Below are 47,636 nucleotides of genomic sequence, written 5' to 3' on the forward strand. Positions count from 1 at the left end.
CACATTTCAAAAACACTTTACTACTACTGCAGTTATTTCCTCTGGTTTATCCCAATGGTGGGCGTAAGGTTCTCTTCAGAAACCTGGTCAGGACTTCTCTTTACCGTGGCATTGGCATTAGCCCTCGGCAATAAGACTACAAGGGGACAATACCTGGTTATAGGGACTCTACTTGGCGCTTGTTTCCTGTTTCGTTTTCAATGTGGCATAGTGGCAGCATCACTTATTATGTGGATGCTCATCATAAAAAAGGACCCTCCCAGGTATATGCTTATAGTGATGGGTGCGATAATCGCTATGATACTTGCGGGATTCCTGCTGGATTACCTGTTCTATCATAAGCCGACCCTGACGTTTGTTAACTACTTCAGAACAAACATTATTGAAGATACTGCATCTAAATATGGTGTGTCTTCCTGGAGTACATTGTTAAGTTACATCCTGTTACATACTATTGTGCCTTTCGGCTTGCTGATATTCGCCAGTATCATATGGCTTATTATTATGAAGCCGGCAAATCCTTTAATATGGTGTGTAGGACCTTTTATCCTGATCCATGCGATCATTCCTCATAAAGAGATCCGCTTTTTATTTCCCCTGGTCTGGACGGTACCCTGCATAGTTCTGTTAATGATTGAGGACCTCTATTCCCTTTATCTCAAGCCTTATACTAGACAATACCGGCTTACAATAGCTGGTACACTCGCCTTTCTGGCATTGATCAACGCATCAGCGCTGGCTTTCACCATACTGAAACCTGCAGGAACCGGACAAAAATATCTGACAAACTATATCGATTCGAAAGCTAAAACAGCGCCTGTTGTAATGTATTTTTCTCCTGGAGCAAATCCATACCAGCCATGGTCTTTTCTACAGGAACATTTCTACAGGAACGAAAATGTTGTTTTTAAGTCCATTGAAGACCTCACCAAATACGGAGTGTCCGATTCCCGCCATGATGGCCACTATCTGCTGGCCATACAGGAGTATGAGAAAGAGATCGTTGAGGCTTTAATGCATTACAAGAAGATAGAGATGACGCTGATTAAGCAATCTATACCAGGCTTTGAGTTGCCGGTTTTAAACGAATATGTGGGGTTTAACAAACGGGCGGTCATTCTATTATATTCCCTGTGACCATCTTTCCCCCTGTCTGGTTCCCCATACTGTGCCAGACACCCCTTTAAGACAGTACCTTTTTGATAACCATAAATAGCGCCAGTATATGTTTTCCCTGACTGCACCAGTTTCTCTTCTTTACAACAGGAAGTTCGCTGTATTTGTTATTCTGTGCATTTGTACGATCGTCTATATTCCAATATATAACCTGGATTTTCAGGATGCCTGGGATGATCAATGGGTAGTGGTTAATCAATATACAGAGAATGGGTTGTCTCCCGCCAATATCAAACATATCCTGTTTGACTTCTATCACGGGCAATATTCGCCTGTAAATCAGTTCTTCTATTCGGCGATGTATGCACTAAATGGATATGATCCTGTACTCTTTCATTTCTGCAGCTTGCTGGTACATCTGTGCAATACGGTGCTCGTGTACCTGTTTATTGAAAAGCTGATGAAAGCCTGTGGACATGATAGCGTCTTTTGCGCGAAAACAAGTTTCCTGACTACCTTGCTTTTCAGTATTCATCCCATTGTAGTAGAGCCAGTCTCCTGGCTTTCGGCCTCTAAAATATTGATCTATTCGCTCTTCTACCTGCTGGCCTTACTTTCTTATATCGACTATATGTCGACCAGAAGAACACGACAGTATCTGCTGGCAATAGTTTATTTTATCTTATCCTTTGGCGCTAAGGAACAGGCAGTGGTGTTACCAGTTGCATTTTTCTTTATTGACTACTTTGTTAAAGGGCGGCAATATGCGCTGTCAGGGAAGGTTCTACTCGAGAAGGTTCCCTTTCTGGTGCTTGCCTTTTTATTTGGCATACTTACCATCTATTCCCAGGCTTATTTTGGGCAGGGATTATTGATAGATCAGAAAGGATACACCTTATTTCAGCGCCTGATATTTGCCTGCTACGCATTAACCGAATACTTTACAAAGATCCTCTTTCCACTAAGAATACACCACCTCTACCCTTTTCCGAATGATCCAAACCAGCCCGTCCCCATCCGGTTCTATGTGTACCCTGTGGCATTGATCATTATTGTTATTTACCTGATCAGGAACTTCACTGTCAATTACATCTACTTCGGCATCTGTTTCTTTGTGCTTCACCTGATAACCTGTATCCACCTGATACCAATGGCGCGTGTCGCAATAGTTGCGGACAGGTATGCCTATATGTCTGCTATTGGTGTTCTCTTTCCCATTTCATATTACCTGGCTAAGTTCAAACAAAGAGCGATCGCTATAAGGATCATTGTACTTTATTGCTTATTCCTGTCTGTTTATTCCTATACCCGTACTTCAGACTGGCGGAACAGCACTGTTTTAAAGAACAGCATTCATTCCTAACACCATAAACTCCCATTTATGCCAACAGGCTCAAGATCTCCATAGGACGGAGATAAGCACTCAGTATTCTCACAAATAATAACCTTTAAATGTATTTACAACTATGAAAAAACATATCAATTTCAAATTGATCGCAGCCATTGTTCTATTGGTAGTACTGACCTTGAATGTACAATATGCATTGACAGGCTATAAAGCTGCAGATGTATATGCCAGGGATTACTCATCGAGTGAGTCAGGTTCCTCCAGCGAATCAGACATGTCACAGAGCGGACTTTTAGGCGAGGAAACCTATACTTCATGCGCTGACAAGTATGACATGACATACTCGATGGGACAAACATTAACCTTTAGCTACCAGCTTTCAGCCAACATTTCCGGCATATCTTATATTGGTTCCGCTTCAGTCGGTGGAGGAACCTCTTATAACTATATTTCTACGACTTCCGGCGTAAGACAGGCTAAGGAAAGGAACTGTCCGGGTTATTTTGGATTCTGTTCACACAGAGACTGCGGTCAGTTTTAATTAAGTACTGTGAAAGGCTATTCTCCTCCGGAGAATGCCTTTCACGTTATCGTATTCAAACAGCATTTCCACGAAAAATGCTGTTAACAGATTAAGAGCAGGTTCAGTTTCTCAATAAAATATACCAACGATACCATTCACTATGTTAAGAACAAATACTTTGACTACCTCCAGCCTCTTCTTTTGCATGACCCTTATGTTAATTTTAACAGGCTGTAATATTAAGGAACCCAGAAAAAAGAACAACATTGACTTTAAAAAGGCAAAGACTATTCCGATAGAAGACAAGCAACTGGCCGATCATCTTTTCCTTGATCAAATAATAGACACACAATCGTTAGAAATATATACGTTCAAGGAAGATAAGGACAATATGCTTGGTATGATCGGCAAGTGTGTTTCTACCCCCGAAGGCATCCTCATATTCGATAGCTCGACAAAGGCGATTTACCTGTTTGACTTTAACGGTAACCTGATCCGAAAGATCGGAAGCTATGGTAAAGGCCCTCATGAATACCTCAAACCACTGGATGTTTTTTACAATCCATTTAACAATACCGTTGAGGTTCTTGATATGGCTGTTAAGACCCGCAAATTTGACATTCACTCGGGCGAGCTCAAATTTGAAGGATACAGTTTTCAGCGAAAATATCACATCGCTTTTTCTCTTCCTCTCGACAGCAACCTATATGCCGGTTACAATGGCTTTTCACCTGTAGAGGAAGTCTATCAGAATAACTTCAGATTTGGTGTTTTTAAGGGAAAGAATATTGCGTACCGGAATTTGTATTTCGATAAGGAAACAGCTGTTCCTGTTACGTCTATTAACCCCTTTTATGTATTTAACAACAAAGTACATTTCTTTGAATCCATATTTCCTGTCATCTACAACATAGATGCTGACTCATTGGTTCCCGAATACCACCTTGTATTCAAAACAGCTAATCCATCTTTTACGGATCCTGATGACCCCTCATTAATAAAAGAAGTATTTGACAAAAAACTCCCGATGCTCAATAGGGTTAATGAGACCAACAATTTTATTTTCATCACTTACCTGGTGGATGAAATGAAACGTTTCACCATTTACAATAAAGCTGACTCAAAATCTTTAGGTACGGCTGTCTTCAATTACAAGATCAAAGAGCTTGATCTCGAACTATATTCATTATTTCAGGATGGAACTTTCCTGGGTTCAATTGTTTATCCCGATGATCTGATGCGTGTAAAAGAGCATCTGAGCAAAGTTCAAAATTTATCTCCGTTACAGGACCGGTTTAATAAGCTGACCGTTTCTGCGCTTAGTAATCCCGTATTTATAAGATTTAAGACGATATGAAAAAAGTATTCAAGAGCAAAGGCTTCTGGGGCATTATTGTCTTACTGTTAATAACCAGTATCACACTTCTTTCAGTAACGGGAAAGAAAAGTCATCCCGAAAATTTACAGATGGCAGCTATGAAAAAGGAGCTGATCAATACTGAAAAGATATTTGATAAAGAAATGGAAGGGGACGAGGGTAAGCATCTGTCGCTGGACAGCCTGCCGCTCGTCAACATAAATGATCAGGCCCATTTTTCATTTCCGGCAGATCGCTACCTGGTCGTCAGGTTTTCGGAAATAAACTGTGAAACCTGTGTAGAGAGCATTTTTTCGGTATTGGACGCGAGCAAAGCTATTGACTCAAACCGCGTGATCGTGCTGGCAGATTTCAGATCAGAAGCTTATCTGCGCACCTTCGTACGACTGAATACTATCAGGTTTCCCATTTTCAAATACCCAGCCACCAATTCATTTCTGCATGCTGATGCGTTGGGATATCCCTATTTATTCGTAGCAGATAAAGATGGATTGGCCCATGACTTCTTCCTGCCGGTAAAAGAAGACAGAGAAAGAACTATCGCCTACCTGGATAGAATAAAACCACTTTTCAATGCTCAAAAATAAAACGGTTACCATGCTCATTAGAAATAGCATCAGGAGCAATAACGTCCATCGTTTATATGTGTTGCTGGCGCTCTACTTTATAATTATTTTGGCAATCCCCGGCTGCAACAGCAGTCATCAGAGTGGCGACACAGACGGTTCTTTACTACAAATCAGAGATGGTAAAATTGACCGCCTGCTGGATATAGATTCACTGGTCGAGCCCGGGTCTTTAAAATTCACGTCGCTGGAGAACAGCAGAGACAGTGCATTTATCAGCGAGCTGGAATGCAGGTTTACAAGTGATGATGGGGTAATATTTTTAAATAAGCGCTTAAACACACTTGTAATATTCAGCTATGACGGAAAATTGAAAAAGGAATTAGATCTGAACCAGCTCATAGGATTTGACCTAAAGATAGCCGACATAAGAAATAATCCTTACAATAGCCATATCGAGATACTGGACCTGAAGAATAATCTTTACTCGTTTTCATCAGACGGAAATTTTCTCCGTGTGCATGAGCAGTTAAAATCCTATCCTCATTCCTTGTTCTATCCTTTGAGCGATTCTGCCTATGTACTTTACAACAACTTTGTCACAAATGCTGGTAAAGCGGATGCCAGCAGGTTCTATGTATTAAAGCATTTCAACAAAACCAGGTCATGGTGGCCGCTGGATACCTCACTGGTTATTGTACTTCCGGTAAATGACCGGCAGTTTTACCAATCGGCCGGAGAATTGCGCTTTTTTGATCCCCTGTTCCCGGTTATTTATACTGTTTCCGACACAGGTTTAACACCTAAGTACCGACTAAAATATCAGCAATTCAATCTCACCACGAAGAATGCGCTGGATGTGAGTTCCATAATAAAAGAGGCGAAATTCCATCCTGTGCCTGCGATGAATTACTTTATTGAATCTGACAGATACTGCATCATGGAGTATATCCTTGGTCAACATCGCTATTCATCGGTTTGTGATAAAGCGTCCGGCAAGTCTTTAGGTGTTTCATATTTCGGACTGGGCCTTAGTAATCTGGGGATGACATTATACAACCCTCTTTTTGCAAAGGACTCAAAGAACTTTCTGACGGTAGTATACGGTGAAGAGATCATCAGGAATAAGGAGAAGCTCAGTGACTTCAAAGCGCTTGAGGGATTGAAGAACTACGATAAGGTATTGGTGTCTTTCAGGTTTAAATAAATGACCATGTTATTCTCTTTTAGTGCACGATATTCCAGGCCGGACAACATTATCGCTGACAGACCCGGAAGAACGTCAAAGGGTAAGGTGCATCTGAACACGCTGCCTGCCTGTCTGATCATCCTGTACCTGTTCGGTTCTTCCTGCAATCAAACCAGCGGCAATGGCACGGGCGAACCGGGGCTTGATTCTGTTCTCATGGGCATTTCAACCGTAGACGAAAACATCAGGTATATGGTGTTGCAGGAAACAAAGTTCAGCAAAGAGTTGCTGGCCAACGGCAAGTTAAGTTCGACCCGCAAGGCGGATCTGAAGTTCAGGACTTCCGGGATCATAAAGGAAGTACTGGTGCATGAGGGCCAACATGTGCAGGTTGGTCAGCTGTTGGCAAGGCTTGATGAAGAAAGTGCGATGGCATCCTTCAATGCGGCCCGGCTCAGTTATGAACAGGCGGTATTGGACTATGAGGACCAGCTGCTGCGGTCCGGTTATAAAATAAGTGACACGGCCCGTTTATCAGCTGATACCAAATCAGTAGCAAGGCTCAGGAGTGGACTTGGCAGGGCTATACTTACTCTTCGTCAAGCGGAGAATGAGCTGAAAGAAACGAAACTGGTGGCGCCCTTTTCGGGCATCATTGCCAACCTCAAGGCGATGCCGTTTAACAATAGCAACAGTTATGAGTTCATCTGTTCATTAATCGATGATCGCCGCATGGAGGTCAGCTTTAAAGTGCTGGAGCAGGAGTTGTCATTCATCCGGAGGTCGGGTCTTGTGACGATCAGGCCCTTCAGTCAGCGTGGGGAGAGTGGCGTTAATGCCCGGGTGCAAAGTATCAATCCACTGGTTGATGGCGCAGGCATGATAGAAGTAAAGGCCTTGTTATCTGAAGGTGGCAACAGCGCGTTGCTTGATGGTATGAACGTACGGGTACATGTTCAGGAGCAGCTGAGCGGGCAACTGGTTGTTCCTAAGGAGGCCGTGCTGGACCGTCAGCACCGGAAAGTGGTTTTCACGCTTGTGGATAGTCTGGCACAATGGAACTATGTTGAGATCAGTGGGGAGAACAGTAGTCAGTATGCTATCAGTAAAGGATTGAAATCGGGCGACAAAGTGATTTATGAAGGCAACTTTAACCTGGCACATGACAAAATAATTCACGGCGCCAAAGGGCAATAAAGACGTAAGAGACCTATGCAGGAAAAGCGCTTTACAACATCTTTCCCGTCCTTCAGTACCATACTGGTATTTGTGCTCTGCATGCTGATCGGAGCCGCTACCATTCCTTTACAGCGTATCCAGTTATCGCCCAGCCGTAATTATGGGTCCGTGAGTGTGGAGTGTTATCTGCCCGGCGCCTCTGCTGAAGTGGTTGACCTGGAAATAAGCACTCCCATAGAAAGCACGCTGGCTGGTCTTAAGGGGCTTGCCAGTCTGCGGTCTACTTCCGGGACCGGGATCTGCCACATACAGGTGGAGCTGGATAAATGGACTGACCCGGAGATCTTCCGCTTTGAGGCCTCTGTGCTGATGCGCAGGCTGTATGAGCGCTTACCTGAAGGCGCCTCCTATCCCATTGTAACGCTCAACAAGCCGGACAACAGGCGGCAACGCAGCAGCATAATCAGTTTCGCCATTCGCGGACCCGGCACCATCAATGCAGTGGCAGATATGGCAGAGCAACATATCCGTCCCTTACTCGCCGATCTGCAAGGCGTAGACCGGGTAGAAGTATATGGACGTCAACCATCACAATACGCTATTCAGACCAATTCGGCCATACTGCGGGATTATGGACTGAGCTTCAATTCGGTGGAATATGCGCTCAAGGCTGGTTTAAGCACTGCCTTTCTGGGTGTATTCCGGAATGGGGAAGACGAAAAAACAGTATTTGCAGACCGTAGCCTGACAGATACCAGTCAGCTGTTACGCTTCCCTGTTGCAGAGAAAGAAGGCCGGATAGTGCGACTGGGAGATATTGCCCACATCGAGCGCCGGCCGGCTCCCCAACGCTCCTATTACCGGGTGAATGGCAAAGAGCAGGTAAGCATTGCCGTTTTTCCTGCTGAACACATTAACACGCTGGATCTGTCGGCCAGGGTGCGCCAATGTATGGAGAGGATCAGTAAGAAATTGCCGCGTGGATTTGAGGTTTCGCTGGGTTATGACAATACCGAATACATCCGGCAAGAGCTAAACAAGGTATATATCCGTACGGCATTGTCTGTGGCTATCCTGCTGACATTTGTGCTGCTTATCACCCGGCAGCTGAGATATCTGTTGATCGTGATCAGCGCTTTAATTGCCAACGTACTCCTGTCTTTCATTCTGTATTATTTCTTAGGTATAGAGATACATCTGTATTCCCTTGCGGGTATTACTTTATCATTAGGACTGGTTATTGACAATGCCATCGTCATTGTTGAGGATCTGCGTCATACAGGACGTAACCGTATTTTTGCCGCCATTCTGGCCTCTACGGCGACTGCTATAGGTGCTTTATCAGTCATCTTCTTTCTTCAGGAGCAACAGCGCATCCTGCTGCTGGATTTTGCGCTGTCTATTATTGTTAATCTGCTGGTGTCACTACCAATCGCCTGGTTCTTTATTCCGGCTATGCTGGACCGGTTTCCCGTGACCAGAGCAACACAAGGGAAGCTAGGCAGGAAACGCCTGTTGGGGCGTCTTTCTGGTCTGTATAAACTGCAGCTGCAGTTCATGTTGCGTTTTCGTTTTGCGTTTGTTATCCTCTTTATACTGGGGTTCGGACTACCATTATTCCTCCTGCCCAAAGAAATCAAAAAAGAAGGATGGTGGGCCAGTATTTACAATCGGACTATAGGAAGTGAATTTTATAACCAGGCATTGCGCGCCCCATTGAACCGTTACCTGGGCGGTAGTCTTTATCTTTTTAAAACAAGCTCCGGGAAAAAGGACTACATCGAAGAAGAGCCGGTGCATCCGCGTCTGAGCCTTACTATCAGTATGCCTAAAGGCGCAACACTCCGGCAAATGGACCTGGTGGTACGACATTTTGAAGAACTGCTTGGCCTGTACGGAGCCAAGCTGAAGCAAGTGGAGGCACATGTAAACAGTGCCACGGATGCCAGTATACAGGTGTCTTTTCAGCCCAGGTATGAGAAGGGGTTCCCTTACCGGCTCAAAGACATCCTCGAAAACAAAGCGATTGAAGAAGGCGCAGCCGATTTCCAGATATATGGTGTTGGCAGAGGTTTTAGCAATGCGGTAGATCTCGATCAGTTTGATGCGGATATCAGTATAGCAGGATATAACTACCAGCAGTTAAAAATGCTCGCTGGAAAGATACAGGATACGCTGCTTAAAAATCCGCGCATCAGCAATGTGGTGATCAGCACGCGGGACCGTTATGCTTTTGAGCCGGTGCCGGAATATTATGTGCAACTGAATGACCCGCGGTATCTCAGCTTATACAAAATTGGCCGTGGTGATATTGGCAGGAGCCTGCAGGGACTTGCAGAAGCATCTGAGCATGCCGGCCACATGCCTGCGGGCCCACACCAGACATTGGATGTTACATTTGAGAACAATCCTGATATGCCCCCTCCTGTCTGGAGCATCCTGCACAATCCATCGCAGGTGAACGACTCAGTTATGTTACGCATGAATGATATCGGAGAGATAAAGCGCGTCAAAACATCCGAAGATATTGTCAGGGTAAATCAGGCATATATACTGCACATTCATTACAGGTTTACCGGCAGTTATGAGCTCAACAAACTGATACGGGAGCGGCTGATAGATCATTATGAAAAGATATTGCCCTTTGGGTATAACATTCTCGGACGGGCGAGAGGTGGATTGTGGTTCACTAATGATACCGACCATCATTTCTGGCTTATTCCCCTAGTATTACTGGTCATATACATCATCTGTGCAGTGCTGCTGGAATCTCTCGTACAGCCACTGGCAGTGATCCTGATCATTCCATTTTCATTTACCGGTGTGTTCCTGGTTCTCTATCTGCTGGACCTGGGGATGGACCAGGGGGCTTATGCATCGCTGCTGATGGTAAGTGCATTGGTAACAAATACTGCATTGTACATCATTAATGATCTCAACTTCATCAGGGGAGGAACCCGGTATAAGGGGAACAAGGCTGTATATCTGTATAACAGGGCGATACACGCCAAAGCGATGCCTATCCTGATCACGACAGCGTCAGCCGTGCTTAGCCTACTACCCTTCATGCTGAACGGACAGGAACAGGGATTCTGGTTTACACTTTCGGCGGGCACGATAGGCGGACTCCTGTTTTCGGTGCTTGGCGCTTTTGTTTTCCTGCCATTGTGCCTGATCCCGAAAGATAAACAACACATGAAAAGACATTATAAAGAAAGGAGGGTACAGTCATGATAGCATTTCTGACGAAAAGACCTATTGCAGTACTGATCAGTTTTTTTGCCCTGGTATTGTTGGGTATTGTTGCCGGTAGTATGGTACCTACTTCCCTCCTGCCTGATACTGATATTCCGCAGATCAATATACGTATACAAGTCCCTGATCAGTCAGCGAGGGAAATTGAACAAAACATTACGTCACCTGTGCGGGATGCTATGCGGCAACTCAACTCCCTGGACGGCATTGAAAGTGCTTCCGGTGAAGGCAGCGGAGACGTTCAACTTATTTTCACTCATGGAACGGACATGTCCATGGCTTTCATTGCGGTAAATGAAAAGGTTGATATGCTGATGAACCGTTTGCCTCCGGGCACTGCGCGTCCGCTTGTTACCCGCGTTAGTGTATCTGACATTCCGGTGTTTCATTTGCAGGTTTACGACAAATCGGGGAATGAAAGTCCGCAGCGGCTTGCAGACATCAGCAGTTTCGTCCGCGAGATCGTGCGGAGGAGATTGGAGCAGTCGCCCGAGATCTCTATGGTGGACATCACAGGTTATACCGCGCCGCAAGTCCAGTTGCAGCCGCGGGAAGAGTATTTGCGGACCCTGGGACTGACTCCAGGTAATCTGCTCAATGTATTCCGGGAGAACCGGATCAGTTTAGGGAATGTAATGGTGAGGGATGGTCATTATCGTTACTACCTGAAATTCGTTGCTGATCTGCAGGATCTGGATGATATCAGGCAGATACCCCTGCAGGTCAATGGACGTATTTTCTCCCTCGGTGAACTGTCGGACGTCAGCCTGAACAACGCACCGGCTACCGGCGCTTTTTATACAGACGGCCACAGGGCCATTGATATGGCTGTTATCAAACAATCGGCCGCCAGAATGGAGGACCTTCAACAATCCTTCCGGCGATTGGTGGCTCAGTTCAGGCAAGACTATCCGGAGTTGCAGTTCAGGGTAAGCCAGGACCAGACGGCATTGCTGAACTATTCCATTGGCAATCTTCGCCAGGACCTGGTGCTGGGTGGTACCCTGGCATTTATCTGCATGATGGTCTTCATCCGTAAACCGGGGGCAGCCATACTCGTGGCAATTACGATCCCTGTATCGCTGGTGCTTAGTCAGCTGGGGTTCTATCTCTTTGGCATATCATTCAATGTGATCTCTCTTGGGGGATTGATACTTGGGTTGGGGATGATCATTGACAATTCCATTGTGGTGATTGACACTATTACGTTGCACCGTCAACAGGGCAAATCACTGGAGGAGGCGAGTGTGACTGGTCCGAACGAAATTATCATTCCCCTGATATCTTCTGTGCTAACCAACTGCGCTGTATTTGTGCCTTTGCTGTTCCTGAGCGGACTGGCGGGAGCTATCTTTTTCGACCAGGCTTTGTCAATCACAATTGGCATCATTGCTTCGATGCTGGTGTCTGTGTTGTTGCTTCCGCCCCTGTTTCTGCTGATACACAGGCTGAGGCCATTCCACCAGGAAGAAAAGTACCAGATACCTGCACTGGTGAATGTAACGGGGTGGTATGAAAAAGGCATACACTGGGTGTTCAGGCATACCACTTCAACTCTAGTGCTGGTGCTTACAGTGATGCTGGCCGGTACATTTTGTTTCGTACAGATAAAAAAGGAACGACTTCCGCCCATCAGCCGACAGGAACTGGATGTGGAAATAGACTGGAATGGTTATACTGACCCCGTCACTTCCAATGCGCGTATAGATAGCTTATTACGGCCATTTAAACCCTATATTCAGCGTTATAGTGTCTGGACGGGGGTACAACAGTATCTGCTGTCAGGAATGCGTGAAATGGGTGCTAATCAGGCCAGAATATACATAGACCTCAAAAAGAGTGAATACCTGCCGCTATTGACCGAAAAACTACCTCAGCAGGCAGCCAGGCGTTATCCTGAGGCCCTGGTGGAGCAACACCCGTCAGAAAATGCATTTGATGCAGTATTTGCCGACAGACGGCCACCGCTGATACTGGAAATAAGTGAAAAGGATTCCCGTACCATGCCACCGGTCAGACGCAGCGAAGCGTTCCGCCGCCAGCTGGGCTATTTATTACCGGGCATACCTATTGCTCCCATTGCCCACCAGCAAAGACTCGTATTGCGAACCAATACGGAGCTGGCAAGCCTGTATGGAGTGAGTCTTCCGGATCTTAACAATACGCTCAGTAATGCCCTGAAACCGCTTTATGTAGACAATTTTCAAGGCGCGAAAGAACTCGTGCCTATTGTCATTACCGCCAGGGAATATCCCAGTCTGCAGGAGTTACTCATACAGACCATGGTCAAGGGAAAAAAGGACCAGTTATATCCCTTGTCCACTTTTGTCACCTCTTCACTTGATGAGGACTACCGGTTGATCACTGCGGGAAAACAGGGAGAATACTATCCTATCCGGCTTGAAGTGGCCAACGCCGAAAATGTGTTAAAAAAACTGGAAGATAAGGTGGTGAAGCACAACCGGGAGTTTTCGATCACGCTTGCCGGAAGTTATTTCGATAATCAGGCGCTGATCCGGCAGATGTCTTTCATACTGCTGATCTCCGTTGTGCTGTTGTATTTTATACTGTCCGTGCAGTTTGAGTCGCTGTTACAGCCGTTGTTCATTCTGGCAGAACTGCCTGTCGCAATATTGGGTGCATTCATTTTTCTGTATGCAGCGGGTAGTTCTCTCAACCTGATGTCCATGATCGGTATTGTGATCATGAGCGGACTTGTTATTAATGACAGCATCCTTAAGATAGATGCCATTAACAGTTACCGGCGGCAGGGCGTGCCGCTCATAGAAGCGATTCACCTGGGAGGCCTTCGCCGTCTTAAACCGATGGTCATGATCAGCCTGTCTACTGTCGGGGCGCTGCTACCCACACTCTTTATGCGGGACCTCGGATCGGAACTACAAAAGCCGTTATCGTTAACACTACTGGGGGGTATGACCTTGGGGTTGCTGGTGAGTTTGTTCTTCGTTCCACTTCTTTACTGGCTGATCTACCGTCGGCAGGAAACTGATAAAACCTTATGAAGACTATGACCTGTACTTGCAGAAAAATGCTGCTCCTGCTTTTGATGGCGTCTGCGTACGTTCCCTTGACTGTTGCGCAACGATCGATAAATCTTCAGGAGGCTGTTCTTATGGCGCAAAGGCAGTCTTTGTCTTACAAGATTGCCCTCAATAGTCATCAGAGCAGTCAATGGACTTACCGCAGTTATCAGATCTCCCGGAAGCCGGCGCTTTACCTGGAAGGTACGGTGCCTAATTATTCGCGTAGCATTAATAAGATCACTTTGTCAAATGGCGAGGATAGCTTTGTTGGTCAGAACCAGGCTTATAGTTCAGTGTATCTGAGCCTCCAGCAGAACATTACTGCTACGGGCGGGATGTTATCACTGGGATATAGGTTAAACCGTATTGACGTATTTGGCACAAACAGTTCGGTCAGTTATTCCTCCGTACCGGTTTCTCTGGCCTACACGCAGAATACACTGGGGTATAATCAATACAAGTGGCTAAAAAAGACGGAGCCGCTCCGGTTTGAACTAGCAGACCGGAAGTTTGTTTCTGATATGGAAGATATCGGTCTGTCGACCATAGATAAGTTTTTCAATTTACTGCTGGCGCAAACGCAAAAGGAATTAACGGCGAAGAACCTTGCCAGTTCAGATACTTTATTGCAAATAGCCAAAGAGCGTTTCAAGCTGGGAACAGTTGGCCAGAGTGAGTTGCTGCAATTAAGGCTGAACGTGCTGGAAGCACAGAAAGCACTGACACAGGACAGTGTAAACCTCTTTCTCGCCAGGCAGGAGCTGGTACGTTATCTGAACCTCGATCCGGAAGTGAACTGGATGATCAGCTTACCGGAGGAAGCCTCCTTTTTTATGGTGGGATTTCCGGAAGCCCTTGAGCGGGCGAAGAACAATAGTCAGGAGGTGTTGAAATTCAGACTTAACCGGCTGGAGGCGGAACAGCATGTAGCGGAAGTGACGGCGGCCAACAAGGTACAGTTCAGGATCGCCGCCAATTTCGGATTGTCTAATACGGCTCCAAATCTTCCGAAGCTATTTGACAGAATGGAAAACCAGCAGAACTTGTCTATCGGATTCAGTATGCCCATTCTCGACTGGGGCAATGCCAGCACCAGGAGACGCCGCGCTGAAGCTGACCTCAGCCTCGTGGAGCATCAGATAGAGCAGGAACAGGTAGAACTGGAACAGGAAATTGCACTCCAGGTATCCCGTTGGAGTCTGCTACCGCAGCAACTGGATGTGGCGAGGGAAAGCCGCGAAATATCCGAAGAGAATTATGCTCTGGAGCAACAAAGATTTCTCCGGGGATCTATTACGCTCAATGATCTTAACATTGCCCGTGCTAACAGGGAGCGTGCGGTTACTGCATATTATGAAGTCCTGAAGGTATACTGGCAGCTGTATTTCACCATACGTAAGCTGACCTTGTATGACTTTGAAAAGAAGGGGGAACTGAAGTATGTGATCAATAAGAGCAGGTAACGGCGTTCTATGGATGAAAAGCCGGCAGCTGCAGCTACTTTTGCCGGTACTTCAATTATATATTCCCCTTTTTCATTTCATCAACGGCATGGCTGGCCGCTCTGGCAGTAAGCGCCATGTACAACAGGGACGGGCTTTGATTGCCGGTGCTTGTCATGGCCGCACCATCGGTCACAAATACGTTTTTGCATTGATGCAGCTGATTCCATTCATTCAACAGGGAGCTACGGGCATCTTTACCCATTCTGCAGCCTCCCATTTCGTGAATGTCCAGCCCGGGGGCCTGATGATTGTCGTGTTGTTCGATCTTTTTGCAGCCAGCCTTTTCCAGCATTTCTGCGCTCTGGGTCAGAAAATCTTTGATCATTCTTTCATCGTTATCATCATAATCTACCGACATGATCAACAAGGGTATACCCCATTGATCTTTCTTATCCGGGCTTAGTCTTACATGGTTGGCTTCTTTAGGGATGGTCTCGCCCTGCATATACATATAAGTGCGCCAGCCACCAGGTTCGGTCAATGCTTCTTTATAGTTGGCGCCGATACTATTCTCTAAGAGATCTCCGTTGGTACGCGGACGATAAGCGCCCATAAATGTGGTGAAGCCACCAACATAGTCGGTGTCTTGCTGATGCAGGTTACGGTAGTTGGCGATAATTGGTTCTGTAGGGTTGCGGCCATAATAATATTTGTCTTCCAGGCCATCCATTTCAGCGCTTACGGATGCACGGTAATTATGAAATGCTACATATTTGCCCAGCAAGCCATTGTCGTTTCCAAGTCCGTTGGGAAAGCGGTTGCTGGTAGAATTCAGTAAAACCAGGTTCGTATTCAGGGCTGAGGCGTTTACGAATATGATGCGGGCGAAGAAGTCGGTTACTTCTTTTGTATTCGCGTCGATGACCCGGACGCCGGTAGCCTTCCCTTTTTGTTCGTCGTAGATAATAGAATGAACGACGGAAAAGGGTCGTATAGTAAGGTGACCTGTTTTCTTCGCCCAGGGAAGCGTGGAGGAAACGGAGCTGAAATAACCGCCGAAGGGGCAACCCCGCATGCATAAGCTCCTGGCCTGGCATGCGGTCCTACCCTGCTGCAGATGGATATCCTGCGGGGCTGTAAGTTGTGCCCATCGTGCATGTACAAGGTGGCGATCCTTGTAGTTTGCCTGGATCTTTCGCTGGATCTCTGCTTCAACGCAGTTCAGCTCAAATGGCGGCATGAATTCTCCGTCGGGCATCGCTTCTATACCGTCGCGGGTACCGCATACTCCTATGAACTTTTCGACGTGCGAATACCAGGGGGATATTGTCTCATAGTTAACAGGCCATCCGATACCATAGCCATAACGTTCTGGGGCGGTAAATTCGAAGTTACTCCAGCGCTGGCAGGCTCGGCCCCAGGTCAGGGATTTTCCGCCTACCTGGTAGCCCCGTATCCAGTCGAAGGGCTTTTCCTGGATGTAGGGATGGTCTTTGTCTTTGATAAAGAAATGAGCGGTGTCTTCCGCAAAACCGGCAGCCTTGCTGATCAGCGGATTTTCCTGGAGAAATTCCCTGGACAGCTGTCCGCGGTGCTTAAATTCCCAGGGAGCCATAGTGGCTGTGGGATAGTCTTTATTATGCTCTACATTTCTTCCTCTTTCCAGCACCAGTGTTTTGAGGCCATGGTCGCAGAGCTCTTTGGCGGCCCATCCTCCGCTGATACCGGAGCCGATGACGATAGCGTCGAAGGTGTTTTGTTGTGTACCTTTTGTATTAATGAACAATGACTTAGCGGACATAACGTGGATCTGCTTGTTTTAAGTTGATACAAACTCTTCCCTTATGGATTTAGTTGGATGCGAATAAATTTAAGGATTTTAGACAGATGAGAGGTTATTATTTACACAGGCGTTTACATGCGTAGGCACGGATTACCAACCTAAACCAAACTTAGGGTATGAGCTTTACCCGGGCATTACTTTTGAGGCTGATAACCGAACGTTGCAGCTCTCATCGACATCTTTCCGGTAAGCGGGCAACATTTCAAGCGGCGGTCTAAACTGGTTGTTACATGTCAGCTGAAAATAACAATGCGAAATCTCTTCCGGGCAGGGGAAAAATGCGCACTGCGTATTGGTGGTGGTCGTTTGCTATTTTCATGTTGCTGCTCATTCTGATTGTTTATTACTTCCCGGAAATCCGGAAAGAATTAAAACTCCTTGAGACAGTACATAGTTACTGGTTATCGCTGGCTATCTTCCTGCAGATCATGACCTATTTCTTCAATGCAATGGTTTACTTTTTCCTGTTAAAGGCTTTTAAGCAGGAAAATCTGCCTGGTGTGGGTGCACTTATTAAAGCTTCTGTTATCTCCCTGTTCTTCGACCAGGTTGTACCAAGTGCCGGTATCAGCGGGAAAGCGTACATATTCGGTTTTTTGGCACGATTCAATATAGCGGCAACAAAAGTGATTACGCTGATAGTAGTGGAACTACTAACGTTTTATGTTACACTCGAACTACTGATAGTATCGCTTCTTGTGACCAGTCTCTTTCACAGCAAGATAACTTATGTATTCGAGGGCGTTCTGCTGGCGGGCATCCTGGTTTACCTGGTAATTGGCAGTGCCACGGTATTTGCCGGCAGAAAGAAATTTCTTGCCGTTATTTACAGGAGACTTGCCAAGGTAAAGCTTGTAAGAAAACGTCTTGAAAGATTCAGTAGAAGCATGCAGCAACGGCAGCTGGGAGAAGATGAAGTACGGCTATCCGCATTTTTGAAAGGTAATAAAATGAATCTGTTCTATGCTTTTCTCGCCCAGTTGCTTGTCATTGCTGTCGATGCATTAACTTTATTGGCCTTGTTTCAGGGAGTGGGTGTTCCTGTCTCTATGTTTAGTGTGTTGTTGTGTTTTATATGTACCAAGATCGTCTCTACGCTACCTGTATCGCCCGGGGCGCTTGTATTGTATGAAAGCGGTATGACGTTCTTCTTTACCAGCCTGGGACTACCGCTGGCCTCCAGCGTTGTGGTCACATTGCTTTACAGGCTATTATCGTTCTGGTTACCAATGCCTGTTGGGTTTTTGCTATACAGAAGCTGGCTTAAGGCAGCCTGAGTGCCTTGTCTTAATGATTGTTCTCCCGTTTCAGTTTTCCGGCTTCGATCAATGCCGGATTTTTTATAGATTTATTAACTAGATACCACCATTGAAGATGGCTGTTTTTAGCGCGAAAAGATTAAATTTGGCAGGTATATGCCACTTATACATCTCTCCCCCATTAACTCGATAACTTCATATTGATGACACATAAAAAAGACCTTTCCAGAAGAACGTTTCTGCAGCAGGCGGGCTTGACCGGTCTAGCCCTGACCGTTGGCTATTACTGGCCGGCAATCGGAAAAAGTACGGGGGAAATTGTCCTTGCTGATGATTTGACTGAGCTGATGTCATGGATATCAATAGACGCTGCCGGTAAGGTAACTATCTTCAATCACCGTTCAGAAATGGGACAAGGTACCTGGCAGTCCATCCCGCAGATCGTCGCGGAAGAACTGGAGGTCAATATGGACAAGGTGAAGGTTCAGTATGTACCCGCCAATCCGGGGAAATACGGGCCACAGCCAGTGGATGGGAGTTTCTCCGTACGTGGCTGGTATGAACAATTACTGCGCATCGGCGCCTCTGCCCGGGAAATGCTTATTGAAGCCGCTGCGAAGCAATGGAACGTTAGTCCTTCGGAATGTTATGCAGAAAATGGAGAGGTGATTCATCGCGGAACGGGAAAAAGGCTTGGCTATGGTGCGCTGGTAAAAGATGCTGCTCAATTAAAGCCGCCTGTTAACGTCAAACTGAAAGAGCGTAAAGACTATAAAATTATCGGCAAGCCTTTACATCGCAATGACAGCGCCGCTAAAACCAATGGCACGGCAGTATTTGGGCTGGATAAAAAGCTGCCGGGAATGTTGTATGCGGTGGTGGAACGAAATCCGAGGTTTAGAGGAAAAGTAAAAAGTTTTGATGACACGGCAACAAGATCCGTTAAAGGCATAAAACGCGTTTTTAAGGTACGGCGGCCTGTATTTGGCATGTGGTGTGAAGGCGTGGCTGTTGTAGCAGATTCTATATGGGCGGCCATACAGGGGCGCAAACTATTGAAAGTGGAATGGGATGATACCGGGTTTGAGCATCTTAATTCAGAACAGATCTTTGAGCGGATGCATGAGGATCTGAATAAATTCTCGTCGCCCGAGAGTTTTGAAACGGCGCTGAAGCAGTCTTCTGCGGTTATTGATGCTGTTTATGAAATGCCATATCAATCACATAGTTGTATGGAGCCGCTTAATTGTATTGCGGATGTCAAAGACGATAGTATCGAAATATGGGGCCCTATACAGGAGGCGAACTGGATACAGGCAGATCTGAGTGAAAGACTTCATGTGCCTATTGAGAACGTGACCGTGAATATGACCTTCCTCGGTGGAGGCTTTGGAAGAAAAGCATCTCCGGATTATCCGCATGAGGCGGCACTTATTTCGAAAGAGATAAAGGCTCCTGTCCAGGTAATGTGGACCAGAGAAGACGACATGAGCGCAGGTCCTTTCCGCTCGGGGGCTGTGTACAGGTGCAGAGGTGGTGTCAATACGAAGAACAGGATATTTGCATTGCAGATCCTTTCAGCTGGACAACACTTTGGTCTGGGAGAAGACAAAGCGCCCGCGCCACAGACTTTAAAGGAGAATAGTGGCGAAATAAGCGGCATTATTTACGACTATTATAAGACGATACCACATTTTAGTTTTGGGAACGTGCCAATTAAATCGCCTATCCCCACTATGTGGTGGCGCGCACCTGGTGCTAACACCGATGCATTTGCTTGTGAGTGTTTTATAGATGAACTGGCGCATCTTGCCGGGCAGGACCCGCTGGCATTCCGGAGAGCTCATTTTGGCTTTCACCGCTATCTGGCACTTGCAGACCAATTAGCAGCAGTCAGTAACTGGGGGTCACGGCTGAAGAATGATGGCTGGGGCGTGGCGATCACGGAGTGTTTTGGTGGTATGGTGGGTCAGGTGGTGAAAGTATCCCGGCAAGATGGGAAAATTAAAATTGACAAGGTGGTTGCGCTGATAGATTGTGGCTGGTATGTAAATCCGGATACAGTCCGTGCCCAACTGGAAGGAAGCATCATTATGGCTCTCGGAGCGGCTGTGCATCATGCGACGCATTTTGAGCAAGGAAAGGCGGTAGAACGGAACTTTAGCACCTACCCTATGCCAAGGATTAATGATATTCCGGAAATTGAGGTGCATATTATGGAGAACAATGAGAAGCCTGGTGGTGTCGGGGAACCAGGACTGCCAGCGTTTGCGCCGGCTTTATGTAATGCGATTTTTGATCTTACGGGGAAAAGGGTCAGGAAGCTGCCCTTCAGGCTGGATAATTTGTCTTAGAAGAAAAAATTTGGGATTTTGAATAAATTATATACATTTGCAACCCGCAACTGAAGGACAGTTGCTTTGCCCAGATGGCGGAACTGGTAGACGCGCTAGACTCAAAATCTTGTTTCGGCAACGGAGTGCAGGTTCGATTCCTGTTCTGGGCACACAAAAAGGTTGTAAGTATTTGACTTACAACCTTTTTTATTTTTAGTTAACGTCGATTTTAGGCGCTTTTTTTCGGTTACGACCACCATCGTTGACTAAAAATTGACTAACGTAATGACTAAAAAATCAACCTGCACTCCACAGGAATTTAACCTGCACAGAAGCCGTAACATTTTAGTCACCAGATTGGCAAAGGTGCTTGATTCGACTAAAAAAGCTGACAAACTTGTTCTCCATTGTCGGCCTGTGCCAATCTGGCCAGTATCTCAAAATTTTTATTCTTTCCGCTTGTTTTCGCGTTTATTCGTTTGGGTGTCTGGTGCCCTGCCAGCAAAACTATGGGCATATTCATTGTACACATCATTGCTGACCGTAAAAATTGTTGGAGTATGAAAATTGTGAGACAGAAAAGCCCAAACGGAAAAAAGATTTACCTGTATTATGAATATGGCCGTGCCAAAGGTGACCGGGTCAAAACGGGTATGTTTTTATATGCAAAGCCGGCAAACGCCATTGAAAAACAACATAACAAGCAAACAGCAGATCTTCTCTTAGTAAAACAGGGGCAGCAGGTATTGGAGCAGCAAGCGATTGGAACTGGCTATATTCCTGAACACCGATTTAAGACAAACTTCCTTGATTATTATTCAGACTTTGTCGAAAACAATAAGAGGGACAATAACAGACATCTCAGCTGCTGCTTTAGCAAATTTAAAACATGGATCAAACGGCCCAGAGTAGCTACCATTGAAATCACTTATGATCTTTGCTTCCGGTTCCGACGGCATTTGCTGGATACATTGAAAGGTGAAACGCCACAGAATTATTTTGCAACCTTCAAAAGGATGTTAGAAAGCGCGACCCGGGAGGGTTACTTTAAGATTTGCCCTACAGACAACATTCCGGCTACCAAAAATCCGAGCGAAACAATTCCGGATTTTTTAGAAGTGGACGAATTTTTACAATTCATCGCCGCCCCTCCCCCTCCCCAGATTCAGGAAACCATAGAAGCATTCATTTTTGCTTTGTATACCGGCGTGCGCTGGTGTGATGTTGAGAATCTACAATGGGGAGAAATCAATGGTTTTAAGTACACCACCCGGATTCTACAGGCAAAAACAAAACAACCCGTCATCTTACATTTACATCATGTGGCAATGGCGCTGCTTCGCAAACGCAGACAATACCTGGGGGAAACAATAATTCCGACAAAAAGGGTGTTTAATTTACCATCCCACAAAGCAGCAATAGATGTAATTAAGGACTGGGCTAAGAAGAGGGGTATAACCAAAAATGTCACGCCCAAGACAGCACGTCTTACTTATTCCATTCTCCTGCAGGACAAGTCTGTTGATACGGCCACCGTCGCCTATTTATTAGGGCACACTACTACCAAACAAGTATCTGAGATATACAAACGTCACAGGCCAAAGAACCAAATGGAAAGTGTCAACAATCTACCAATTCCTGATGTCTTACCTGATTATTTACGATTTACCGAATAAATGGGAAAGGGGCGCAAAATTGACGCCCCTTTCCCTTGTTAACAAAGACCCTCACCTTTTCGAATTGGCCTCGTTCTGGACAATTTTTACCTCATCTCCGCCCATATATGAATCAAGCGCCTCTCTGCTATAATAGCCAGCTGTATTTTTGTATATACCGTGTTCCTTACACTTCTTTGCAAACTGGGTCCTGCCCAGGTTAGTATATATCAGCGCTTCCTCTGGCTTTAAATAAGGCTTGAAACATATTGCGATCGCCCGCATTGTCAGCATTTCCTCTTTCTTCATCATAATCCCACATTTACTTAATACTGATTGTTAATTTACACGGTATACTTCTCTTCGCGCTCAGATCTTCGTTCGTTACTCCTTCTTTCATAGTCAATATTCCACTCATTTCCCTTCACCTTGAAGCAACAAAAATAAACAACGAACTCTATTTGATCCTATTCAAAATATGGTCAGGGTAGGTCTTGTAGTATCTAATTTTGGGCGACAATTTCGCCGAAGCATCTGCAAAGGAAGCATTACAAATTAGTCCGCGAAATGGGCTATAACAGCCTTGAAATCCGCAGAGGGTTACCTGCCAAATCAAGGCACAAAGAATCATAAATAGTGTAAATAATTTGTGTACCTGGAAGCCCCCGATTTCCTCCGCAACTATATCTCTGAAATTCCATAAATCAGTCGAAAAAGGGCAGGAAATCAATGGGCTCATTCCCACTTTTTGAGGCACGTTCTGCAGGCTACGACTAGCCGCTTATAGATCGATTTTTACCAATACGAAATGCCAGAAAAAAAGATTTCTTCTGGCTAAAAGAACCTCAATCAGCGACCGGCCTTGATAAAAAAATCAGCGGGGAACGGATACTTTAAACGTTTAAGCCTTCTGGCAACTAGCCCTATGTTTTAGTGTTTTGCCGTAAGTTTCCCGTAAAATACAGTGGATCAGCTCTCTTCTCGCTGACAATCTCCAAAGGAAGGTAGGGCCCTTTAAAACCGCAATCAAGGCTAGTTTCAGCCAAACCATGACGTCAAATGCCTGCCTGGCTGTACAAACCAAGGACTTGCAAGACCAAGATTGTGGCTTTGCTCAACCGGCCAGGTGTCAGTTTGTCTGCCAAACTACCTGGCTACCCTTACTCCGGAGTCGTGGGTTTGACTTGAAAACCTGTAAAAACGCTATAAAAGAGCAACCTGCAAGCTCATGGTACGAAAGGACTTTGTGCATCTACCAGTGCAAATAGGCAGAGAAAGTAGAGTCATGGAAGTAATAGGAACAGTAAAACATAGCACCTAATACTCCGGTTAACAGCGCGCATCCACTACCTTTTGAACGACTGGAAAAACAAAACACTTAGTTTCCATTTACCCGTTACACGGAGTGATAAAATCCACTATCTTTAAAATCTTTTAATCATAAAAACGGGTTTTAGATGGAGATACTTGAATGGCTTATTAAGTGGTTTGATACCAATTGCGATGGAGAATGGGAACGCGAAAATGCAATCCAAATTCACACTGTCAGCAATCCAGGCTGGTATATTAAGGTTGACCTGCGAGATACACCTTTAGAAGACAAAATAATCGACTCCGGTCTAGTTGAACAATCCGATGATGACTGGTATTTCTACAGGATTAAAGACATGGAATTTCAGGCCAGTGGCGATAGTAGTAAACTGACATTTCTTTTGTCGAAATTTCGGGAGATAGCAGAAGCTAAACCCTAGGCTCCAATTGCGTAGTTTAAAAACCCTATCTCACATTCCTTAATAAAACTTGCCAATCAAATATTGAACATGGACGTAGCCTTTACTTATGAAACATCTGTTGAGTTAGAAAGAAAGTTTTCAGACATACACGTCGACTCAGCGCAGCTAAAATTCTATTTCAAAGAAAAGGACTATGGAGAACATCTAAAATCGCTCATAATTGGCGTAGTCTGCATGAGTCCCAGGTTCGAGCAATTTTTCAAACCTCGCAGGCCCAATTATCGTACAGAAGAAAAGGTATATATGCATCGCGGAGCGGAATTAACAACGCCTGCCATGTATCTGACATTCGACCTTAAGCTAGACTTTGAAAAGTACCTCAATACAAAGGACGGCAAACTTTTATTCGCACATGACGCATTAGCCTCTCTGGACACAATTGCCAAAGTCAAAAAAATAATAGACTTCAACCTGCCGCGTTTCAAAGCTGACTTCGAACAATTCTTTAAAGAAAACGGCTGGCTATAGTCTATCATACATGCCATTATCTATGTCAAAGTCCGATTGACTGTATGCAAATTGTTTTAGAAAAATTGTTCAACGGGTTCACGCTTATTTGCTTAGTAGGGGAAGTTTCTTTTGCGTATATAAGTGGAATTGTTGGGAATGTTCTGCGCGAATAAGCCTAGGCTATAGAACCTACTCCTCTTCCCTCAAAAAGTAAAATACATCCCCAGTTGTCTGCTCGGCCAGCTTATAGACGCTTGTTAGCCTAAGGTCTTTTTGGCCTTTCTCTACCTTAGTTAGCCAAGCCTGGTCAAAGCCCGTTTCCGCTGCAAGCTGCCGGGCTGACATATTCCTGCTCTTACGGTATTTCACCAATCTTTGGCCGACACGGTCTAAAATATACTGGTAATCTTTTTCTTCGTCTTTATTCATCAAAATGAAATTGAAAAGATTTCCTGAAAAAACCGATGTCCGATCGGACATCTTATCTGTTTTTTCCCTAACTTGCCGTTATTAAACTGAGTAAGAGTGGATTAATAAGAGCATCATCCGTAAATAATTTTATATAGCTTTGCGATCTTCATAAAGATTTTCGCATCGAAATTGTCTTGGTTCCCGAAACTCCCCATTTCAAACGACCAACAAGGCAACGTCGAGTAGCGCCATGCACTAGCGTGGGCGCTCGCGTTGTTTGGTCAAGGCACTGGGGAGTGCCAGGGAACATCAACGTAGAGGCCCACGTTTTCTTTTAGACGTTGGTTTCTGCATTCATGTATCCTGTTTAAATGCAAAATCAATGAAAAAAATTAAAGAATCAGCTCCGAACACATCGTCCTTCGTACAATCGGTACACTGCATTTTCTCGGCCCTTCCCAACAAATTCAGGGACAAAATATTAGAAGAATGTGCCGTCAGTACTCCAACGTATTATCGCCGCATAAGGGATGCTGGTCCTAAATGTAGTAATGCAGACAAAGATAAAATTGCCCAGGTAGCCATCCAAAGCCTTAAGGCGGCCATGGCAGAATGCGAGGCGATCATTTCCAAACGCGACCAGCTGAATTGACATTTTAGCGGTGTACCAGCTTAATCCAAGCACGCAGGCCCAACGCCGGGCCATAATTATTCAATAATACAGATTTGAGGAGTATATAAGAGCCATTAGCGCTGGCTCCGTAATAACATGGCTGCAGGGTATCTACCCTGTACCAATTCCTATTGCTATAACATACAAAACAAAATATTATGACAGCACCAGAAGTAGCAGTTGGGGAGGTCTTTCCTGTGCCCATGCCTACCGGTACCATAGCAGGCGACCACTATCTCCACTTCACTACAACGCTTTTTAACATTAGCTACTATACCAAAACGCCAAAACAACATGCAATGCTTGTAAACGAGGGAAGGTTTAAAGTTTATTTCGCAGCCATTGGCCCGATACCGCTGGCAAAGATACAAACTCCAATGGGCCAGCTTTACTTTGTACCTAACCCGATGGGATTAAGTGATAAGGAGTTTGCCGATTGGACTTTAGAACGGAAGTTTGCACCTACACGTATAACATTTTATCTGCTCAATATGAAAAATATCGTCGTAGCCAGTCACAGTATCATTATTATCCGCCAGTGGTACATATATGATACAACTAAACACCTGCTGGAGGTCTTCAATACTCCGAAACAAGTAGAAGAAGAAGTCGATTGTATTTTTAAAACCTATTCACGCAGAGCGTTGGAAGAGCGGTTTATAATGATTGGGTAAGTACTTGATAACCTGAAATGAATCAGCAGGAGTTACCTTTCAAAAATTTGATATTTTTGAGGCAGCGATAAAAGCAACAATAGATATTTTAACAATATATTGCAAACATTTACATGGATGCTTACCGAAAATGATATCGTGCGACTACTGAGTGCACACTTGAAGAAATCAGGGTATATAATTACTCAATCCCTTCTGACTACTCAACAAGGAATTGATATAATTGCAGAAGACACTAAGCATATACTTTATATTGAGGCGAAGGGCGAAACGAGTTCAAAAGAGCATTCCAAGCGGTATGGAAATGCTTTCGATGGAAATCAGATTAAATCTCATGTTTCAAGGGCTATTCTTGCATCAATGAAAATCTTGCATGATAAACCAGCAGGACCTAAAACAAAAGTGGGAATAGCATTGCCTGATACAGCCGGTCACAGAGAATTGGTAGCTAAAATCAATATCCCTTTAAAAACGCTAGGAATTAAAATTTTCTTTGTAACCGAGAACGGAGTGCATGAACAATAAAGTGAAACCGGGGAAGGCACTGCTGCCGTGCCATTCCCCCTTCCCCATCCCGGCAGGGTTCCAAACAATAGGGAGGATATCTGAACAAAAAATTAGCTACGTCCTCCAAAAGACACCCTTGATATTTACCATCAGATTTCTTGACGGCAATTTAAACAGCCCTTCTTTTCAGCAACAATTATTTTTACGATACTGATCATTATCCATTAAAGGCGGCGACCTGTAAGTCTAATATAACTTCTCTCAATTTCATTGGTTTCGCTATTTGTGCAAGTTTAGCTCCTATAGCCGTGACACTACAACCTTTAGAAAGCCAAGAACGGGAAGAGTCCCTTCTTTTTCTGCAATGAACTACTCAATTTCTTTTTTACAGTTCCATAGTGCTCATCCAATTGCATATCTATGTTAAATAATGCTTAAGTAACTTTTGCTGTGAGATGATGAAGAAAAGGAAAGCAGCGCAAAAAGGAATGGCAGCGCAGCAGTATCCGTTAGATGCGGAAAATTGCCGATGAATATCAGTTAATCGTGCGATAACCATCGTCTGTTAGTGCCACAATACTATCCGTTCAATATATGCGCCTCCATAAGATGAAAGTAAGCTTACCCTTTTGCCATTTAGCAAATTTTAGTTAGCTTTTCTCAAGTAATACCGGGAAACAAATATCAAATTAGCAAAATACTATATTTAATGCCTATACTCTTACTCATAGACACTTGCATATGGAAGGTTCTTGTCTCTAAGAATGATTACGGACATTATTTAAGACAACTCGAACATTGGGTAGAAAACAAAGAAGTCGAACTGTTGATCCCTCCACAGCTTACCAAAGAGTGGGAAAAACATCGCGAGATGGAAACGAACATTATAAAACAAAGGATTAACAAAGCAGAAAAGGATATAAGATCTCTACGTTTACTTCATCACCAAGACATCACAGTAAACATGGAGGTAGCTGAAACACGGCTGATTGCACAAATAGATGCTATCGACAAATTAATGGCCGACGGAATACAACTTGAGGACAATGAACATGCTATCATAAGAACCTACAAGCTAAAAGTGGAGAGGAAGCCACCTTTTGCAGCTAAACTCGACAGCGACTCAGACGCAATGATGTTGTTCAATTCTATGTGCTATATCAATACATTAGAGGAGAAACAATTTTTCTTCGTTTCCGCTAATACTAATGAATTTTCCTTTCCAGAAAACAGTAGTCAGTTTCATCCAGAATTGCAGGAAGAGTATCCGAAAGTAGTTGTTAACTATTATACCAGTCAAACTAAATGCTTTGCAGCTTTACAGGCAATAGGCCTCTCATCACTTCCTAATAGCGAAGTAGAAGTCCATATATCCAAGGAGGTATTCAGTATCAATAAGACCGCACCGCTTCTTGATCAGCTCTACCAATATATGCAAGTTGTATTTCATGAATGGAGCTTTCTGCCATTAAAGTTCTTTGCCCGGCAATATCCTTTCATCGTAAAATCCAACACAGAATTTATTCCACAGCCCTTTATACTTTTTACAGATAACAAGGAAGTCCGAGACTTGTTAGCGGACATTACGTATCAAAATGGAACGCATACGTTGGCAAATCCCAAATGGGCTGAAGGTGTAGATAGTGTAGATAAAAAAGTAGGAACCATTGCCACAAATTTGGCTCATAATTTGGCTCATTTCCTCAGATATAAGGACGACAAAACTGAGCGCCCTTTCTTCTCCTTCAACTACCTCAAAACCAACACATCACTAGCCGCATATCTGCGCTTCGATTATATAGACCTATTCGGAATACAAGAGATCTCTACAGATGATGCATATACGCTGTTAACTAAGGCTTACATCATGTATGAGTTGGGATTTTTTAAAGAAGCAGTAGCGTTTTTACAAAGCGCTCAGATAAAAGCAGAACACGAGCCAAGAAGAATACTACAATACATTGCCAATTATAACCTAGTCAAGTCCATTCGCTTTTTACGTACCCTTTATTGGGATAACACATCACAAGAATCACTTATCAAAAAATTAAGGAAGATCGATCTGTCTGAGATCTTTTCGTATGTGAAAACTAATGAAAACGAGGCCATCCTTCAATGGATACATAGTAGTGCTTTTTACAACGAAACGCTACTCAAAATTCATGATACAGTAACACGAATCAGGAAGACATTTTATGCCAGGTCCACTGGATTTAACCAAGATTTCGATGACTTAAGGTTTGCATTCTATCAGATAAGTGGATTCATTACTTTCAATGGCTTATTCTATGATCAATTCTCCGAATTTGAAAGCGTGTCCAAAGCCTTTCTGGAAGGGGTGCTTGCCTCGTATGGTTGTTCCAGTGACCTAAGCGGTAAATTAGCAATTTTCACCGATGATTTATTACTAAATCTTGTGCGCCATTGCGATCACGAAAACATTAAACACTTAATTAATAGATACAAAATAACAGAACTCCGTTATTTGAGTGCCGAAGAAGGAGCCAGTTTCGTTGACCTCTTTTTAAATTTCTTGCATAAACATGACGCCGTATGGTCAGCCCATGACACATCGAAAAAAGTAGATACAATCCACTTTAGAGATACATATTACAGGGTGTTCGGTAACTTTTTGACCATTACAAGCTACTTAGAACTAGATGCAGCAAAGCTAAATAATATTGCGGTGGCCTTGTTAAGTTTCCTTCAGTGTGATCAGAGACAAATGGGACATGCCGTGGTAAAATTAGTTACTCATTTTATGGAAAGAAAGGGCGGGGTAATTGCGGGGCCGCTACTTAACAACTATCTTCACGTGTGTGTATTGGACAAGCGCCTAAACAACGAAGTTCTCGTACATTATATTACCGAGCATCTATCCGAAAATAACTGGGAGGTAACAATCTCCACCACAGAATTCGAACTGTTCAGAGCCACTTATTTAGACTCTAAATACCTTTTCGCTAATGATCATTATATAAGCGTCATTAGTTCCTATTTTAGCTCTATTAGAAATGAGAACTATAGACAACAGATTCGAAAGTTTGTGACAAACACCCTTGATAGCGAATTCAACCATAAACTCTTTTATTATGCAACCATACATAACATTATAATAACAACAAACGAGCAGCACGTTGCTTTCCATGAGGCAATGCGCATCTATATTTTGAAAACAAAAGACGACAGATTACGACTTTCAAAATCGCATTATACAAACCAGACAATTGATAGCTATTTGAATTTTGTCTTCAAGGAAAATTATGACTTACCACAAGAAGTGATTGCCGCCTTAGTTGATTTAGGGCCCTACTACGACTGGTTGCTGCATCTTGACACCTTCGACTACGTCAAATTTGATTATCGCTGGTTATACAATTACTGGACAATTTATTACCGCGCCCGATATAAAGCATCGACAGCACTAAAACGATGTTTGCTAGATATAATTCGTAAGCAGCCACAATCAAACGCACAGGGAGTATTCATGAATATTTACCATAGCGGAGAATAGTAACGACACAGGAAATAACCGAAAAGTCAATCGGATCAACATGCGGGATTTATCTTTCACTATATTGAATGAATAGTTTAAAATGATAGTTGAAGTATTTTTCAAAGATATTAAGTCAGTTATTTTAAGTCATTTAAATAAGGCAGAAAAACGCATTTTGGTAGCTGTAGCTTGGCTTACCAATGAGGATTCTATTAATGAACTTACCTATGCAACGCATCTACGTGGATCGTTCTGAAATAAGAATGAATAAACTTTAAACTGGGTAGTAAAGATAACGCAGCTAAACACTATCACGATGAATCTTATGCGTGTATAACCAGCTCATGCTCGCTGCCATATCCAAGGTCACCTCTTCTACCAGCCTACGTAATCGCTTAGGTATTCTTTTTAATACCTCAGTCAACCCGTCTGCCTGCGTGCCTTTGATCATCGCTATTATTGACCCTTTACGTCCTTTAGCTTCTTTATTTGTAACAATCGTGTAGAGTTCCCCACTAGCAAAGGCCGTTTCGTCAATGCTTAGATAGCGACCCATGTTTTGCTCAAAAAGCATCCATTCAGCTGCATGTTCTTTCTGCTCCCATGTGGAGTAATCGCTGAGATGGTGTTTGTATTGTTGCTGTAATTGCTTGCCATCAACCTGAAAGAAATGGACTAGAACTGTAGGACTAACAGGGCTTTCGTCCAAGTGTTTCTTTTAAAAAAAGACCGAACTCTTTGGTAATACGAGCTCCGTCACTGACAACATCCCAATCTCTGGTGATGATCTCATTAGTCTGGATATCTTCCCAGCGTCTACGTTTGATAACCAGGGTTACTTTATTTTCTCTGATCGGAAAATCTTGCACACGGACTTCGGGAAAAAGCCTTTAGAATGGAGCTTGCGATCATTATATTCAGCAGGCGGATCAATCTTTTCTTCCAGGTAAATATGAAGCCCATTGGGCGATTGAGTGGTTTTGATCAGGTCAAAATACTCTAAAGCCCCTTCGGGAGAAGAAATTCTATTAACTGCCGGTAGTTCTGATCCAAGTTTGTTGCTTCTTAATGAGCTGCAAAACAACGACTTTTTAACCTTCCCCCAAGAATTCAACTTGATCCCGAAAATCCGAGTGAAACCCTCGAGGACCTTCTATAAGTGAATGAATTTTTATAATTCATCCCTGCCCCTCCCGTCCCCAGATTTAGGAAACTATAGAAGTCATATTTGCTTGCATACTGGTGTGCGCTGTTGTGATGCGGGAATTTAGAATGCGGAGAAATCAATGGTTTTATAATCCGTTAACTCGATGTTAATGACCCATCCAAGCCTGCGTGTTGCCCTATCACTTACCTCCGTTTCTTAGCCTCGATTCCCGTTAGCGGGAGGACATGCCTCGACGCCTTTGTTGCATCTTTTAACCAAGAACAGAAGTTAGGGCTGCTGGAACGAAGCTATTTCATTCCAGCAGCATCTCACACATCTTGGCTACGGCAGTTGACGGAAAAGAAGGCCTTCCGGTGCTAGCTTCCTAGCCTGCGCGAGGATCCTTTCGTCTACGCCAGATTATGCTGTCATGGTCTCGGAGGACGACAGAAATACAATACTTTCACAATTTCAGTGGACCACGACCCAAAATCCGAATTTCCGATCTACCGATAGGTATATCTCAATTGTTTTTGCGTTACGTGTAGGTAACGTGAACTGTTATATAGTAACACCCTTTTCAGGTATATTACACAACAGAAGTGATAAGTCCGACCAGGAGTTCACGCGTAAATGAAAGTTGTGTCTGTCCCTTCTCTTGTCGGTCAGAAGACACAATAACGACAGTATAGCTTAATAACACCAACGATGGCAAAAATACTTTCTTTAATATTATTTATTCTACTAATAAAATCTGCAGCTTTTGCTCAAAAGCTAGCAATTGACACATCTGTTTTCAATAAATGGCCGTCCGTTGGTCAGGCAAAAATCAGTAATGATGGAAAATTTGTTTTATATGTGATGGACACTAACGACGTAAACAACTCTTTATCAAGACATTTCGTTTTGCAATCAACTGAGAACAACTGGCGCATGATCGTTCCCAATATTGATTTTCACTCTCCTTTTACGGGTGATAGTAAAAAGTCCGTATTCATACATTCTTCTGATAGCTTAGCTATATTAACACTTGGTACTGCTTTAATTGACTATATACCACAAATAAGTTTTTACAAACTTTGCGATGATTGGTTGATATATAGAACTAAGAGCCTCCCCGATAAGGTTACTTTTAGGAACTTAGTTAATAGTAGCAAAGTTGAATATTCAAAAGTTAAGGACATTATTTTTGATTCCAATAATAAGGGTGTTGTTTTGGAAATTCTTAACGATTCCGATCAAATTGAATTAGTATACCACGATTTGACTAAAAATAAACAGAAAAAATTTTGGAAGGGGCTTAACCCATCTGGAATTTATTTTAGTAAGAGCCATGAGCAGATAGCATTTACAAACTTTGCAAACGAAATTAATACACTTTGGTATTACAGAATTGGCGATGCAACAGCGAAGAGTATTATGACTGATACGAGCAAAGGTGTTACTCAAGGATTAAAAATTCATCGAGTTAATAATATAAGTAATAATGGTCAACAGGTTTTTTTTACCCTAGTACCAACTAAAAAAGATGATTCTAGTATATGTAATAAAGATGTAGAAATTCTCAGCTACTTAACGCCCAATCTTCGAGAGCAATCATTTTCAAACGAAAGTTTTCTTGCAGTTATCAACTTAGCATCTGGCAAGATTGTTAGACTTCAAGAAACGAATGAAATTATTGGCAACCCTGTTGGGAAATATGTTATTGTTTCACATTATTCCGAGGGAGGGGATTGGGCTGAACGATATTGGAATAAAAATTCATTTCGAAGCATTTACTTGGTTTCAACGCAAGATGGCAAAAGAACATTATTACCTACCGCCTCCTACGAATTATCACCTAATGGGAACTATGCGGTTTACTATGATTTCAAACAACGAGGTTATTTTGCTTATAAGACCCAAAACGGATCAATAGTGAACTTGTCAAGCGGCATTAAAACAAATTGGATAAAATACCAGAATGATTATCCAGATGCAGCTGAAAATGATTACGGCATACAAGGATGGCTCAAAGGGGGCGAGGAAGTTCTGTTGAGAGATCAGTTTGATATTTGGCAGATAAGTTTAAATGGGAAAAACACGCCTATAAACATTACTAATGGCTACGGCTCAAAATCAGGAGTAATATTTTATCAATATAATTCAAAACAATTCGAGAATTTAAACCACGGAACTAATCTAGTAGTCATGGGCTTCGACACAAATTCCAAAGAGAATGGATTTTACCGAATAACGATTGGGAAGAAAGCCGATCCCCATTTAATGAGTAAAGGATCGTACCTATATTATATGCCATTGGCGCAAATTAAGAACCAAGGTGAGCCACCAATAAAGGCACGCAATGCAGAAGCTTATATCATAAATAGAATGAGTGCAACTGAGTCACCAAATTTATATTTCACAAAAGACTTCATAAATTTTTCCCCACTAACGGAGATTCATCCTGAGAGAAAGTATAACTGGTTAACCTCCGAGTTAATAAACTGGAAACTGCCAGACGGGTCAATTGCACAAGGAATTTTATACAAACCTGAAAATTTTGATAACAAAAAAAAATATCCGATACTATTCCATTATTATGAAAAGTTCTCGTCAAATTTAAACGTATATTTTAAGCCGCGGCCATCGCCAGGCGACCTTGATATTCCAACATATGTTAGCAATGATTATTTAGTATTTCTGCCAGACATACACTATAAATTAGGGTATCCTGGAAATAGTGTCTTGTCAACTATTATTTCAGCGGCAGAGCATTTAGCAACAATTCCCTATATAGATGCCAAAAAAATGGGAATCCAAGGACATAGTTTTGGAGGTTACGAAACAAATTATATAATTGCAAATACAACCATTTTTTCAGCGGCATGTTCAGCAGCTGGTTTCTCCGATATCATTAGTTATTATGGATCAGGGGGCATTGGCCAGTCAATGGTAGAAGAAGGTCAGCTAAGAATCGGTTCAAATTTATGGAATAGACCGGAGCGTTTTATTGAAAATTCTCCCATTTTCCGCGCAAATCGAATATTCACACCTTTGTTGATGCAGAATAATAAACAGGATATGGCAGTTCCTTTCTCACAAGCGATGGAGTTATTTACTGCACTAAGGCGCTTGGGTAAAAGGGTTTGGTTGCTACAATATTACGACGAGGGACATACATTGTCGAAACACGAAAACGCAATGGATTTTACAATCAGAATGCGCCAGTTTTTTGATCACTATTTAAAGGATGCTCCAGCACCAAGATGGATGACTCGATATTCTGTTTCGGAAAATTGTTTAGATTTTGATTCTGAAATAAAAACTCCTGGCCCTGGATTATCAAGTGATAAATAACCAAGAAAATTCGGCACGGGACTATATAACCCGTGCCGAATAAAACATTACCTATTAAAGGAATGTCGTGTACACGTAACCAGTCGAAGTTGGGAAAGCTGTCGATACTGTTGTAAAATAATACAAAGTAGCTCCCGGGATCTGGGTCGTAGTTGAAGTAGCATTGGAGATTGTACGTGTTGGCAAGAGGGTTGATGTCGTTCCAACATAGTAAGTTACAATGCTATAGTTTTTCTTTGCTTTAAATGCAAATGCGCCACCTACTACGGCAAAAATTGCGATGGCGGATAGAAGAACACGTGCTTTTTTCATAGCATATCTGTCTTTTAGAATCAAAAGACAAAACTTTATGTGCGAATATATACCTACTCTTTTCTAATGGTTTTCGGCTTTCCCATTTTGTTTGCCGGCTTTGCTTGCAATCAAAACCGGCTATGCTAACTAGCAATATCGTTTTACTCTGCAGGTCTTAATCCTAACAGATCTTCAGCCCCAACAGTTTTTTTTAACATTATAGCTATACGATAAATTGAAGTTACCGGTGGTGTTATTCTTTTTTTTTTGCTGGTGTTCTACTCACCTATGCCGCCGTTATCGAGCAGAAAATACGACAACGCGGCATAAGATTCATTGCTATATCCGTTGTCATGTTGACTCGCTTCGGTCATGAGATCGCATCGGTAAGTTTTAACCGATAACTGAAAGAGAACACATCTTTGAACGGTATCGCGTGGGCGATGCTGATGGACTACGCTCTGCTACTCCTTTATTAGTTTGTTCCCTCACTTATGAAGGAGTCAGGTTCTCGAAGAGCCTCAACCGACAAAAGACACTGCGGCGCTACTCCTCCGCTAGATTTCCCCCCGACTTATATTGTGGTCCAGAAAATACAGCTGTGCTGAGGAACACCGTAGACGACGACATATGTTATATAAGAATCAGCAATAATAAAGTATGATTTGATTATTGAACTTAGAATTTATAAACTTGGTTTGTGTCAAAAACTATGGCGACTCTTATGGTTTGGTTCTCTGAATTGTCATTACGAAGATAGCAGAGTGCGGTATAGAACTATTTAGTAGTTAGTATATAAAGTTTGGAGGGAAAATACTTTTTTGTTTAGAACAAAAACATACCCCATAGGTGTCTTAAACAAAAAGGTTTCAACCGAAATTGAAACCCCCTTGTATGAAAAAAGCTAAAATAATCTTAGCAATATTGCTCTTGCGTAATTGGTGATGCATAGCATTTGACTGTTTTCAGCTACCTGCAAATTGCAGCAATAATGCAGTTATAAACTTAGGAGATCTGGAAAGATTATTTAGAGCTAAGGAAATATCTCAGCTTTATTTTCTATCCTGGCAAGGTCTCACACATCCTCATGTTGTCGGCACCGGATAATGTAAATTTTTGGCAATTAAGGAGGTGCAATAGAAATTTCCAGATAGGTTTACATTTAGCAGACAACATTAACTGATTTAATGGAGAACACGCCGCCACCGCGCCATTCCTCATGCCCCATCCCGGTAGGGTTCCAAACAATGGGGAAAGTATTTACAAAAAAAATGATGCTTCCCCCTATGCCGGCGTGCGGCCATGATCTCGGAGTTCCTGTGGGATAAAATACACTATGGTGAAAATTACTTAATGTGAATCATACCTTTTGCATCGGTATAATAATCAATTGTGTTGGTTAGCATCATGCCATCAAGGGTAAATTCAATAGGCTTTGTTTTAAACACATACCCAGTAAACTGTTGTTTAGCTGCCCGGTCATTGTCAACGACTACAGTCACTCCATACCATCGGGACAATAATTTGCTGATTTCATAAAAGCTCGCATCATTAAGATAGTATCGTCCTTGTATCCAGGCCAGCACTTCTGATGCATCAAAAGTTGAGGTTTTAAGTCCGTTTTCCGTACTTGTTGCTTCTTTACCAGGTTTAAGAACGGCGCTGTCATTGTATGCCTTAACTTTAACAGATCCATTTACCAAAGCTATTTTATGAATGCCACTATCGTAGGTATTTACATTAAATTCTGTTCCAAGCACCTCCAACTCCCCGTGAGGCAGATGAACTATAAAAGGTTGATTGGCCTTACTTTTAACTCTAATATATGCTTCGCCGTTTATACATACTTCCCTCCGTTCCTTAGAAAACTGTAATGGAAACCGTAACTGGCTTGCTGAGTTAATATGTATCTCAGAACCATCCTCTAATTTAATCTTATAGTCCATGCCATTAGGAACGGTTAGTAAGGCAAATTGTCCTATGTTGTTGTCTGCTACATGATAGGATAATGTTCGATCAGTAGTGGATATACTAACATTATTAGCTTTTAGCTGCTTGGCGCTTGAATCCAATGTAATATGCTCTCCATTAGGCAAGAAAAGTATTATTCCTTTATCTGAACTTTCAAACTGGCTAAAAATTCTGCTACTATTAACTTTATCTTTGCCCACATTTACCAAATAAGTTAATCCAACTACAATGATCACACATGCTGCTACCGCAATGGCTATCCGCCTTACTCTTGCCCTGCTGCGTCTTTGGTTTTGAATAACGTTAAGTATCTGTTCTGCCTCTTGTTCTGTAGAATATTTTTCTTTGAAGGCATTTAAGGGAGTCATTAATCTCCGATGTAGTTCATCTCTTAATTTCAATGCCTCGGGATATTTGTCAATAGCTTCTTGAAGAGTTTCCCGATCTTCTTTTGAAATCTGTCCTGTGATTTCATCTATAACAAGGTTTTCTATAAGTTCCAAGTCTAAGTTCATAATACTTCTATAACGCAGAATTCAAATTAATATACTGGTGAACGATCATTTTATGGTTAAAGGATACAGTTTTGTCCTGAGCTTTTTAACTGCAATTGATAGTGTATTCCTTGCTGTCTGCATTTCTATATTTTGCTCTTGCATAACATCGCTTATGCTCTTCCCTTCAATATAAAGGGAACAAAATACACGCTTTTGTACACCAGGAAGTGATTGAATGGCGGTATTGATATGCCGTCCCATTTCTGCATTTTCCAAAGGATTTTCATTCACAAATGTAGGCTGAACATACTCAAAAGCGGATTTTTTCACATCTCTTGCCGCTCTCTTCCTCAATGCAGATATACTAGCATTTTTAGTGAGTGTAAAAAGGTACCGACCAATGACAGTATCATTTCTTAGACTGCAGCGCACATCCCAAAGCTTCAAAAAAACGTCATTCACTACTTCCCGCGCCTCTTCTATGTCATTTAATATAAGGACCGCCTTACATACTAATTTATGATGGTATAGACATATAATTTTCTTAAGAGCTTTTTCATCGTTATTAACTAATTGATTAAGCAGCTCATCCTTATAGCAGGTAGCTCCATCGTTCATACTGGCTGGTGGTTGGTTTGTGGATTATTCTTAAATAAGATGCTACTTTTTGCACATTCACATCAAATTATTTACATGACAAATTCAGCAATGACTCTCTTTCCTATTTTAAATAGAACATCTCGATTGAGCTATAAAGTAACAATTTTTTAATAAACTGATAAAATTAGATTTTGAGGAGTACTGTGATCTTCAAAAAAAAAAAAAAAATTGCTACACCATTGGTACATTTTCTAGTTTTCTGCGTCTTTATATAAACTAACCAATACTATTAATCAAAAGTAGTTCAAATGCTCGCATCTGTTTATACAAACAGGCTATTTTTTTATTGTCATATACCTTATACTCACTTTCCCTTTTATAACCATAAACCTTTATTGCTTAAATGTGTATATAATTAATTGCATATATTGTTTTAGTATATATAATTGATAATTAACATTATTCTTTTCAACTGTGCAGTTGTAATTCGCTCTTTTGCTAAAGGGACCAACCATTCGCTCAACCAAATTTGATTGTTTATGCCTCAATCCATCCGCAAATTTTATCGGCCTTTATGCCAATCATTTCTATTATTTTTTTTGATTCAAGTTCTCGTAATTTCTCATGCCCAAGGCGGTCGAGTCATAAACCGGCCAGTCTCTCTCTCTGCTACTAATGAGCCCCTAGGATCAATTCTAAAGAAGATTACTAAATCAACCGGTATTAATATCTTCTTTAACAGTGTAGACTTATCAGAGTATTCTAATGTGACCATTAGCGTAAAGAACAAGCTTTTTACTGATGTCATGCATGAATTGCTTGATCCCAGAGGTCTGGAATGGGTAGATCTTGATGATTCAGCGATCTCCGTTAAAAGGAGTCCTCAAAAAGCTAATTCTGAGTCTGCTTCACCTGCAGATTCCTCAATTTCAATCACAGGCAAAGTGACGAATGAAAAAGGCAGCCCGCTTCCGGGAGCAACCGTAATGATCAGAGGCACCAATAAAGGAAGTGCAACAGATGTGAACGGCAATTTTGTAATCAACAGTGTGCCGCCAAATGCTTATCTAATGATTAGTAACATTTCGTTTCTTTCGAAATCTATTCCTATTAAAGGTCGATCCTTTTTAGGAACAATTACCCTACAAGGATACATTGGAGAATTAGATGAAACCGTCATAGTGGCTTATGGTACAACTACAAACCGCACTTCCACTGGAAATGTAACAACCATAAGATCTAAAGATATCGGAAATCAACCCGTGAACAATCCTATATTGGCTCTTGCAGGAAGAGTGCCGGGATTACAGATTACTCAGGCTTCAGGCCTCGTTGGTGGAGGGGTTAAAATACAAATACAAGGACAAAACAGTATTCGTAATGGTAACGATCCCTTTTACGTAATCGACGGTGTTCCATATATTTCGCAGCTTTTGCCAAATTTTGGCGGTGTTCTTGAAGGTGCCGGTATAACAAATAACGGCCAACATGGAAATCCACTATCTTTTATTAACATCTCCGATATCGAGAGCATATCTGTTCTCAAAGACGCAGATGCTACTGCAATATATGGTTCGAAGGCCGCAAATGGAGCTATTTTGATTACAACAAAAAGAGGAAAAGCAGGGAAAACAAGAGTAGACGCAAACCTTCAGCAAGGATGGGGTAGAGTAAGCCGTAAGCTGAATTTATTGAACACACAACAGTACCTGACAATGAGGCGGGAAGGCTTTTCAAATGATAAAATCGACTTTTCATCTCCTCCATTTGACATCCCTGAAGTTCGAACAGCTATCGCCCCCGACCTATTTTTCTGGGACACTACTCGTTATACCAACTGGCAAAAAAAATTTATAGGCGGAACTGCCAAATACACTAATCTAAACTTAAGCTTTTCAGGAGGCACATCAAATACGCACTATTTAGTAGGAACTACCTATCGTAAAGAATCAACCGTTTTTCCAAAAGATTTTGTAGATGAAAAAGGAGCGGTACATTTTAACATTAACAGTGTTACACCCAATCAAAAATTTCATCTAAGCTTGTCCGCAAATTACCTTGTTGATAATAACAGGTTACCAAGTGTCGACATAACATCGAGAATTTTCCTGGCCCCAAACGCTCCAACATTGTATAATAACGACGGATCTATAAACTGGGCACTCGATGCAACAGGAAAAACAACGTTTCCCAACCCAATGTCTGAGTTAGAAAAAAAGTACACAGTCAAAACAAATAACCTAGTTAGCAACGCAGTACTGAAATATCAGATAACCAAAGAAATAGACATTAGCAGCAGTTTCGGGTTTACTACTATGCAATCAAAAGAAACTGTAATTACGCCAAACACAGCTACACAACCAGAGTTAAGACCATATATATTGAATGGTGGACTGTATGGTAATAATAATATTAGTTCATGGATAATTGAACCACAAATAAATTACCAGAATACTATAAGCAAGGGCAATCTGAATTTGCTAATTGGAACTTCTATTCAAAGGACAGATGCAAACGGCCAGTCATACTCGGGGGAAGGATATCTAAGTGACGATGTTATATCAGATCCTAAATCTGCATCAATTATCAGGTCATTTTCCTCTACAGCATATATTTATAAGTATAACGCTCTTTTTGGTCGATTGAACTATAATTGGGAGAATAAATATATACTCAATATATCAGTACGTAGAGATGGAAGCAGCAGATTCGGAGCAGCTAATAGGTTTCATAACTTTGGAGCAATAGGAGGAGCCTGGATATTATCAGAAGAGAGTTTTCTTAAAGGAATGCAGCCAGCTTTAAGTTTTCTAAAGTTAAAGCTGAGCTATGGAACAACTGGAAACGACCAGATAGGGAATTACGCATACCTTAACCTATATACGCCGGTTGCTCAAGATATACCATATCAAGGTTCAACAATTATCACGCCGACTGGCTTACCCAACCCGTATATCCAATGGGAAGAGACAAGAAAGCTGAATATCGGTACGGACTTTGGTTTTTTTAATGATATATTAACGCTTAACGCCAATTACTTTAATAACAGATCGTCTAATCAACTATTAAATTATGCATTACCAAGCATGGCTGGCGGAGGAGTCCTAAGAAACTTTCCCGCCACCATAAGGAATTCAGGATTAGAGTTAGTCATTAGTGGTTCATGGGTAAGGAGTAAGGAAGTAGAATGGTCATCTAGTATAAATATTACTTTCAGCAAAAATAAGCTTGTTTCTTTCCCAAATCAAGAACAATCAAGCTATGCAAACGTGCTTATAGTCGGTCGCTCACTTAGTACAAGAAGGATCTATAAATACATTGGTGTCAATAGCGAAACTGGAGTGTATGAGTTTTCGGACAGTTTAGGAAAATTCACTTCAGCTCCGGATTTTAGAAGAGATGCAAATATTTTGATCGATTTGGCTCCAAAATATTATGGTGGTTTAAATAACAGTATTAGATATAAAAATTTCACTGTGGATTTCCTATTTCAGTTTGTTAAACAGAAAGGGTCAGATCTCTCTTTCGGCGTTGCACCTCCAGGAGTTGCTCTATTAAACCAACCAGTTGCTGTTCTGAACAGATGGCAAAGCCCCGGTGACCGTGCACCTATCCAGCAATACAGCGCATTAGGAAGATATGCTGACCAATTTGCGAAAGTAAAAAATGAAAGTGATGCTGGATACGTAGATGCATCATATATCCGGCTAAAGAACTTGTCTGCATCATGGCAAATCCCCAACAACTGGATAAAAAGCATACATCTTAATAGTTTAAGTCTTTATATACAGTGTCAAAATCTGCTCACTTTCACAAAGTACAAAGGCCTAGATCCAGAAGCTTTAAGCAACACGAATTTACCACCACTAAAAATGTTGACATTGGGTATTAGGGTAAGCCTGTAATAATAAAAACTAACACATGAAAAATATACTTTCGTCATACAATCTGAAAACGATTACTCTTGTTACATTGGCTATTTTTCCTTTTATATCAGGCTGTAAAAAATTCGTTGAAGTACCAGAGCCTACCACAAGCATTAATAGTGAAAACGTATTCATGAACGATGTAACAGCAACTGCCGCCCTGACATCTTTATACAGTAAAATGAGTTCGCCTGGGATTCGGGCCGCTGAAACTCTTACGTCAATTTCGTTTTACACTGGGTTATCGTCAGATGAATTGACTTTATATAGCGCAATTACTGATGTGGATCAAATCGCCTATTATAAAAACAACCTAAAAAACACTTCCAATCCTAATTTTTGGGTTAGTACTTATCCCACAATCTATGCAATAAACTCCGCCATCGAAGGGCTACAAAAGTCAACACATCTTACACCTGCCGTAAGGCGACAATTACTCGGTGAGGCTAAATTTATGAGGGCATTTAATTACTTCTATCTTGCCAACTTATATGGCAATGTGGCACTAGCACTTACGACGGATTTCACAATTAATGAACGCTTGGCTAGAAGCCCACAATCCAAAGTGTACGAACAGATAATAAGTGACTTGAAAGATGCATGTGACCTTTTAAGCTCTGACTATTTAAATGGTGATGCACTGACTAAAACAGATGAACGATTAAGACCTACCAAATGGGCTGCTATTGCACTATTGGCTAGGGCGTATCTGTACACATCAGATTTTGTAAATGCAGAGAATACTGCATCTCAAGTTATCAATAACAAAATTTTATACGACACTGTACCATTAAATGAGGTGTTTCTTAAAAACAGTAAGGAAGCTATCTGGCAATTACAACCGGTAAATAAAGGTTGGAACACAGAAGATGCTAGAACATACACCATACCCGAAACAGGGCCTACAAATGAATGGCCCGTATATTTAAGTAACAACTTAACTAAAGCGTTCGAACCAGGTGACAAGAGAAAGAATAACTGGGTAAATACAAGAGTAATAAATGGTATTGGTTATGATTATTCCTATAAATACAAAAGCGCAACTTTTAACGAACCTGTTACAGAATATTCAACAGTCCTTCGACTAGGAGAATTGTTCTTAGTACGTTCTGAGGCGAGAATAGAACTTGGAAAAACAACCGACGCATTATCAGATCTTAACATAATTAGAAATCGCGCTGGTTTGCCTGACTACTCGGGCCCACTTGACAGATCATCCCTCGTAAATGCAATTGTTCATGAAAGGCAAGTAGAGTTATTTACAGAATGGGGACACCGGTGGTTTGATCTTAAAAGAACGGGTAAAGTGAATAATATAATGCAGTATGTAACCGCTCAAAAAGGTGGAACATGGGAAATACATTGGCAGTGGTATCCGCTGTCATTAACAGATCTCCAAAATGGACCCAACCTCGTTCAAAACGAAGATTATTAGTATAAATAATGACAACAACATCTATTCGATGCAACCTTGTTGATGAAAAAAATTTAAAACACTATTAAAGAAACGCTTTTATGTTTATGCAGAAGACAATAACGGTGACCCTAGTGATATTACTCCCAATTTTATGTAAAGCACAGACTGGTACGATATCAATCGACTCACTCAATCGATTCTTTAACAAATTGACCGAACCTGAACGCTACAAAAAAGAGAACATTAATTTCATGATAATGAATAACATAAGCTCTAAAAGCCTTTTTTTTGATTTTCTCAAAAAAAAGGAATACAAAATACAAGAAGCCACCGGAAAGAACCAATATATTCAGAGCCACATTGATTATATAATAGCAAAAGAAGAAATAGATCCCCTGCTGTGGAAAAACAGCGATTCAGCCGATTCCAGCATGGCTCAACCTAATTGGGAATTAATGAGAAATAAAATTACCAAAAAATTTTCCCGAGATTATGCTGATAGGACAATACTTGGCGCCCAAGTCAGATGGTATGGCTACAAAAAAGACACTATAAATCTTATTAAATGTACTGTTGAAAAAAATGACAAATATGGCTTAGATACTGCCGGATTTGGTAAAGCAGCCTTAAATAATATGATTTATTCGCTGATATTCACAAATAGCAATGATCCTGATATACTAAATAAAGCAATAAAATGGATGGGAATCCTAGTAACAAGTGAGCCTAATAATGCGTCCTTTATCGATACGTATGCAAACATACTCTACAAAGCGGGACGTGATAAAGAAGCGCTTAATTGGCAAAAAAGAGCAATCATTTTAGCTCCTGACAACAACGAGATAAGAGAAACATTGATAAAGATGGAGCGAGGTGAACCTACCTGGCCGGTAAAAAAGAGACTATAGAATTTTCTGTGTTAACGGTCTGTGATCGCTACTTATCTCAATAGGTCCAGAAACCGGGGAAAGCGCTGCTGCCGTGCCATTCCCCCTTCCCCATCCCGGCAGGGTTTCAAACAATGGGGAAGTTGTTTACACAAAAAATTTTACACTCCCATAAAACCAAATAACAATTAAGCCTCCGCCGGTATTCATCTACCGGTACCGCCGTTGTTGTGTCTTCTGACCGACAACTGAAGGGATATTTCTGAGCCGTAAAATATTATCATTCCGTTGTCATTGCAACATATTAATAATCGAAAATATTTTTTGTCATTATTGTTCGTATGATATGAATAAGCAAATTGTGACTTACAGCCTTTTGGCCCACATTTATAATACTGGCTCAATATCTAAAGATTTTGAAAATCTATTTGTTCCTATTGTAAAAATCGGTCTAGCAAAAATGTGTGCAACCGGCAAAATTAAAGGTGATGAGTTATCCGAAGTTAAAGAGTTTGTTGACAAAGATACTGGATTAGAAATGCCCTATCCCATCTTGCGAAGGATTCTCTCGAAGATAGAGGCAGAAATTAATACACCTGAGAATATAAAGGTACGTTTTCATGCAGATGGATCCTTTATTATCAAAGAGTATGTCTTCGATGAGTTTAATGAAGAGCAAGAAAAAAAAGAAACTGAAATTCGCCTATTAGAGCAAATATATCTTGATTTTTTAAGGGAGGAAAAGATTGATAAGCCTAACTCATCTATTTACAGTTTCATCGAAGAGGGAAAATACTCTTTGGGGGGATATATAAACAAAAAGTATCCGTCGAATCCCGATGATGGAACCGTAGAGGCGAGGTTCATTAATTTCTTAAGAAGAGTTCCGGCGCTATATAACGTTTTACAATCTGTCTATATCGGCTCAATTCTTTCTACATATCTTGAATACACGCCTAAATTGCTGGTTAATGGCGTAGAATTGGTGTTAGACACTAATTTTATAATAAGCCTTCTTGATCTGAATACATCTGAGTCTACTGTCAATTGTAAAAAATTATTACAACTAGGAGGTCAACTTGGATATAAATGTACTGTTCTTGAGATAACATTAAGAGAAATTGATCAATTGCTAAAAGTAAAATTGGATATGTTCGACTCAACTTTTTTTTCTCGCTTGGTTGATCCCGAAGATATCTATAATGCTTGCCACAGAAGAAATTTAACTAAAATTGACTTAGAAAGGATACGGCAACAAATTCCCTCTTTACTCGATGCTGAGAAAATTATCATTATTCCAAATGTTGAGAAGTATGAAAATAAGGCTCGATTCTCTGATGACTATGAAAAGCTTAAAGAAGTCCGCCATACACCATTTGCAGCTTTGCATGATGCGACATGCCTTGCTTATGTAAAGGAAAAAAGAGGTCGGAATGTAAATGAGTTCTCGAAGATAAATTGCTGGTTCGTGAATAACTCAAGTAGAAGAAAAACAATTAATTGGGTTAATGGTCATTTCCCTCTTATGATCAAAGCGGAAGACCTTTTAAATATGCTATGGCTATCTTCTCCCATTGTGAGAAAAGGTATTGGTATTAATGAGATAGCGAATATCGGGTTATATAGACTTGTTTCTTCAACCTTGAATGATGCGTTACCACATGGAGCTATTATTAAAGAATTAGAAAACAATATAAGAAAATATGCAAAAGAGAAAATTAGTGATGAAGATATAGTCTTCATCTCGAAAAGTATTGCAGCAAGGTCCTTCACAAGTGTAGAGGAGCTTAACGATTCGGCTAGGAATGATGAGACAAAATTTGTAAACACTCTACAAGAAATAGTTGATAAACAAAAGCAAAAAGAGGCGAATCAACAACAGCTTATGGAAATTTTAATCGCCTCTTTTAAACAAAGATCAGATGATTTGAGTCGAGAAAAACGTGTTGTTGAGGCAGATAAAACCAAATTAGTTGAGACCATTGATTTAAATTCCGAGTTAGGGAACGCCATTAGACGGCTCAGAGCCGAAAATATTAAACTTAAGAATGAACAAATTGCAACAAAAAGAAATAACTACAAAAAAAGGAAGATTTTTATGTGGAGATTTTGGCAATGGTTTGGCCTAGTGATTGCGGTAGTAGTACCCATATTATTCAATAAAGCCATCTTCCTTTTAAATAAAAATATAAACCTAAGAGAATTAGTGCTAAATAACTGGTACTACTCATTCCCAATTACGATATTATATCTTCTTATTCCTGGATTTATAATTTCAGGATTGGCACAAAAGCATTACAATGTATCCGGTATTGCTAAGTTTGAAGAAAGAATTCAATATCCAATTGATATGATCTTTTTAACTGAAGAAGATTAATATCTCTCTACAATAATTTTAAGGCATTTCGGATACAGCTTTCTATTGGTCAAGCCACAAGTACTGCAAAATTTCTCTTTCAATCTCCTAAATTGATGTCCAATCATTATATTGTTTAAAACATGGTAGAGGACTGAAACTAATATTCCGCTCAAGAATTTTTGTCGTTTTACCGTGACTAAAAACTATATTTGCCTTGACAGGTCGTTTGGCAAAAAAAGCGAACGAATTCGGCTAATTGCTAAGTCAAGTTATGGCTTGACAGCAATTTGACTAAAGATATTTATAACTTATTGGATACCAGACCTAGGTTAATTCCTGTTCTGGGCACAAAAGCGGAAAGGTCGGAGAATATCTCCGATCTTTTGCTTTTTAAGGTCATCTGAGCCCGCTCTGGGCCTGCTTATCAACTCGAGGCTGACGTTCGGTTCTGTGATTCGAAATTTAATATCTGAAAAAATCAGCTTTTCTGCGAAGATCGAACCAATGATTTGTTTTTTGCCTATTGGGGAAGCTGTAAGATAGCGTAAGCCTACGAGCAACAGCATCTATATCGTAATTCGGGAGTGGCTTAACTTTGCTCAAGTTTCCAGTTATGTGGAAGAAGTTCTTTGATTCGGTTTACGGGATAGCCGGCTATTCTACTGAGCACGTCCTGTAACCATTTTACAGGATCAACCTTATGCATTTTACAAGTTCCAAGCAAGCTATATAGCATCGCGGATCTCCTCGCAGCCTCATGTGAGCCGGCAAATAGATGGTTTTTTCGGCCCAGGGCTATAGGCCTTATGGAGTTTTCAATCGGGTTGTTATCTGGCAACAGATGTCCTGTTTGGGCATATGCGCATAGTTTATTCCACCTTTTTATGCTATAAGCCAGTGCTTGTCCAATTGGGCTCTTAGGAAGGACTTGTGGATACTGGTTAATCATCCATCCCCCTAACTCAGCGAGGATAGGAACAGCCTTCTCAAAACGGTGAGATTTACGATCTGCTATATCATATGCCTGAGCATTGCATTCCCGCTCTATTTCATAGAGTA

32 protein-coding genes and 1 tRNA gene (1 of these 33 only partly in view) are annotated in these 47,636 nt (G+C 41.9%); 25 read left to right on the forward strand and 8 right to left on the reverse strand.

Annotated elements, in window-relative coordinates:
- The 10 genes from L3C95_RS31655 to L3C95_RS31700 form a co-directional block, all read left to right on the forward strand.
- Window positions 1–1,137: the 3' portion of a hypothetical protein gene (locus L3C95_RS31655; RefSeq protein WP_236394631.1), read on the forward strand. The gene continues 366 nt to the left of window position 1, outside the view; only the last 1,137 of its 1,503 coding nucleotides appear in the window; its start codon lies off the left edge, out of view; the stop codon is at window positions 1,135–1,137.
- A gap of 88 nt (window positions 1,138–1,225) precedes the next feature.
- On the forward strand, window positions 1,226–2,479 hold the full coding sequence (locus L3C95_RS31660) for a hypothetical protein (RefSeq protein ID WP_236394633.1): 1,254 nt from the start codon (window positions 1,226–1,228) through the stop codon (window positions 2,477–2,479).
- A 103-nt stretch (window positions 2,480–2,582) separates the two neighbouring features.
- Window positions 2,583–3,005, forward strand: a complete 423-nt coding sequence (locus L3C95_RS31665; protein WP_236394635.1) for a hypothetical protein — start codon at window positions 2,583–2,585, stop codon at window positions 3,003–3,005.
- 196 nt (window positions 3,006–3,201) lie between these two features.
- Window positions 3,202–4,344: a 6-bladed beta-propeller gene (locus L3C95_RS31670; protein WP_236394638.1), complete on the forward strand. Its 1,143-nt coding sequence runs from the start codon at window positions 3,202–3,204 to the stop codon at window positions 4,342–4,344.
- Entirely contained in the window at window positions 4,341–4,952 is a 612-nt protein-coding gene (locus L3C95_RS31675; protein ID WP_236394640.1) for a hypothetical protein, read from the forward strand. Before L3C95_RS31670 ends, L3C95_RS31675 begins: the two co-directional genes overlap by 4 nt.
- 10 nt (window positions 4,953–4,962) lie before the next feature.
- A complete protein-coding gene (locus tag L3C95_RS31680) occupies window positions 4,963–6,138 on the forward strand; it encodes a 6-bladed beta-propeller (RefSeq protein WP_236394641.1) in 1,176 nt (391 codons plus the stop codon).
- A 6-nt stretch (window positions 6,139–6,144) separates the two neighbouring features.
- Complete coding sequence (locus tag L3C95_RS31685; protein ID WP_236394643.1) at window positions 6,145–7,317, forward strand: efflux RND transporter periplasmic adaptor subunit; 1,173 nt, start codon at window positions 6,145–6,147, stop codon at window positions 7,315–7,317.
- A 15-nt stretch (window positions 7,318–7,332) separates the two neighbouring features.
- Window positions 7,333–10,533, forward strand: a complete 3,201-nt coding sequence (locus tag L3C95_RS31690) for an efflux RND transporter permease subunit (RefSeq protein WP_236394645.1) — start codon at window positions 7,333–7,335, stop codon at window positions 10,531–10,533.
- Entirely contained in the window at window positions 10,530–13,577 is a 3,048-nt protein-coding gene (locus L3C95_RS31695) for an efflux RND transporter permease subunit (protein ID WP_236394647.1), read from the forward strand. The genes L3C95_RS31690 and L3C95_RS31695 overlap by 4 nt, the downstream gene beginning before the upstream one ends.
- A 128-nt stretch (window positions 13,578–13,705) precedes the next feature.
- Window positions 13,706–15,061: a TolC family protein gene (locus tag L3C95_RS31700; RefSeq protein ID WP_236394649.1), complete on the forward strand. Its 1,356-nt coding sequence runs from the start codon at window positions 13,706–13,708 to the stop codon at window positions 15,059–15,061.
- A 55-nt stretch (window positions 15,062–15,116) separates the two neighbouring features.
- Here the strand turns inward: L3C95_RS31700 and L3C95_RS31705 are convergent, their stop codons facing one another.
- Window positions 15,117–16,844 (reverse strand): GMC oxidoreductase, encoded by a 1,728-nt coding sequence (locus L3C95_RS31705; protein ID WP_236394651.1) that lies wholly within the window; start codon window positions 16,842–16,844, stop codon window positions 15,117–15,119.
- 272 nt (window positions 16,845–17,116) lie between these two features.
- Here L3C95_RS31705 and L3C95_RS31710 point away from each other — a divergent pair, with 272 nt between their 5' ends.
- The 4 genes from L3C95_RS31710 to L3C95_RS31725 all read left to right on the forward strand — a co-directional run bounded on the left by L3C95_RS31710 (window position 17,117) and on the right by L3C95_RS31725 (window position 22,157).
- On the forward strand, window positions 17,117–18,163 hold the full coding sequence (locus L3C95_RS31710) for a YbhN family protein (RefSeq protein ID WP_236394653.1): 1,047 nt from the start codon (window positions 17,117–17,119) through the stop codon (window positions 18,161–18,163).
- Window positions 18,164–18,348: 185 nt separating this feature from the next.
- Window positions 18,349–20,499: a xanthine dehydrogenase family protein molybdopterin-binding subunit gene (locus L3C95_RS31715; RefSeq protein WP_236394655.1), complete on the forward strand. Its 2,151-nt coding sequence runs from the start codon at window positions 18,349–18,351 to the stop codon at window positions 20,497–20,499.
- 68 nt (window positions 20,500–20,567) lie between these two features.
- Window positions 20,568–20,651 (forward strand) — tRNA-Leu (locus L3C95_RS31720).
- A gap of 390 nt (window positions 20,652–21,041) precedes the next feature.
- The gene (locus tag L3C95_RS31725) at window positions 21,042–22,157 is read left to right on the forward strand and encodes a tyrosine-type recombinase/integrase (protein ID WP_236394657.1); all 1,116 of its coding nucleotides are present in this window, start codon (window positions 21,042–21,044) and stop codon (window positions 22,155–22,157) included.
- A gap of 51 nt (window positions 22,158–22,208) precedes the next feature.
- On the opposite strand, the gene L3C95_RS31730 is transcribed toward L3C95_RS31725, so the two are convergent.
- The gene (locus L3C95_RS31730) at window positions 22,209–22,448 is read right to left on the reverse strand and encodes a hypothetical protein (protein WP_236394659.1); all 240 of its coding nucleotides are present in this window, start codon (window positions 22,446–22,448) and stop codon (window positions 22,209–22,211) included.
- 1,145 nt (window positions 22,449–23,593) lie between these two features.
- Between L3C95_RS31730 and L3C95_RS31735 the strand changes: the two genes are divergently transcribed.
- Window positions 23,594–23,887 (forward strand): immunity 53 family protein, encoded by a 294-nt coding sequence (locus tag L3C95_RS31735; protein ID WP_236394661.1) that lies wholly within the window; start codon window positions 23,594–23,596, stop codon window positions 23,885–23,887.
- A gap of 69 nt (window positions 23,888–23,956) precedes the next feature.
- A complete protein-coding gene (locus tag L3C95_RS31740; protein WP_236394663.1) occupies window positions 23,957–24,397 on the forward strand; it encodes a hypothetical protein in 441 nt (146 codons plus the stop codon).
- A 171-nt stretch (window positions 24,398–24,568) separates the two neighbouring features.
- On the opposite strand, the gene L3C95_RS31745 is transcribed toward L3C95_RS31740, so the two are convergent.
- Complete coding sequence (locus L3C95_RS31745) at window positions 24,569–24,859, reverse strand: helix-turn-helix domain-containing protein (protein ID WP_236394665.1); 291 nt, start codon at window positions 24,857–24,859, stop codon at window positions 24,569–24,571.
- Window positions 24,860–25,172: 313 nt separating this feature from the next.
- On the opposite strand from L3C95_RS31745, the gene L3C95_RS31750 reads away from it, so the two are divergent.
- The 4 genes from L3C95_RS31750 to L3C95_RS31765 all read left to right on the forward strand — a co-directional run bounded on the left by L3C95_RS31750 (window position 25,173) and on the right by L3C95_RS31765 (window position 30,158).
- Window positions 25,173–25,442, forward strand: a complete 270-nt coding sequence (locus tag L3C95_RS31750) for a hypothetical protein (protein ID WP_236394667.1) — start codon at window positions 25,173–25,175, stop codon at window positions 25,440–25,442.
- A gap of 179 nt (window positions 25,443–25,621) precedes the next feature.
- Complete coding sequence (locus tag L3C95_RS31755; RefSeq protein WP_236394668.1) at window positions 25,622–26,137, forward strand: hypothetical protein; 516 nt, start codon at window positions 25,622–25,624, stop codon at window positions 26,135–26,137.
- A gap of 117 nt (window positions 26,138–26,254) precedes the next feature.
- Window positions 26,255–26,662, forward strand: a complete 408-nt coding sequence (locus L3C95_RS31760; RefSeq protein ID WP_236394670.1) for a hypothetical protein — start codon at window positions 26,255–26,257, stop codon at window positions 26,660–26,662.
- Between the two features lie 691 nt (window positions 26,663–27,353).
- On the forward strand, window positions 27,354–30,158 hold the full coding sequence (locus tag L3C95_RS31765; protein WP_236394672.1) for a PIN domain-containing protein: 2,805 nt from the start codon (window positions 27,354–27,356) through the stop codon (window positions 30,156–30,158).
- A 283-nt stretch (window positions 30,159–30,441) separates the two neighbouring features.
- On the opposite strand, the gene L3C95_RS31770 is transcribed toward L3C95_RS31765, so the two are convergent.
- Window positions 30,442–30,849: a transposase gene (locus L3C95_RS31770; protein ID WP_236394674.1), complete on the reverse strand. Its 408-nt coding sequence runs from the start codon at window positions 30,847–30,849 to the stop codon at window positions 30,442–30,444.
- 1,146 nt (window positions 30,850–31,995) lie between these two features.
- On the opposite strand from L3C95_RS31770, the gene L3C95_RS31775 reads away from it, so the two are divergent.
- Window positions 31,996–34,626: an alpha/beta hydrolase family protein gene (locus tag L3C95_RS31775; protein WP_236394676.1), complete on the forward strand. Its 2,631-nt coding sequence runs from the start codon at window positions 31,996–31,998 to the stop codon at window positions 34,624–34,626.
- A 54-nt stretch (window positions 34,627–34,680) separates the two neighbouring features.
- Here the strand turns inward: L3C95_RS31775 and L3C95_RS31780 are convergent, their stop codons facing one another.
- From L3C95_RS31780 to L3C95_RS31790, 3 genes are all read right to left on the reverse strand, one after another.
- Entirely contained in the window at window positions 34,681–34,938 is a 258-nt protein-coding gene (locus L3C95_RS31780; RefSeq protein WP_236394678.1) for a hypothetical protein, read from the reverse strand.
- Window positions 34,939–36,266: 1,328 nt separating this feature from the next.
- A complete protein-coding gene (locus L3C95_RS31785) occupies window positions 36,267–37,406 on the reverse strand; it encodes a FecR family protein (protein WP_236394680.1) in 1,140 nt (379 codons plus the stop codon).
- Window positions 37,407–37,451: 45 nt separating this feature from the next.
- Window positions 37,452–38,006 (reverse strand): RNA polymerase sigma factor, encoded by a 555-nt coding sequence (locus L3C95_RS31790; protein ID WP_236394681.1) that lies wholly within the window; start codon window positions 38,004–38,006, stop codon window positions 37,452–37,454.
- A gap of 521 nt (window positions 38,007–38,527) precedes the next feature.
- Here L3C95_RS31790 and L3C95_RS31795 point away from each other — a divergent pair.
- The 4 genes from L3C95_RS31795 (at window position 38,528) to L3C95_RS31810 (ending at window position 46,595) form a co-directional block, all read left to right on the forward strand.
- On the forward strand, window positions 38,528–41,893 hold the full coding sequence (locus L3C95_RS31795; protein ID WP_236394683.1) for a SusC/RagA family TonB-linked outer membrane protein: 3,366 nt from the start codon (window positions 38,528–38,530) through the stop codon (window positions 41,891–41,893).
- A 16-nt stretch (window positions 41,894–41,909) separates the two neighbouring features.
- Window positions 41,910–43,349, forward strand: a complete 1,440-nt coding sequence (locus L3C95_RS31800; protein WP_236394686.1) for a RagB/SusD family nutrient uptake outer membrane protein — start codon at window positions 41,910–41,912, stop codon at window positions 43,347–43,349.
- 86 nt (window positions 43,350–43,435) lie between these two features.
- The gene (locus L3C95_RS31805; RefSeq protein ID WP_236394688.1) at window positions 43,436–44,239 is read left to right on the forward strand and encodes a tetratricopeptide repeat protein; all 804 of its coding nucleotides are present in this window, start codon (window positions 43,436–43,438) and stop codon (window positions 44,237–44,239) included.
- A gap of 325 nt (window positions 44,240–44,564) precedes the next feature.
- On the forward strand, window positions 44,565–46,595 hold the full coding sequence (locus L3C95_RS31810) for a hypothetical protein (protein ID WP_236394690.1): 2,031 nt from the start codon (window positions 44,565–44,567) through the stop codon (window positions 46,593–46,595).
- A 571-nt stretch (window positions 46,596–47,166) separates the two neighbouring features.
- Here the strand turns inward: L3C95_RS31810 and L3C95_RS31815 are convergent.
- A partial coding sequence (locus tag L3C95_RS31815) for an IS66 family transposase (protein ID WP_236394692.1) occupies window positions 47,167–47,636 on the reverse strand: 470 nt, incomplete at its 5' end.

Source organism: Chitinophaga filiformis (assembly GCF_021646545.1).
Taxonomy (GTDB): domain Bacteria; phylum Bacteroidota; class Bacteroidia; order Chitinophagales; family Chitinophagaceae; genus Chitinophaga; species Chitinophaga filiformis_A.

Excerpts from the sequence above, each read along its gene's own strand:
- L3C95_RS31660 (WP_236394633.1), top strand. The coding sequence starts at position 1,226 with ATGTTTTCCCTGACTGCACCAGTTTCTCTTCTTTACAACAGGAAGTTC.
- L3C95_RS31665 (WP_236394635.1), top strand. The coding sequence starts at position 2,583 with ATGAAAAAACATATCAATTTCAAATTGATCGCAGCCATTGTTCTATTG.
- L3C95_RS31670 (WP_236394638.1), top strand. The coding sequence starts at position 3,202 with ATGTTAATTTTAACAGGCTGTAATATTAAGGAACCCAGAAAAAAGAAC.
- L3C95_RS31675 (WP_236394640.1), top strand. The coding sequence starts at position 4,341 with ATGAAAAAAGTATTCAAGAGCAAAGGCTTCTGGGGCATTATTGTCTTA.
- L3C95_RS31680 (WP_236394641.1), top strand. The coding sequence starts at position 4,963 with ATGCTCATTAGAAATAGCATCAGGAGCAATAACGTCCATCGTTTATAT.
- L3C95_RS31685 (WP_236394643.1), top strand. The coding sequence starts at position 6,145 with ATGTTATTCTCTTTTAGTGCACGATATTCCAGGCCGGACAACATTATC.
- L3C95_RS31690 (WP_236394645.1), top strand. The coding sequence starts at position 7,333 with ATGCAGGAAAAGCGCTTTACAACATCTTTCCCGTCCTTCAGTACCATA.
- L3C95_RS31695 (WP_236394647.1), top strand. The coding sequence starts at position 10,530 with ATGATAGCATTTCTGACGAAAAGACCTATTGCAGTACTGATCAGTTTT.
- L3C95_RS31705 (WP_236394651.1), bottom strand. The coding sequence starts at position 16,844 with ATGTCCGCTAAGTCATTGTTCATTAATACAAAAGGTACACAACAAAAC.
- L3C95_RS31710 (WP_236394653.1), top strand. The coding sequence starts at position 17,117 with ATGTCAGCTGAAAATAACAATGCGAAATCTCTTCCGGGCAGGGGAAAA.
- L3C95_RS31715 (WP_236394655.1), top strand. The coding sequence starts at position 18,349 with ATGACACATAAAAAAGACCTTTCCAGAAGAACGTTTCTGCAGCAGGCG.
- L3C95_RS31725 (WP_236394657.1), top strand. The coding sequence starts at position 21,042 with ATGAAAATTGTGAGACAGAAAAGCCCAAACGGAAAAAAGATTTACCTG.
- L3C95_RS31730 (WP_236394659.1), bottom strand. The coding sequence starts at position 22,448 with ATGATGAAGAAAGAGGAAATGCTGACAATGCGGGCGATCGCAATATGT.
- L3C95_RS31735 (WP_236394661.1), top strand. The coding sequence starts at position 23,594 with ATGGAGATACTTGAATGGCTTATTAAGTGGTTTGATACCAATTGCGAT.
- L3C95_RS31740 (WP_236394663.1), top strand. The coding sequence starts at position 23,957 with ATGGACGTAGCCTTTACTTATGAAACATCTGTTGAGTTAGAAAGAAAG.
- L3C95_RS31745 (WP_236394665.1), bottom strand. The coding sequence starts at position 24,859 with ATGTCCGATCGGACATCGGTTTTTTCAGGAAATCTTTTCAATTTCATT.
- L3C95_RS31750 (WP_236394667.1), top strand. The coding sequence starts at position 25,173 with ATGAAAAAAATTAAAGAATCAGCTCCGAACACATCGTCCTTCGTACAA.
- L3C95_RS31755 (WP_236394668.1), top strand. The coding sequence starts at position 25,622 with ATGACAGCACCAGAAGTAGCAGTTGGGGAGGTCTTTCCTGTGCCCATG.
- L3C95_RS31760 (WP_236394670.1), top strand. The coding sequence starts at position 26,255 with ATGCTTACCGAAAATGATATCGTGCGACTACTGAGTGCACACTTGAAG.
- L3C95_RS31765 (WP_236394672.1), top strand. The coding sequence starts at position 27,354 with ATGCCTATACTCTTACTCATAGACACTTGCATATGGAAGGTTCTTGTC.
- L3C95_RS31775 (WP_236394676.1), top strand. The coding sequence starts at position 31,996 with ATGGCAAAAATACTTTCTTTAATATTATTTATTCTACTAATAAAATCT.
- L3C95_RS31780 (WP_236394678.1), bottom strand. The coding sequence starts at position 34,938 with ATGAAAAAAGCACGTGTTCTTCTATCCGCCATCGCAATTTTTGCCGTA.
- L3C95_RS31785 (WP_236394680.1), bottom strand. The coding sequence starts at position 37,406 with ATGAACTTAGACTTGGAACTTATAGAAAACCTTGTTATAGATGAAATC.
- L3C95_RS31790 (WP_236394681.1), bottom strand. The coding sequence starts at position 38,006 with ATGAACGATGGAGCTACCTGCTATAAGGATGAGCTGCTTAATCAATTA.
- L3C95_RS31795 (WP_236394683.1), top strand. The coding sequence starts at position 38,528 with ATGCCTCAATCCATCCGCAAATTTTATCGGCCTTTATGCCAATCATTT.
- L3C95_RS31800 (WP_236394686.1), top strand. The coding sequence starts at position 41,910 with ATGAAAAATATACTTTCGTCATACAATCTGAAAACGATTACTCTTGTT.
- L3C95_RS31805 (WP_236394688.1), top strand. The coding sequence starts at position 43,436 with ATGCAGAAGACAATAACGGTGACCCTAGTGATATTACTCCCAATTTTA.
- L3C95_RS31810 (WP_236394690.1), top strand. The coding sequence starts at position 44,565 with ATGAATAAGCAAATTGTGACTTACAGCCTTTTGGCCCACATTTATAAT.